Annotated in this window: 55 protein-coding genes (2 of these 55 cut by a window edge); 51 read left to right on the top strand and 4 right to left on the bottom strand. The window is 52.1% G+C overall.

Going from position 1 to position 57,671, the window contains the following annotated elements:
• From C162_RS23850 to C162_RS23735, 24 genes are all read left to right on the top strand, one after another.
• On the top strand, positions 1 to 206 hold the final stretch of the coding sequence (locus tag C162_RS23850; RefSeq protein ID WP_036698801.1) for an alpha/beta hydrolase. The gene continues 595 nt to the left of window position 1, outside the view; only the last 206 of its 801 coding nucleotides appear in the window; its start codon lies off the left edge, out of view; it ends in the stop codon at positions 204 to 206.
• Between the two features lie 208 nt (positions 207 to 414).
• On the top strand, positions 415 to 924 hold the full coding sequence (locus tag C162_RS23845) for a GNAT family N-acetyltransferase (protein ID WP_036698478.1): 510 nt from the start codon (positions 415 to 417) through the stop codon (positions 922 to 924).
• Between the two features lie 18 nt (positions 925 to 942).
• On the top strand, positions 943 to 1,905 hold the full coding sequence (locus tag C162_RS23840) for an alpha/beta hydrolase (protein ID WP_036698476.1): 963 nt from the start codon (positions 943 to 945) through the stop codon (positions 1,903 to 1,905).
• Between the two features lie 297 nt (positions 1,906 to 2,202).
• A complete protein-coding gene (locus tag C162_RS23835) occupies positions 2,203 to 3,996 on the top strand; it encodes a cache domain-containing sensor histidine kinase (RefSeq protein ID WP_036698475.1) in 1,794 nt (597 codons plus the stop codon).
• Positions 3,997 to 4,009: 13 nt separating this feature from the next.
• Positions 4,010 to 5,338, top strand: coding sequence for a response regulator (locus C162_RS23830; RefSeq protein ID WP_036698474.1), 1,329 nt, complete (start codon positions 4,010 to 4,012; stop codon positions 5,336 to 5,338).
• Positions 5,339 to 5,456: 118 nt separating this feature from the next.
• Positions 5,457 to 6,380 carry a carbohydrate ABC transporter permease gene (locus tag C162_RS23825; protein ID WP_036698799.1) on the top strand — a complete coding sequence of 308 codons (924 nt, stop codon included), beginning with the start codon at positions 5,457 to 5,459 and terminating at the stop codon, positions 6,378 to 6,380.
• 1 nt (position 6,381) lies between these two features.
• Entirely contained in the window at positions 6,382 to 7,254 is an 873-nt protein-coding gene (locus C162_RS23820; protein WP_036698473.1) for a carbohydrate ABC transporter permease, read from the top strand.
• Positions 7,255 to 7,387: 133 nt separating this feature from the next.
• The gene (locus C162_RS23815) at positions 7,388 to 8,854 is read left to right on the top strand and encodes an ABC transporter substrate-binding protein (protein ID WP_036698472.1); all 1,467 of its coding nucleotides are present in this window, start codon (positions 7,388 to 7,390) and stop codon (positions 8,852 to 8,854) included.
• A gap of 532 nt (positions 8,855 to 9,386) precedes the next feature.
• Complete coding sequence (gene adhE / locus C162_RS23810) at positions 9,387 to 12,008, top strand: bifunctional acetaldehyde-CoA/alcohol dehydrogenase (RefSeq protein WP_036698470.1); 2,622 nt, start codon at positions 9,387 to 9,389, stop codon at positions 12,006 to 12,008.
• Between the two features lie 261 nt (positions 12,009 to 12,269).
• A complete protein-coding gene (gene pflB / locus C162_RS23805; protein WP_036698469.1) occupies positions 12,270 to 14,531 on the top strand; it encodes a formate C-acetyltransferase in 2,262 nt (753 codons plus the stop codon).
• A 120-nt stretch (positions 14,532 to 14,651) separates the two neighbouring features.
• Positions 14,652 to 15,389, top strand: a complete 738-nt coding sequence (pflA, locus tag C162_RS23800; RefSeq protein WP_036698467.1) for a pyruvate formate-lyase-activating protein — start codon at positions 14,652 to 14,654, stop codon at positions 15,387 to 15,389.
• A gap of 199 nt (positions 15,390 to 15,588) precedes the next feature.
• Positions 15,589 to 16,992 (top strand): extracellular solute-binding protein, encoded by a 1,404-nt coding sequence (locus C162_RS23795; protein WP_036698465.1) that lies wholly within the window; start codon positions 15,589 to 15,591, stop codon positions 16,990 to 16,992.
• A 76-nt stretch (positions 16,993 to 17,068) separates the two neighbouring features.
• Positions 17,069 to 17,953 (top strand): carbohydrate ABC transporter permease, encoded by an 885-nt coding sequence (locus C162_RS23790; protein ID WP_036698463.1) that lies wholly within the window; start codon positions 17,069 to 17,071, stop codon positions 17,951 to 17,953.
• Positions 17,953 to 18,783, top strand: coding sequence for a carbohydrate ABC transporter permease (locus C162_RS23785; protein ID WP_036698462.1), 831 nt, complete (start codon positions 17,953 to 17,955; stop codon positions 18,781 to 18,783). The genes C162_RS23790 and C162_RS23785 overlap by 1 nt, the downstream gene beginning before the upstream one ends.
• 27 nt (positions 18,784 to 18,810) lie before the next feature.
• The gene (locus C162_RS23780) at positions 18,811 to 20,664 is read left to right on the top strand and encodes a cache domain-containing sensor histidine kinase (RefSeq protein ID WP_036698460.1); all 1,854 of its coding nucleotides are present in this window, start codon (positions 18,811 to 18,813) and stop codon (positions 20,662 to 20,664) included.
• A complete protein-coding gene (locus C162_RS23775; protein ID WP_036698457.1) occupies positions 20,642 to 21,436 on the top strand; it encodes a response regulator transcription factor in 795 nt (264 codons plus the stop codon). Before C162_RS23780 ends, C162_RS23775 begins: the two co-directional genes overlap by 23 nt.
• A 247-nt stretch (positions 21,437 to 21,683) precedes the next feature.
• Positions 21,684 to 23,981, top strand: coding sequence for a copper amine oxidase N-terminal domain-containing protein (locus C162_RS23770; protein WP_036698454.1), 2,298 nt, complete (start codon positions 21,684 to 21,686; stop codon positions 23,979 to 23,981).
• Positions 23,982 to 24,154: 173 nt separating this feature from the next.
• Positions 24,155 to 24,616: a Fur family transcriptional regulator gene (locus tag C162_RS23765; RefSeq protein WP_036698451.1), complete on the top strand. Its 462-nt coding sequence runs from the start codon at positions 24,155 to 24,157 to the stop codon at positions 24,614 to 24,616.
• 2 nt (positions 24,617 to 24,618) lie between these two features.
• A complete protein-coding gene (yidD, locus tag C162_RS23760) occupies positions 24,619 to 24,882 on the top strand; it encodes a membrane protein insertion efficiency factor YidD (RefSeq protein WP_036698448.1) in 264 nt (87 codons plus the stop codon).
• Positions 24,883 to 25,240: 358 nt separating this feature from the next.
• Positions 25,241 to 27,268, top strand: a complete 2,028-nt coding sequence (metG, locus tag C162_RS23755) for a methionine--tRNA ligase (RefSeq protein WP_036698445.1) — start codon at positions 25,241 to 25,243, stop codon at positions 27,266 to 27,268.
• 205 nt (positions 27,269 to 27,473) lie between these two features.
• Positions 27,474 to 28,451 carry a metal ABC transporter solute-binding protein, Zn/Mn family gene (locus tag C162_RS23750; protein WP_036698443.1) on the top strand — a complete coding sequence of 326 codons (978 nt, stop codon included), beginning with the start codon at positions 27,474 to 27,476 and terminating at the stop codon, positions 28,449 to 28,451.
• A 33-nt stretch (positions 28,452 to 28,484) separates the two neighbouring features.
• A complete protein-coding gene (locus C162_RS23745; protein WP_036698440.1) occupies positions 28,485 to 29,234 on the top strand; it encodes a metal ABC transporter ATP-binding protein in 750 nt (249 codons plus the stop codon).
• 686 nt (positions 29,235 to 29,920) lie between these two features.
• Positions 29,921 to 30,724 (top strand): metal ABC transporter permease, encoded by an 804-nt coding sequence (locus C162_RS23740; protein WP_036698438.1) that lies wholly within the window; start codon positions 29,921 to 29,923, stop codon positions 30,722 to 30,724.
• Positions 30,725 to 30,830: 106 nt separating this feature from the next.
• Positions 30,831 to 31,544 (top strand): cytochrome c biogenesis CcdA family protein, encoded by a 714-nt coding sequence (locus C162_RS23735; protein ID WP_036698435.1) that lies wholly within the window; start codon positions 30,831 to 30,833, stop codon positions 31,542 to 31,544.
• Positions 31,545 to 31,553: 9 nt separating this feature from the next.
• Here C162_RS23735 and splB read toward each other — a convergent pair whose 3' ends face one another.
• On the bottom strand, positions 31,554 to 32,630 hold the full coding sequence (splB, locus tag C162_RS23730) for a spore photoproduct lyase (protein ID WP_036698433.1): 1,077 nt from the start codon (positions 32,628 to 32,630) through the stop codon (positions 31,554 to 31,556).
• A gap of 193 nt (positions 32,631 to 32,823) precedes the next feature.
• Between splB and mntR the strand changes: the two genes are divergently transcribed.
• The 3 genes from mntR to C162_RS23715 all read left to right on the top strand — a co-directional run bounded on the left by mntR (position 32,824) and on the right by C162_RS23715 (position 36,149).
• On the top strand, positions 32,824 to 33,249 hold the full coding sequence (gene mntR / locus C162_RS23725; protein ID WP_036698430.1) for a transcriptional regulator MntR: 426 nt from the start codon (positions 32,824 to 32,826) through the stop codon (positions 33,247 to 33,249).
• A 178-nt stretch (positions 33,250 to 33,427) separates the two neighbouring features.
• A complete protein-coding gene (locus C162_RS23720; protein WP_036698428.1) occupies positions 33,428 to 35,104 on the top strand; it encodes a family 10 glycosylhydrolase in 1,677 nt (558 codons plus the stop codon).
• A gap of 64 nt (positions 35,105 to 35,168) precedes the next feature.
• On the top strand, positions 35,169 to 36,149 hold the full coding sequence (locus tag C162_RS23715) for a patatin-like phospholipase family protein (RefSeq protein WP_051493871.1): 981 nt from the start codon (positions 35,169 to 35,171) through the stop codon (positions 36,147 to 36,149).
• A gap of 100 nt (positions 36,150 to 36,249) precedes the next feature.
• Here C162_RS23715 and C162_RS23710 read toward each other — a convergent pair whose 3' ends face one another.
• A complete protein-coding gene (locus C162_RS23710; RefSeq protein WP_036698426.1) occupies positions 36,250 to 36,588 on the bottom strand; it encodes a hypothetical protein in 339 nt (112 codons plus the stop codon).
• A 7-nt stretch (positions 36,589 to 36,595) separates the two neighbouring features.
• The gene (locus C162_RS23705) at positions 36,596 to 37,549 is read right to left on the bottom strand and encodes a DUF1385 domain-containing protein (protein ID WP_143804218.1); all 954 of its coding nucleotides are present in this window, start codon (positions 37,547 to 37,549) and stop codon (positions 36,596 to 36,598) included.
• Between the two features lie 206 nt (positions 37,550 to 37,755).
• Between C162_RS23705 and C162_RS23700 the strand changes: the two genes are divergently transcribed.
• The 4 genes from C162_RS23700 (at position 37,756) to C162_RS23685 (ending at position 41,984) form a co-directional block, all read left to right on the top strand.
• A complete protein-coding gene (locus C162_RS23700) occupies positions 37,756 to 38,247 on the top strand; it encodes a YqhR family membrane protein (protein ID WP_036698422.1) in 492 nt (163 codons plus the stop codon).
• A 76-nt stretch (positions 38,248 to 38,323) separates the two neighbouring features.
• Positions 38,324 to 39,394: a M24 family metallopeptidase gene (locus C162_RS23695; protein WP_036698420.1), complete on the top strand. Its 1,071-nt coding sequence runs from the start codon at positions 38,324 to 38,326 to the stop codon at positions 39,392 to 39,394.
• A 45-nt stretch (positions 39,395 to 39,439) separates the two neighbouring features.
• Entirely contained in the window at positions 39,440 to 39,997 is a 558-nt protein-coding gene (gene efp, locus C162_RS23690) for an elongation factor P (protein ID WP_036698418.1), read from the top strand.
• Between the two features lie 733 nt (positions 39,998 to 40,730).
• Positions 40,731 to 41,984 (top strand): aspartate kinase, encoded by a 1,254-nt coding sequence (locus tag C162_RS23685; protein ID WP_036698417.1) that lies wholly within the window; start codon positions 40,731 to 40,733, stop codon positions 41,982 to 41,984.
• A gap of 113 nt (positions 41,985 to 42,097) precedes the next feature.
• Here C162_RS23685 and C162_RS23680 read toward each other — a convergent pair whose 3' ends face one another.
• Complete coding sequence (locus C162_RS23680; protein ID WP_179090387.1) at positions 42,098 to 42,964, bottom strand: YitT family protein; 867 nt, start codon at positions 42,962 to 42,964, stop codon at positions 42,098 to 42,100.
• Positions 42,965 to 43,206: 242 nt separating this feature from the next.
• On the opposite strand from C162_RS23680, the gene C162_RS23675 reads away from it, so the two are divergent.
• The 20 genes from C162_RS23675 to dxs all read left to right on the top strand — a co-directional run.
• Positions 43,207 to 43,470, top strand: a complete 264-nt coding sequence (locus C162_RS23675) for a YqhV family protein (RefSeq protein WP_372238054.1) — start codon at positions 43,207 to 43,209, stop codon at positions 43,468 to 43,470.
• An 82-nt stretch (positions 43,471 to 43,552) separates the two neighbouring features.
• Positions 43,553 to 44,560 (top strand): stage III sporulation protein AA, encoded by a 1,008-nt coding sequence (gene spoIIIAA / locus C162_RS23670; protein ID WP_036698415.1) that lies wholly within the window; start codon positions 43,553 to 43,555, stop codon positions 44,558 to 44,560.
• The gene (gene spoIIIAB, locus C162_RS23665; RefSeq protein WP_036698413.1) at positions 44,553 to 45,071 is read left to right on the top strand and encodes a stage III sporulation protein SpoIIIAB; all 519 of its coding nucleotides are present in this window, start codon (positions 44,553 to 44,555) and stop codon (positions 45,069 to 45,071) included. Before spoIIIAA ends, spoIIIAB begins: the two co-directional genes overlap by 8 nt.
• 13 nt (positions 45,072 to 45,084) lie before the next feature.
• A complete protein-coding gene (gene spoIIIAC / locus C162_RS23660) occupies positions 45,085 to 45,288 on the top strand; it encodes a stage III sporulation protein AC (protein ID WP_020426549.1) in 204 nt (67 codons plus the stop codon).
• 9 nt (positions 45,289 to 45,297) lie between these two features.
• Positions 45,298 to 45,687: a stage III sporulation protein AD gene (gene spoIIIAD, locus C162_RS23655; protein WP_036698407.1), complete on the top strand. Its 390-nt coding sequence runs from the start codon at positions 45,298 to 45,300 to the stop codon at positions 45,685 to 45,687.
• 47 nt (positions 45,688 to 45,734) lie between these two features.
• The gene (gene spoIIIAE, locus C162_RS23650) at positions 45,735 to 47,030 is read left to right on the top strand and encodes a stage III sporulation protein AE (RefSeq protein WP_036698405.1); all 1,296 of its coding nucleotides are present in this window, start codon (positions 45,735 to 45,737) and stop codon (positions 47,028 to 47,030) included.
• Between the two features lie 24 nt (positions 47,031 to 47,054).
• Positions 47,055 to 47,855 carry a stage III sporulation protein AF gene (gene spoIIIAF / locus C162_RS34605; protein WP_051493870.1) on the top strand — a complete coding sequence of 267 codons (801 nt, stop codon included), beginning with the start codon at positions 47,055 to 47,057 and terminating at the stop codon, positions 47,853 to 47,855.
• A gap of 17 nt (positions 47,856 to 47,872) precedes the next feature.
• On the top strand, positions 47,873 to 48,511 hold the full coding sequence (spoIIIAG, locus tag C162_RS23640; RefSeq protein WP_036698402.1) for a stage III sporulation protein AG: 639 nt from the start codon (positions 47,873 to 47,875) through the stop codon (positions 48,509 to 48,511).
• Positions 48,512 to 48,620: 109 nt separating this feature from the next.
• Complete coding sequence (locus tag C162_RS23635; RefSeq protein ID WP_036698399.1) at positions 48,621 to 49,568, top strand: SpoIIIAH-like family protein; 948 nt, start codon at positions 48,621 to 48,623, stop codon at positions 49,566 to 49,568.
• A 277-nt stretch (positions 49,569 to 49,845) separates the two neighbouring features.
• Positions 49,846 to 50,355, top strand: coding sequence for an acetyl-CoA carboxylase biotin carboxyl carrier protein (accB, locus tag C162_RS23630; protein WP_036698397.1), 510 nt, complete (start codon positions 49,846 to 49,848; stop codon positions 50,353 to 50,355).
• Positions 50,356 to 50,411: 56 nt separating this feature from the next.
• Entirely contained in the window at positions 50,412 to 51,755 is a 1,344-nt protein-coding gene (accC, locus tag C162_RS23625) for an acetyl-CoA carboxylase biotin carboxylase subunit (RefSeq protein ID WP_036698394.1), read from the top strand.
• A 118-nt stretch (positions 51,756 to 51,873) separates the two neighbouring features.
• Positions 51,874 to 52,290, top strand: coding sequence for an Asp23/Gls24 family envelope stress response protein (locus C162_RS23620; protein WP_036698392.1), 417 nt, complete (start codon positions 51,874 to 51,876; stop codon positions 52,288 to 52,290).
• A gap of 72 nt (positions 52,291 to 52,362) precedes the next feature.
• Positions 52,363 to 52,902 (top strand): alkaline shock response membrane anchor protein AmaP, encoded by a 540-nt coding sequence (gene amaP, locus C162_RS23615; RefSeq protein WP_036698389.1) that lies wholly within the window; start codon positions 52,363 to 52,365, stop codon positions 52,900 to 52,902.
• 15 nt (positions 52,903 to 52,917) lie between these two features.
• Positions 52,918 to 53,151, top strand: coding sequence for a DUF2273 domain-containing protein (locus C162_RS23610; RefSeq protein WP_036698387.1), 234 nt, complete (start codon positions 52,918 to 52,920; stop codon positions 53,149 to 53,151).
• Between the two features lie 238 nt (positions 53,152 to 53,389).
• Positions 53,390 to 53,839, top strand: coding sequence for a transcription antitermination factor NusB (gene nusB, locus C162_RS23605; protein ID WP_036698385.1), 450 nt, complete (start codon positions 53,390 to 53,392; stop codon positions 53,837 to 53,839).
• Positions 53,840 to 53,925: 86 nt separating this feature from the next.
• Positions 53,926 to 54,783 carry a bifunctional methylenetetrahydrofolate dehydrogenase/methenyltetrahydrofolate cyclohydrolase FolD gene (folD, locus tag C162_RS23600; protein ID WP_036698383.1) on the top strand — a complete coding sequence of 286 codons (858 nt, stop codon included), beginning with the start codon at positions 53,926 to 53,928 and terminating at the stop codon, positions 54,781 to 54,783.
• Between the two features lie 9 nt (positions 54,784 to 54,792).
• Positions 54,793 to 56,166: an exodeoxyribonuclease VII large subunit gene (xseA, locus tag C162_RS23595; protein WP_036698381.1), complete on the top strand. Its 1,374-nt coding sequence runs from the start codon at positions 54,793 to 54,795 to the stop codon at positions 56,164 to 56,166.
• Positions 56,150 to 56,407, top strand: a complete 258-nt coding sequence (xseB, locus tag C162_RS23590) for an exodeoxyribonuclease VII small subunit (protein WP_036698378.1) — start codon at positions 56,150 to 56,152, stop codon at positions 56,405 to 56,407. Before xseA ends, xseB begins: the two co-directional genes overlap by 17 nt.
• Positions 56,394 to 57,341: a polyprenyl synthetase family protein gene (locus C162_RS23585; protein WP_051493869.1), complete on the top strand. Its 948-nt coding sequence runs from the start codon at positions 56,394 to 56,396 to the stop codon at positions 57,339 to 57,341. The genes xseB and C162_RS23585 overlap by 14 nt, the downstream gene beginning before the upstream one ends.
• Positions 57,342 to 57,437: 96 nt before the next feature.
• A protein-coding gene (dxs, locus tag C162_RS23580; RefSeq protein ID WP_036698377.1) for a 1-deoxy-D-xylulose-5-phosphate synthase crosses the window boundary here: on the top strand, positions 57,438 to 57,671 show its beginning. It continues 1,671 nt past the right edge of the window; the window shows 234 of its 1,905 coding nt (coding positions 1-234); the start codon lies at positions 57,438 to 57,440; its stop codon lies beyond the right edge, outside the window.

Here is a 57,671-nt window from a genome sequence, read left to right as displayed (position 1 = left end):
GGCATACCTCTGATGATGATTATGTCCCGGTAGAGAACAGTCTGTTGTTCGCCGCAGCACTTAGCCGCCATCATGTTCCGTTCGATCTGCATATCTATGCACACGGCGTACACGGTTTGGGTTTAGCTCCTGAAGAACAGCACACTAAGACTTGGGCGGATGCCTGTGCCTCGTGGCTGCAGTTGAACGGGTATACGAGAGCGTGAACTTCTGTATCTAAGCCCGCGTCCAAGGGGACGGTGATAAATCAGCTGAGATGAAGAGCGTCCCACGCTGCCGGTCGGCAGCAGGACGTTCTTTTTTTGCAGGGGTAGAGGCTTTAGGCAGCCGGTTAAGCTGACTATGTTTCTATATTAATATATATTATTCTATAGATAAGGTGATACGAGAGATCCAGGAAGGCAGGTACATATTATGAGTCTTATGTTTTCACGCGTGCATACAGCGGAAGAAACCGCTGAGGTTGCCCAACTGGCGGCAGAGATATGGAGTGAATATTATATCACCATTATTACCGCAGGGCAGATCGAGTATATGCTTGGCAAGTACCAGTCGGTTCCAGCGATTACGCAGCAGATCCATGAGCAGGGTTACGAATATTACTTAATCCATAGCGGGGAAGGCTCCACGGTGGGGTATATGTCAGCCAGACAAGAGGAAGGGAAGCTCTTCCTGAGCAAGCTCTATATAGGCAAGGAGTACAGGGGGCGCAGCTATGCCAGCCAAGCGTTGGTCTTCCTGGAGAAGCTGTGCCAGGAGCGGAACCTGACTCATATTTGGCTAACGGTCAATCGTGATAATGAATCAAGTATTGCGGTCTATACAAGAAAGGGCTTTCGGACCCTTAGGGAACAAGTGGCAGATATCGGGAACGGATTCGTCATGGATGATTACATTATGGAAAAAGAAATCCCGGTCCCCTGAGAGAGGAACAGCTTATTCATGAACAAGGATTCATCCTATAATCAATCAGTGACCTATTGGAAGCAATATCAGAAGTTTTTCCCGGATGACATGCAGATCAATGAACCCCATTTACCCGCCGAAGAATGGATGACCTGGAACCATGCTCATATTCATCTGGATCGTATGCCAGCTCCTGACGCACCTTTAAAAATCATTTTCATTCATGGAGCTGGCGGCAATGGCAGGTTGCTCGCTCCATATGCACGAATGCTCCAAACCTACGGTTATGAAGTAGTGTCGCCGGATCTGCCGCCTTATGGTCTAAGCTATACCGATTCAGCGGAATCAATAGATTATCAGTTCTGGATTGACATCCTTAATGAATTGATCGAACAGGAGCTTAGAAGGGACGGCAAGCCTATTATTCTGCTGGGCTCCAGTATTGGAGGCATGTTAGCTTATCATACTGCTGTACAAAGTAAGCGGGTCAAAGGGTTAATAGCAACGACATTTGTAGATACGAGTGATCCGAAGGTTCGTGATCAGTTAGCTCCTAACAAACTCATCAGCCGGTTAGGGGGATGGTGTATGAATCAATTCCCTGCCCTGCTAGACTCCTTGCAGATCTCTGTGAATAGAGTATCCCGGATGAGATGGATCACGAACAACGCCGAGCTGACCAGACTCATTATGAATGATCCCCATGCGGCAGGTACAAGAATCCCTTTACGCTTATTAAGAACCTTTCTAAATATGAAACCGGTCCTGAAACCTCAGCAGTTTGACTTGTGTCCGGTATTACTCGTTCATCCTCAATTAGACCCTATGACTCCTTACTGCTTCAGTAAACCGTTTTATGACCATCTTAAAAGCAGAAAAGAATCTGTGATTTTAGAGGGTGCAGGTCATTTTCCGATTGAACAACAGGGGCTGGAGCAGATGATTGCTGCTGTGCTTGCTTTTTTGAGAACAGTAGAGGAAGAATTACAGCTAACATAAACCGTCCGGCTCAATGTGCTCAGGATGAAACACTATAAATCACTATAAAACCAGTCCAACACGGGATGTTCGTGTGTGGGCTGGTTTTTGCTTGCTTAGCTGAAAAACTCCATACAAATGGACATAAAGAACTTTGAAATAAACCTGTGTAAGCGCTTGTAGGTTTGTTAAAATATAAGAAATTATAGCTTGCACACGATAACTTATCCTTCTATTTCTCGCTGAAACGGTACCGTCCTTTAAAAGGACGGCAACGCCGTTTCCCCTTGTATTATTGAAACTGGAGGTGAATCCAGGGTGTTGTCCACGCTTGTGAAACCCATTATCAGGCTCAGTGTTAAGCAGCAGTTGATTCTGCTGTTCCTGATCATGATTACGCCTATTCTGATTCTGAACAGCTACGGAAACTACAAGGCAGAGGAGATTCTGAAGCACCATGTGACCAATGCCTATGTGGAGCTGAACAAGCAGAATCTCGCCATTATTAACAGAGACATCGATACGGTGAACAAAATCACGACCACCGTCATCCAGAATCCGGTCCTGCAGCAGCTCAACATGAGCGGGAATGATACAGTGCTGGAGCGCGTGGAACGTTATGAGACCATCGAGAAGCTGCTCGGCAGCTATTCGCAGGGAGCGGAGCGGGGTGACGGCATCTACTACTCGCTATACGTATATGATCCCGATAACTACTACTTTTTCGCTCCCAATTTCCCGCAGGTGAAGAAGGCGGGGGTTTATTTTTTCTCCAAGGAGGAACGGCCATACTGGTTCGAACAGGTGGTACAGCAGAAGGGCCGCGGATACCTGATGTTCGCCGAGAAGCTGAGTCCGCAGGCCGAAAATCTGAAGACGCTCACTTATGTCAGGGCTGTCAATAATATCTACCGGGGGGAAGGGACGCTCGGCGTGCTGGTGGTGACCAAGATGGAATCGAAGATCGGCGAATCGCTAAGGTCCATCTCACTGCCGGACGGGGAAATCTATCTGACCGATATGAGCAACCGTGTACTGGCCTCGACCACGAATTCAACCGGAGAGGTGATCGTCCTGCCGGACGGCTCGGAGGCGGGAGATCCGGAAGGGACCGAGGATATCATCACTGATGACTTCATCTATGTGGTGAACAACAATCATGCCTTTGAGCAAAAGCTGGTCTACAAGGTGCCCGTCAAATCCCTGCTCCAGCAGCAGAACGAAATGAAACGCGTCATTCAATACATAACAGTGGCTTACGCGCTGTTCGGACTGATCATCATTACCTACTTCTGGCGTTCGCTGATGACTCCTTTGCAGAAGCTGGCTTTTTTTGTACGCAAGTATGAGCCGGGCAACCGTGTGCCCGAGACTCCCCGCAGAGGAAGCAACGATGAGGTCAGTGTGCTGATTACCGCCACGTATGATATGGCCCGCAGGCTCAACAGCCTGATTATGTACAAATACCAGATGGAGCTGAAGCAGAAGGAATCGCAGCTGCAGCTGCTCTACCAGCAGATCAACCCGCATCTGCTGTACAACACCCTGGAGAGTATTTATTGGAAAAGCTCGCTCGAAGGCAACGTGGAATCCGCGGAAATGATCAAGGAATTATCCAAGCTGATGAAGATCAGCTTAAGCCGGGGCCGGGAGCTGATCTCGCTCGAAGAGGAGCTTGAACATGCCAGTGCCTACATCAAGCTCCAGCAGCACCGGCATGATTATGTGTTCGCCGTTATCTGGAATATCGCTCCCGGGACCACCAGGAATCTGATTCCCAAGATCACCCTGCAGCCCCTGATCGAGAATGCCATTATCCACGGGGTTAAGCATATGGAGGAGGACGGTGAAATCATCATCACCTCTGTGCTGGAGGATGGCCGGATTCGGATTACCATTGAGGATAACGGCTATAGGCAGGTCGATTATAAGGCTATCGAACAGATCCTCAATGATGACAGCCAGAACCCGGTTAACGGATACGGTATCCGCAATATCCATCAGCGTGTGCAGCTGCATTTCGGCGGGGATTACGGGATCAGCTACGGACCGCGTGAGTGCGGAGGCACGATAGTAAGTGTGATCCTTCCGAAGTCAGAGACTATAGAGTAGAGGAGAGAATACGGTGTTCAATATACTGGTTGTTGATGATGAGCCGCTCATTTGCAAAGGACTGAGCAGCCTGCTGGCTGCTTCCGGGTTGGATATTGACCATATCTATACGGCCGGCAGCGGGTATGAGGCACTGGATTGTATCCGTATGGAGGAGATCGATCTGCTTGTGACCGATATCCAGATGGGGGCGATGAGCGGGATTGAACTGATGCAGCATGCCAAAATGACCAGGCCCTGGATGCAGACGATCGTCATCTCTGCGCATGAGACCTTTCAGTATGCCCAGATGGCCGTCCGGCTGGGGGCGAGAGATTATCTCATTAAGCCCTTGAACAGTGAGCAGTTCCTGGATTCGGTGCGCAGTGTTGTTCTGAAGATGAATAGACCGTCGCCGGAGCTGGCTACATATATGGATGGTAATGGGGACCGCTTCCGCCTGGAGGAGCCGCTTCCCGAGTACAGCGAACTGCTGAACAGTCTGCTTACGGAGACTGCGGAGGTGCTGGAGGCAGAGGAGAAGCGGCGCAAGCTGGATGAGCTTAGTCTGCAGGGACCATTTTTTGCGGTGATCAAAATCAGGCTCCCCCTGCCGCAAGACCGGCCTGAGCAGAGGTACACTACCCGTGATCATGGCCTGCTGCGCTACGCCGCCTTGAATATTGCCAAGGAGCTGTTGGATCAGGAGTGGAATTCCACAGCCTTCTATTCGCCGGACCAGGAAATCACCATAATCATCCAGTGGGATGAGCAGAGCTACGAGGAGCCGTCCACCGGCCAGCTGAGCCGGCTGGAGGTGCTGGGCCGCAGCCTTCATTTTAATATTCACCGCTATCTGCAGCTGAGTGCCGTTATCGGCATCAGCCAGATTCTGAAGGGGCTGAGCTTCATGGATGTGCTGAACCGGCAAGCCTCGAAGGCGATCCTCTGGAACAACGAGCATGCAGATCATTATGTGTTCTATTATGGAGATTTCAACTGGAGTAACTATGCCGCTGATCCGTCGCCCGAGGAGCTGCATACGCACAGTAATCTGATCGTGCAGAAGGCGAAGGAATACATTGACGGGAATTATGCCCAGAAGGGGCTAACGATCCATGAAGTAGCGAAGAAGAATCATGTCAGCCCTAATTACCTGAGCTATTTGTTCAAGAAGAATACAGGCTATAACCTGTGGGAATATGTGATTAAGCTGCGGATGGAGGACAGCCGGGAGATGATTCTGAACACCGATCTGCGCCGGTATGAGATAGCGGAGCGGGTGGGATACGAGTCGCCGGAGCATTTCAGCAAAATTTTCAAAAAATACTTTGGACTCAGTCCCAGCGAGCTGAAGAAGTAAGAACGCTTACGATTGCCATAGATATAGACATGTTAAGTCTCTCCCTCATTTCCTACAATGAAGACAGGAGGCGCTTTCCCATAAAGTGCTGAAAGACGACAGGAATGAGGGAGCCCGAATGAATCAGTCTGCTGCGTTACACGATCACCTTCCAGCGGAGCTGGAGAGCAAGCCGTACAAGCAGAACCGTTGGAAAAAGAATTATTGGGGCGTGATGTTTCTTGTCCCCGCATTGATCATCTTCATTATGTTTATGTGGGTGCCTATCTTCAAAGGGTTCCTGTACAGCTTCTACACCGTTGATTTCGTCAAAGGGAATACCTTCGCCGGCCTGGATAATTATGCCAGGGCACTTACCGACCCCGATGTGCTGATTGCTGTCCAAAACACCCTGTACTATATGCTGCTGTGTCTGGTGATCGGCTTCTGGGTTCCGATTGCCTTTGCCATTGCGATCTCCGAGCTGCGGAAATTCGGCGGATTCGTGCGCGTTGCCGCGTATTTGCCATATGTCATGCCTGCTGTAGTCCTATACGGGCTGTGGCGCTGGCTGTATGATCCGGTTGGACCGATTAATGCCTTAATCGGCAGCACCGGAGCGGAGCAGATCGCCTTCCTGACCGATATCCGTTGGTCGATGATCTCGCTGGTCTTCATGGAGACCTGGCAGCAGTTCGGCTCGGGGATGCTGATCTATCTTGCTGCGGTGCTTAGTATTCCCCGGGACTGGTATGAGGCCGCCGAGATTGACGGAGCGGGAGTATGGGCGCGTATCCGCCACATCACCTTGCCTTCGCTGCGCAATCTGATCCTGCTGATGCTGATTCTTCAAGTCATCGCCACCTCTCAGGGCTACCAGTCACAGATGGCCTTGCTGGACGGGGGGCCGAACAATGCAACGCTGACGTATGCTCTGCTTATTGTGAAGTATGCTTTTACCAGACTGGATTATGGTACGGCGACTGCGCTGGGGATGCTGATGTTTGTTGTTCTGGGCGGTTTGGGCATTCTTCAGTTCAAGCTTAACAAGGAGGACAACTAGGATGAAGAGCGCAGACAGAGGGATTCTCTCGGAGCATGATCTTAAGAAAACCAGCAACCGGGTGGTATATGGAATTATGGTTTTGTTCATCGTCCTGATGATCTTCAGCATGCTGTACCCCATGCTCATGACGATGTTCAACGGGCTGAAGTCGAATATCGAGGTCAATTCCTTTCCGCCGCATTTTTTCCCGCAGGAATGGCATTTCGGCAATTTGAAGGATGCGCTGGATTATATCGATCTGGCCATGTTTCTGCGGAACACCCTGTATATTTTTGCAGGAAATATGGCCGCTACCTTAATTGTGCTGGGACTCGCGTCCTTTAGTATCTCCCGGATGCATGTGCCTTACCGCAAGGCCTTCTATTTCTTCTTCCTGATGACACTGTTCATTCCAGCCACGAGCTATATGATTCCGAACTTTGTCAATCTGAAGGAGCTGGGCCTGCTCAATCAATATGCGGCATTCTGGCTGCCGGCAGGCGCGAACACGTTCTTCTTCCTGCTGCTTAAGAATTTCTTCGACGGGATTCATCCCGAGATACTGGAAGCGGCGCGGATGGACGGAGCCTCGGAGCCGAGAAGCTTCTTCACCATCGCGGTGCCGCTGTCGATTCCGATTTTTGCAACACTGGCGATCTTCATCTTCTCCACAGCCTGGAATGACTGGTTCTGGCCGTCGCTGGTCATGCACAGTGAGGAGAAGTATACGCTCGCTACCGCCATCTATAAGTACGTTATCAATGTAAAAGCGCTGAATACGAACATCAAATTTGCGATTCTGTTCATTGTCTCTCTGCCGCCGATCCTGGTGTTCCTGGTCTTCCAGAAGTTCATTATGCGCGGGGTTTCATTGTCAGCGGTCAAAGGGTGAGCAGAAGAATCCTTACAGAAGATACGGATCGTATACCTGCACATGAAAGCAATATAATCACACCTCGTTTGTAAGCGGTCTCTCTTTTAAGATGAAAGGGTAAGCTCATTATGAATGGAAAAGGGGAGTTACAATGCGTAAAGTTTCCAGCGTATTCGCCTGTCTCCTGGTAACGGGGACCTTATTGTCCGCTTGCGGGGGCAATAACAACGGCAACAAGCCGGCGGCGGACGGGGGAGAAGCGACACCTGCACCAGCGGCGACCCAGGCGGCAGAAGAGTCGGCAACCCCGTCACAGTCACCGGCAGATGATATCACCCAGAAGAAGGTAACGATCAAAATCCACTATCCTACGCCTGACCTGACCGAGGTGAGAGCGCAGGAGGATGACAAAATCAAGCGGTTCCAGGAAGTCTATCCGAACGTGGAGATCGTCAAGGATGACTGGCAGTATAATGTAAGCGAGATCGGAGTGAAGATGGCTGCGAACGAAGCGCCTACCTTCTTCAACACATATGCTACCGAAGCCAAATTCCTGATTGAGAAGGGCTGGGTAGCCGACATCACCGATCTGTGGAACAACTATGAGTTCAAGGATCAGATCAATCCAGTGCTGCAGAATCAGTTCATTATCGGCGGCAAGGTGTATGGGGTAACGCAGAAGGGTTACGTCACTACAACGATGATCAATAAGAAAATGCTCGATGACAAAGGTGTAGCCGTACCTCCAATGGATTGGACCTGGGACGACATGCTGAACACAGCCAAAGGAGTGGCCGACCCCAAGAAAGGTATCTCCGGGATTGCCCCGATGGGCAAAGGCAACGAAGCTGGCTGGAACTGGACCAACTTCCTATTTGAAGCAGGTGGAGAGATCCAGAAGATTGAGGGAGGCAAGGTGGTGGCAACCTTCAATTCTGAAGCCGGGATCAAAGCGCTGGATTTCTATAAGAAGCTGAGATGGGAAGCCAAAGCCGTTCCCCAAGACTGGGCCCTCGGCTGGGGCGATGCGGTAGGAGCGTTCCAGCAGGGCCGTACCGCGATGGTTATGGCCGGCTCAGACGGTGTCATTGAACAGGCCCTTAACCAGGGCGGGTTCAAGCCTGAGGATGTGCTGACCTATCCAATGCCTGCGGCTGAGAAGGGTGGCAAGCATACCGGTGTTCTCGGCGGCGACTATCTGGTCATCAACCCGAATGCCAGCAAGGATGAACAAGAGATGGCTTTCCGTTATATTACCTTCGACTATTTCTCAGATAAAGGCCTGGAAGCGCTCGATGCTATTATCAGCCAGCGTAAAACGGACGGCAAATACTATATCCCGCCGCTTCTAGATTACTATGCTGCCGATTCCGACTTCGGCAAGAAGACCAAGGCCGTCTATGACAAGTACGATATTGTATATCAGTACAGTCCTGAAATCATGGCGCTGCTGGATGGCAAGCCTGAAGCCCAGTACAACACTCAGGACTATTATGCCACGATGTCCAACGTGATCCAGGAGCTGTTCGCCAAGGAAGGCACAGACTCGAAGGTCCAGCTTGATGCGGCGGCCGCAACGGTCCAGCAGAAATTCTTCGATACGATTAAGGTGGAGTAGATTTAGATGTCCTCCTAGTGGGGGAAGAGGTGGATAAAAGGAGACAGCAGAGATGCTGTCTCCTTTTTTTAAAATATAAGAATTTATATGTTGCACACTATAACTTATCCTTCTATTTCTCGCTGAAACGGAACCGTCCTTTAAAAGGACGGTTCCGTTTCCACTTGTAAAGTTGAGATTTATATTTATATTCACACCGTCAGAGTTATTCTATAGAAGAGCAGCGGATGAACTGAAGTGACGGCTTGGCATTCATGAGCAAAATTACCGAAGCCCAACTGGCATTGCAAGGCAAGATGGGCCATTAACGCTGCAGACTACCGTATTGCGTTCGCAGAATAGACAAATATTAATTAAATAATGCATATAATATGGAAAAAATACCGGTAAATGATCGAATGAAAGCGCTTTGAAAACAACTCAAAAAAAACTTTAAACTTTGTGAAAGATTTCACTATACAAGGTGAAAAGGATGTGCTAAGATAAATGTATAGAAAGAAACAACCTAAAAATTGACAGGAGGACGAGGGAGATGGCAGTTAAAAACGAAGTCGCCGCCCAAGTGAAACAAACCACCGCTGAAGAGTATATTCAGGTTTTGGTGGATAAAGCAAAGAAAGCCCACGAAGCGTTCATGGGCCTGGATCAAGAGCAGACAAACACAATCGTTCATGCAATGGCGCTGGCCGGACTCGACAAGCATATGTACCTGGCAAAACTGGCAGTTGAAGAAACAGGACGCGGAGTATACGAAGACAAAATTACGAAGAACATCTTCTCCACTGAATATATCTGGCACGGAATTAAGTACGACAAGACTGTAGGCGTTATTGAGGATAACGCTTATGACAGCTTCCAGAAAATTGCTGAACCAGTCGGAATCATTATGGGTATCACACCGGTTACCAACCCAACATCCACCACAATGTTTAAAGCTTTGATTTCCGCGAAGACACGTAACCCTATTATATTCGGTTTCCACCCGTCAGCGCAAGAGTGTAGTGCGGCAGCAGCCAAAATTCTGCATGATGCAGGCGTAGCAGCCGGCGCACCAGAGAACTTCATCCAATGGATTGAGCTTCCTACAATGGACAAAACAAACGCATTGATGAACAATCCGGACGTTGCACTGATTCTGGCAACCGGCGGATCGGCAATGGTCAAAGCAGCTTACAGCTGCGGCAAACCGGCACTTGGCGTAGGTCCTGGTAACGTGCCTGCCTTCATTGAGAAGAGTGCTGACATTGATCAGGCTGTAACTGACCTTATCCTGTCGAAGACTTTCGATAATGGTATGATCTGTGCTTCCGAGCAGGCTGTCATCATTGAAGAAGCTATCTTCGATCAAGTGAAGAAGAAAATGATTGCAAACGGCTGTTACTTTGTGAACAAAGAAGAAGCGGCTAAGCTGACCAGCGGCGCAATGAACGTAGAGAAATGTGCGGTTAACCCGGCTATCGTTGGCCAATCCGCTGTGAAGATCGCTGAAATGTGCGGCATTCAGGTTCCTGCCGGAACGAAGATCCTTGTAGCTGAGCTTGAAGGTGTAGGTACTAAATATCCATTGTCCGCTGAGAAGTTGAGCCCGGTTCTGGCTTGCTACAAAGTGAAGAATGCTGACCAGGGTATCGAACGCGCAGCTCAAATCGTTGAATTTGGCGGCATGGGCCACAGCTCGGCTATCCATTCCAACAACGAAGAAGTTATCATGAAGTTCTCCAACCGTCTGCAGACCGGACGTATTCTCGTCAACTCGCCATCCACACACGGCGCAATCGGTGATATTTATAACACTAATATCCCTTCATTGACACTGGGCTGCGGATCTTACGGACGCAACTCGGTATCGCAGAACGTGACTGCCATCAATCTGATCAACGTGAAAAGGGTGAACCGTCGTACCGTGAATATGCAATGGTTTAAAGTACCTGACAAGATTTACTTCGAGAAGGGGTCCACTCAGTACCTGGCCAAAATGCCTGATATTACACGCGTAGCTATTATCACTGACCCTATGATGGTGAAGCTCGGATATGTTGAAAGAGTTGAGCATTATCTGCGTCAACGTCAGACTCCAGTAGCCATCGAAGTGTTCTCTGAAGTTGAACCAGATCCATCGACAACTACTGTAGAAAAAGGTGCGGCAATGATGAACAGATTCCAGCCGGACTGCATCATCGCACTCGGCGGCGGTTCCCCTATGGATGCTGCCAAAGGAATGTGGCTGTTCTATGAACATCCGGATGCAGACTTCAACGGCCTGAAGCAGAAGTTCATGGATATCCGCAAACGGGTATACAAATTCCCTAAGCTCGGCAACAAAGCGAAATTCGTTGCGATTCCTACAACTTCCGGTACAGGTTCCGAAGTAACCTCGTTCGCAGTTATCACAGATAAGACAACGGGTAATAATACTAAGTATCCGCTGGCTGACTATGAGCTGACTCCAGACGTAGCTATTATCGATCCTGAGTTTGTATACAGCTTGCCAAGAACAGCAGTTGCCGATACAGGTATGGACGTATTGACACATGCAATCGAAGCTTATGTATCTGTAATGGCCAGTGACTATTCCGATGGTCTGGCAATCAAAGCTATTCAGCTGGTATTCCAGTGGCTGGAGAAATCCGCACTGCAAGGCGACAAACTGGCCCGTGAGAAAATGCACAACGCATCGACACTTGCCGGTATGGCCTTTGCCAATGCATTCCTGGGGATTAACCACAGCTTGGCGCACAAATGGGGCGGACAGTACCACACCGCGCATGGCCGCACCAATGCAATCCTGATGCCGCATGTTATCCGTTACAATGCCAAGAAGCCTACGAAGTTCGCTTCGTTCCCTAAATATTCGCACTTTGTAGCTGACGAACGGTATGCTGAAATTGCCCGTATTCTGGGATTGCCAGCACGCACTACCGAAGAAGGCGTAACCAGCCTGATCAATGCGATCCGCGACATGAACAAAAAACTTGGCATCGAAGAATCCTTCTCGGCTCTTGGTTTCGATCCTAAGGACTTCGAATCCCGTGTAGACTATCTGGCTGACCGTGCATTTGAAGACCAATGTACAACTGCCAACCCTAAAATGCCGCTGGTATCCGAGCTTGCTGATGTTTACCGCAACGCATTCTACGGCAAATTCGATAATTAATTAACGGTTGCCTGACAAAGAATAAGGTTAAAGGTTAATATGGGACTGGATGGAAGTGACAAATATCACCGAAAGAGTGATATTTGTCACAGTCCTTTTTCAGAAAATAAACTAAAATGTTTATATAAACAACGGTCCCGGTTATGAAGATGCGATTGTGAATTTTATAACAACCATAGCTCATGGGATCACGAGACACGGGATTAACCTTCAAGCCCGCGATCTCTACAAATATACTAAATATAAATGGAGGGATTTAGCATGTCGGTGATTGAAAAAGAAGTACAAGAGGTTAAGTCTGGCTGGAGAAATTTCACAAAAGGCACATGGTCCAAGAAAGTTGACGTTAATAACTTTATTGCCAAGAACATCAAGCCTTATGAAGGAAATGAAGATTTCCTCGTAGGTCCTACCAGCAATACTACTGAACTGTGGAAGATTATCTCCCAGCTGAGTAAGGAAGAAAGAGAAAGAGGCGGCGTATGGGACGTTTCCCTCGATACTGTCTCCACTATCACTTCCCATGCTCCTGGTTACATTGACAAGGACAAGGAACAGATTGTCGGCGTTCAGACTGATGCGCCTTTCAGACGTTCCATCCAACCGTTCGGCGGTATCAAGATGATGATCGATGCTACTAAGGCTTACGGCTTCGAGCTTCCGCAGAATATCGTTGACATGTTCACGAACATCCGCAAAACGCATAACCAAGGCGTATTTGATGCATATACACCAGATATGAGAGCTGTGCGTAAATCCGGCGTAATCACAGGTCTTCCTGATGCTTATGGCCGCGGACGTATCATCGGCGACTATCGCCGTATTGCTCTGTATGGTATTGATTTCCTGATTAAAGACAAGAAGCAGCAACTGGCTGAACTCGAAGTAGACTCCATGACAGAAGATGTTATCCGTCTGCGTGAAGAGCTGTCCGAGCAAATGCGTGCTCTGGGCGAACTGAAACAAATGGCTGCAGCTCATGGTATGGACATCTCCAAACCGGCTGTCAACTTCAAAGAAGCTACACAATGGGTATACTTCGGTTATCTGGCAGCTGTTAAAGAACAGAATGGTGCGGCAATGTCCTTGGGACGCGTATCTTCCTTCCTTGATATCTATGTTCAACGCGACGTTGAAGAAGGTACTCTGACTGAAGAGCAAGCACAAGAAATCGTTGACCATTTCGTAATGAAGCTGCGTATTGTGAAATTCCTGCGTACGCCTGACTATAACGACCTGTTCTCCGGTGACCCTACTTGGGTGACAGAATCCATCGGTGGTATGGCCGAAGACGGTACAACTCGCGTAACCAAGAACAGCTTCCGCTTCCTGCATACCCTGTACAATCTGGGACCAGCACCAGAACCAAACCTGACTGTACTGTGGTCCGAGAAGCTGCCTGAAGGCTTCAAAAAATATTGTGCCAAGGTATCTATTGAAACCAGCGCCATCCAATATGAGAACGATGATGTAATGCGTCCATACTGGGGTGAAGATTATGCAATTGCCTGCTGCGTATCCCCAATGCGTATCGGTAAGCAAATGCAGTTCTTCGGTGCCCGTGCCAACCTGGCTAAGGCTCTGCTGTATGCAATCAATGGTGGTAAAGATGAGAAATCCGGTGCTCAGGTAGGTCCTGAATATCCTGCGATCACTTCTGAATATCTGGATTACAACGAAGTAATGAAACGCTTCAAACCAATGATGGAATGGCTCGCTAAGACTTATGTCAACACGCTGAACATCATTCACTATATGCATGACAAATATTCCTACGAACGTATCGAAATGGCGCTGCATGACCGCGACATTCTGCGTACGATGGCTTGCGGTATCGCCGGACTGTCCGTTGCTGCTGACTCCCTGAGTGCAATCAAATACGCTAAGGTTAAGCCAATCCGTAACGAAGAAGGCATTGCTATCGACTTTGAAACTGAGGGTGAATTCCCTTGCTACGGTAACAACGACGACGCTGTTGACGGCATCGCAGTTGAACTGGTTGAAACCTTCATGTCGATGATCCGCAAAAACAAAACGTATCGTGACGCTGTGCCGACTCAATCGGTACTGACTATCACTTCGAACGTTGTATATGGTAAAAAGACTGGTACTACTCCTGACGGACGTAAAAAAGGCGAACCATTCGCTCCTGGTGCTAACCCAATGCACGGACGCGACAAGAAGGGTGCCCTGGCATCCCTGAACTCTGTTGCCAAACTTCCTTACTCCGATGCACAGGATGGTATCTCGAATACCTTCTCTATCGTTCCTAAGGCACTGGGTAAAGACGAAGATTCCCGTAAGTCCAACCTTGTCTTCATGATGGACGGATACTTCCACAATAACGCTCAGCACTTGAACGTTAACGTATTTAACCGTGAGCAGCTGCTCGATGCTATGGATCACCCAGAGAACTATCCACAGTTGACCATTCGCGTATCCGGCTATGCTGTTAACTTCATCAAGCTGACCCGTGAACAACAGATGGATGTTATCAACCGTACATTCCACGATTCCATGTAAGATGCATTCTTGTTCTACAAGAACTGAAATGAATTAAGAGCTGCCGCCCTTGCAAGAGGGCGGTACACTCTTGTCTGAAAGTGGTTAAAATTTTAAGTTTTTTTGAAAGGATGACATCTCATGCTTAAAGGACATATCCACTCTTTGGAAACGTTTGGTACGGTGGATGGCCCGGGTATCCGCTTCGTGCTTTTTATGCAGGGCTGCCTGCTCAAGTGTCAGTATTGCCACAACCCGGATACATGGGAATTGAATGAAGGCAAGGAAATGACCGTCGAGGAAGTGCTGGCGGAAATTGAGCCTTACCTGAATTATTATAAATCGTCCGGCGGCGGGCTAACCGTATCCGGCGGTGAACCAACCCTCCAGGCGCAATTCGTGAAGCAACTGTTCACCGAGGTGAAGAAACGCTGGAATCTGCATACCACGCTTGATACTAACGGCTATAATGATGGATCGAAAATCAGCGATCTGCTGGATGTTACCGACTTGGTGCTCTTGGATCTGAAGCATATTGATGATGAAGCGCACATCAAACTAACCGGCAAGTCCAACGACCGTACTTTGAAGCTGGCCCGCTGGTTATCTGATAATAACCGTAAAATGTGGATTCGCCATGTTTATGTTCCCGGCATTCATAATAAAGAAGAGGATTTACAGAATCTCGGCCGGTTCATTGGCACCTTAAATGGAGTGGAGAAGTTTGAAATTCTGCCTTATCACGTAATGGGAATCTACAAATGGAAAGAGCTTGGCCGTCCCTATGAGCTTGAAGGGGTGGAGTCACCTTCCGATGAAGAAGTGCAGCGTGCGTACCGGCTGATTGAAGAGGGGCGTAAAGAGTCTGCATTGGTCTAAATAAATATAATAATTATCGAAAGCGGAGCTTCTATTCTGAGGAGTTTCGCTTTTTTGTATGTCAGAAAACCTGACTGAATTCGCTTTCATTAGAGGATTTTATCCCTATTGAAGATAAATCTTAACCTTACGATTACAAATATGTTTTTCTATAATTAGAATTGTAAGGGAAATCATTAAATAGGGAGGGTCACCCGTAATGAGAAAAAGTCTAACACTGCTGTTGTCCCTGATGTTCGTAAGCTCAGCGCTGCTGGCAGGCTGTGGAGGCAACAAGAACAATGCGGCTGCAACGACAGAGCCGGCGGCGACGAAAGAGGCGGCAGCCACCAACGCGGCAGCCACTGAAGAACCTGCCAGTGCGGAGCCTTTCGAGATGACGATTCGTCATACTCAGGTTGGGGCAGACAAGCAGAAACGACTGGCTATTCTGGAGGATGTGGTGGGTAAGGTACAGGCGGATGTGCCTGGACTGACCTTCAAGCTTGATGGTGTAGATTCGGATGTGAACCGTAAGGAGAAGCTGCGCGGTGAAATGGCAGCTGGTAACCCTCCCGAGATCTTTGACCTGTTCGGTAGTCCAGACTCCAAGATCTATGCCAAAGAAGGTAAGCTGCTGGACCTGACCCCGATCCTTGATGAATTAGGCATCAAAGACAAGTTCTCCAATCTGGACCCGTTCACCTATGAAGGCAAAATCTACGGTCTGCCGATCGGCGGCTCGGGAGAAGGCTTCTTCTATAATAAAGAATACTATACAAGTAAGGGCTGGAAGGCTCCGACGACCTTTGCCGAACTGGAGCAGCAGCTGGCCGATATTAAAGCGGATGGTAAAGTGCCAATGGCCGGTGCCTCCAAAGCAGGCTGGGTACCGCTGATGCTGGCCAATCATCTCTGGTCCCGTTATGCCGGACCGGATGTGACTGCGAAGTTCGCTACCGGTGAAGCGAAGTGGAATGATCCGAATGTAATCAAGGGCTTGGCGAAATATAAGGAATGGGTGGATAAAGGCTACTTCAAGAAGGGCGAGCTGGGCTTCGAGTATGCTGAATATACTACCCAGTTCACCAGCGGAGAAGCAATCCTGATGTATGACGGGACCTGGAAATCTTCCGTATTCAAGGCCGGACAATCCGGCGAAGGCCTAATCGGTAAGGTCGGGTTCTTCAATATTCCGGCAGTAGAAGGCGGAGTGGGGGATCAGACAGCGCTGATGCGCGATGTGAACAACGGTTATGGCTTCTCCGCTTCGGCGGGTGAAGACGAGCGGCAGCTTGCAGCAGTGAAATCCTTCATTAAAAATATGTTCAATGAAGAGATGCAGCTGCGTGGTCTGGTAGAGGACGGAGTCCTGCCTGCCATGAAGATCGATCCGGCTGTGCTGAATAAGAATATTACGGATGATCTGATGAGTGAGATTGTCGCGGTATTGAACAGCTCCCAGTCGTCCTTCCCGGCCTTTGACTCGCTGGTGCAGGCGGATGTCACCACTGAGATCAGTAATATCCAGATTCAAAGCCTGATCGGCGGGCAGACGACTCCTGAGAAGATGGGTGAAGCGCTTCAGAAGATACAGGAAGAGGCCAATGCGACAGTGGAATAAGAAGCGGTGAACTACATGTACCCTGGTGCTTGCTCCAGGGTGCATTTTTCAAAAGAAAAGCAATATGGAGGTAGCTATGAATAAGGCACTGAGAAATCCTCTGGTGTTCATTCTGTTCGTTATTCCGGCACTGGTTCTGTTCATTATGTTCTTCGTCTATCCCATCTTCAGCTCGATCTATTATAGCTTCACCAGCTGGAACGGTGTATCCGATACGGTCAAATATGCCGGAGTGGACAACTTCAAGAAAGCTCTTGGAGATGAACGCTTCTGGATTTCTGTGAAAAATAACGGTTGGTTTATTCTGTTCTCCGTAGGCATACAGGTGCCGCTGATTGTGTTCTTCTCCTTACTGATCGCCAATGTGAAGAAGCTGAAGGGGCTGTACAAGACGGCGGTCTTCATGCCATCCATTATGTCTACCGCAGTAATAGGCATTCTCTGGGGCTTCATCTACGAGCCGAACATTGGATTGTTCAACAAAGTGCTGGGTCTGGTCGGAATTGAACCGGTCTACTGGCTGTCGGACGAACGGTTCGCCATGCTGTCGATTCTGATTACAAATGCCTGGCAGTGGACCGGATTCTACATTGTGATGGTGCTGGCGGCGATTCTCTCCATTCCCGGGGAGCTGGATGAAGCAGCGGCCATTGATGGCGCTACGGGGTTCCAGCGGGCTACACGCATCACTCTGCCGCTGATCGTACCGATCATCTCGGTAGTGATTATGCTCTCGATTGCCGGAGCGATGAAGGCTGCCGATATCGTTATCGTAATGACCAAGGGAGGCCCGGCGGGTTCAACTGAGGTAATGGCCACCTATATGATTAAGTATGCGATTACCAATTTCAAATACGGGTACGGCAATACGATCGCTGTTCTGATTTTCTTGTTCACGCTTGTGGTAACCGCCCTCTACCAGCTGGTGTTTGCCCGCCGTACGGAAAGGATTGAATACTGATGCCGCGCCTGCTGAAGAAAAGTCTGCCGCACATCGCTTTGCTGGGTTATCTGTTAATTGTGCTGTTCCCGTTTCTCTTCGTCCTCTTCTCCTCGGTGAAGAAGGATAACAATGCGATTGCCCTCCATCCCTTCGGTATTCCGAAGAGCTTCGAATGGTCCAACTATGTGGAAGCCTGGGTGAATGCCAAGATCAGTACTTATTTTTTCAATAGCTTATATATTTCGATTCTTGCTTCTGTGGTGTCTATTCTGCTGGCGTCTATGTTCGCCTTCGCGGTCACACGGATGCGCCAGGGGAAGTGGAATAAGATTCTGTTCTCGCTGGTTCTGATCGGGATGCTGATTCCGAACAACGCGCTGATGCTGCCTATCTATACGATTGTCCGTAAGCTGCATATTCTCAATACTCACTGGGCGCTAATTATTCCTTACATTGCCAATGCAATCCCGTTCACGATTATTATTCTGGCGGCATTTATGCGTTCGCTGCCCAGTGAAATTGAAGAAGCTGCAGTCATTGATGGCTTGAAGGCTCAGGGTATCTTTGCTAAAATTATTGTACCTTTGACAGTTCCGGCGATGGTTACGGTATTCATTGTTAATTTCCTGGGAAATTGGAATGAATTCCTGCTAGCTAACTATTTCCTCTCCAATGACGAGCTGCGTACGCTCCCCGTGGGGATGGTTCAGTTCCGCGATCAGTACCAGATGAATTACGCACAGATGTCAGCGGGGATCGTCTTCAGCGTGGTTCCGGTCATAGTGATCTATGCGATTCTGCAGGAGAAGATTATTGAAGGTGTTACCGCAGGCAGTGTAAAAGGATAACATTAATCATGTCAGGAGCAACAGCCGATGAATCTGCGCTACAAATTGTTTACGGCATTCTTAGGCCTGATTATCATTCCGCTGTTCATTCTTGGCATGATTATGTTCTTCGTGACTTATAATTCCATTGAGAAGAAATACAGCCAGCAGTCTGAATATTCGCTCAAAGCGATCAGCTACAGCATTTCTAATGTATTCAAGGATATGGACAATGTGACGGACAACGGAATTGCCACCTCGGTCTTTCATATGGCGCTCAGTGCGGATGATCCCTCCAAGCAGGATTTAACTGATGCCGAGCAGCTCAGCCTGAATGCCAGCCAGCGTAATTTCCGCAGTCTGCTCTATAACCATCCGTCGATCAGCTATGCTTTCCTGTACAATTTCAACGGGAAAGGGAGCTCGGAGATCGTCTCGGTCTTCAACAAGGAGAATTTCCGCACCCTGCCCTATGATAAGTTCAAAGGCAGTGAGCTGTACCAGGAAGTAATGAAGCTGAACGGGGTTCCGAAATGGCTGGCACCGCATGAATATCCTGAGCTGACTGGAACAGAGGCTGTATTCACGCAAATTCGGCTGATTAAGGAGCTTAGCTTCTTTCAGAATATCGGCATTCTGGTGGTGCAGATTAAGAACTGGGAGTTCGAGTCGATTTTCCGCAATCTGAAGATCGGGGGCACCGACCAGAAGGTGTCCTTCATGCTGGTTAACGATGACGGAATGATTCTGCTGGACCCGGACAGGAAGCTGGACGGGCAGGATTTCCGCAGCTTCACCACGAAGAATATTACGTTTAAGCCCGGCTTTCAGAGCTTCAAGACGCAGTTCGGCGGCGAGAAAAGCATTCTGTCGGTCTACCATCTCAAGGAGTATCCCTGGAGTCTGGTCTCCATCACTTCTTGGGATACTTTGTCTCATGAGGTGACGGTGTTCGCCCGCTGGTTCGTTATTGTGATGTTCCTGTGCCTGCTGGGGGCGGTCATCTTCAATCTGTTCTTCATGAATCGGATTACAGGCGGGATTGCTGTAATTGTGCGCTTCATGCGCCGGGTAGAGGACGGAGACCTTACTACCCGTGTCGAGGAGAAGGGCAACGATGAGATGACGCTGCTGGCCAGAGGCTTCAATGATCTTATGGACAAAATCAACTCGTTGTTCAGCCGGGTTCATCTGGAACAGCAGCGCAAGAATCAAGCGGAAATGCGTGTGCTGCAGGCACAGATCAAGCCGCATTTTCTGTTCAATACCCTGGAATCGATCAATGTGCTGGCTGTGCAGAATGAAGGCCGCAAGGTCAGTGAGATGGTCTACCGGCTGGCGAGTATTCTGCGGATCAGCATTCAGGACAGGGATGAGATTACGCTGGAGGAAGAGGTTAAGCATCTGAGCAATTATCTGGATATCCAGAAGTTCCGTTTCGAGGATCTGTTCGATTATGAGCTTGAGATTCCGCCAGAGCTGCTGGGCTGCGGGATTCTGAAGCTTACGCTCCAGCCGCTGGTGGAGAACAGCATTCAGCATGGTTTTGAGGGGATCGGGTATAAGGGTCTGGTGAGTGTCAAAGTATGGGAGTCCCAAGGCAATCTGTTACTGCGGATACAGGATAACGGAATCGGGATGACCCCGTCTCAGCTGTCTATGTTCCAATATATGGTGAATGATGCTGCAGAGCATCAGCCGGAAGCTAAGCCGGGGCAGGGCATTCATTTGGAGCGGCGGGGGCTGGGTGTACGCAGTGTCGCAGACCGGATACGGATCGAATACGGCGACAGATATGGGATTTTCATATGTGCAAGTCCTGGGGAAGGAACGATTATCCAGTGCGTCATTCCGAAATACGGGCAGGGGGAAGGCCATTATGCTAAAAGTATTATTGGTTGACGATGAAGCGCCCATTCTGAGCAATCTCAATACTGTACTGCCCTGGGAGGACATGGGGATGGAGGTTGCGGGGCTGGCACGAAGCGGGATGGAGGCGCTGCGCATCGCCGAGGAAACGCCGCCTGATCTGGTGCTCTGCGATATCCGCATGCCGGTGATGGATGGGCTGACGTTCATAGGCAAGCTGCGGGAGATGGGGCTTACGAGCGAGGTGCTGCTGCTCAGCGGCTACCAGGAATTCGATTATGCGCGTGAAGCGATCCGGCTCGGGGTGAAGGAGTATATCTGCAAGCCGATTCATTACGGGGAGCTTGGCGATAAGGTGCGGGAGATCGGCTCCCGGATTCGCAGCAGGCAGTATAAGGACAAATTGTACAACAGCATCCCGTTGTTTCAGGAAGTGCCTGCGGCTGACGAGCCTGTCAAAAAAACACCGGAGCAGCTGATGAATCAAGCCGCACAATTCATTACGGAGCGCCTGCACACAGATCTCGGTATTGATGAGGTGGCGAATACGATTGGCATTAGCAGCAGTTATTTCTGCCTGCTCTTCAAGAACCGCTTCGCGGTGACCTTCGTGGAGTATGTCACCCAGCAGCGGATTGAAGCTGCCAAATTCATGCTCGCCAGCAGCGATAAGAGCATCACCGCCATCAGCTCGGGTATCGGCTATCAGGAACGCCGTTATTTCACTAAGGTGTTCCTGAAGCAGACGGGAATGACCCCCAAGGAATACCGCAGCAGGTTCAGGACGGCCGATGCCCGTACCTAGCAGGTTGCCGGCCATAGCGATTGCCCAGGTACAGGGGGCGGTCGTTATTTTTTTGTTTTCTTTTTACACAGAATGAAACTTTTCGCTATAACATGCGTCTAATACTATGTTTTGTAAAATGAACGTGGCAAAATATTCTGCCGTCCTGAAGAGGACGGCTCCCGTTTTTACGGGGAATATAAGGTGGAGAGAAAGTAATGAAGATACCTGCCTTATACACTACAATGGGAGCAGAAGGAGTCGTACAATGAATTTGAAAAAAGTATTTTTAGTGGCAGTATTGGCTGTATCGCAAGTCGCTGCAGCCATTCCGGCTTGGGCCGCGCCTGTCAGCACAGAGAGTACAACACCTCAGAGCGTTAACGAAGCGGCAAACCCCGCTGACACACAGCTTCAGCCCGAGTCAACGGATCCGCTGCCGCCGCTGGTAACCGAGCCGCCGGCAGGCACAGTAATACCGACTCCAACACCGGCACCAGTTCCTACAGCATCACCGGTTCAAGGCATTCCGGCAGTGACAGCGACACCGGTTCCGGCCGCTACTGTTGTTCCAGGTGCAACAGCAGCTCCTGTGGACGGTACTGTTCCGACCGATGCGGTTATGCCTACAGCAACTCCGCTTACGGATACTCCTATGAATCCAAGCATGACTACCTCTGCTACAGGAGGAGGCCAGCTTATTCTGATGATGAACAGCAACAAGATGTTCAGAAATGGTACGCCTTACACGGCCAATCAGCCGATGGCAGTCAAGAACGGCGTGTCTTACGTATCCATTCGCGCAATGGTGGAAATGGTTGGCGTTGCCTTCACGTATGATGCCAAAACCAAAGAGGTCATTGTGACTAAGGGAACCAGCATTATGCGCTTCAAAACAGACAGCAAAATCTATACCGTCAATGGTACTAAGTTCACCATGAAGGGACCGGCTTACCAGTTCAAAGGTACCTTCATGATTCCGTTAACCTCGATTACCTATGCACTTAATATTCCTTATACTGTAGATAATGTACAAAAGCGGGTTATTCTTACGCTGAATACGAAGCCGACGGCTTCCTTCACAGTTCAGCCTAAGGAAATCTATGCCGGTGAGACTACCGTGAATTATGTGACCTCCAGCTCTTCGCCGAACGGTACGCCGATTGTTGAAGAACGGTGGAGCGACAATAAGCGGGATATCTATGATCAGGCGGGCTTCTATACGGTTACCTACTCGGTGCGGGATGCCAATAATATGTGGAGTGATCCTTATCCGGTCACAATCCAGGTACTGCAGCCTAATCAGCCGCCAGTGGCCCAATTCACAACAGATAAAGAAGAATACAAAATGGGTGAGCCGGTAACGCTGACCGATACCAGCTATGATCCTGAGAATGAAGAGCTGACTGCCGTCTGGAACAATCGTTCTCTGGCGTACTTTAACCCGGGACCGCTATCCATTCAGCTGACGGTTACGGACAAGCGCGGTCTTAGCAGTACTTTTGAGAAGACGATTACAATCACCAATGAACAACTGTATACACAGGATGAAGTAACGAAGCTGTTCACCATTCCGGGGGATATCATCAGCATGGACGGCGGGATGATTCCGTCGCTTCCGAATCTGCCGTATACGCTGTCGTCCGAAGGTTACAACCTGATCCGCAGCAACAGCCCAGAGACCGTTAATACGGAAGGTGTACTGTACCGTGAAAGCTCTGTGGGCAATACACGCTTCCTTGTGCATCATATGAACAATATGGCTACCAGACAGAAGCTCTATGTGATTGCTACGAACAACAACCTGTATCCAACAACCATTACTACCCAGTATCTGGGGGTTGCCGGTCCCGTGACATTACCGGAATATACGGGCAAAGTATCGATGGAGAAATACTTTAACTCCATGATTACCGGCTCGGCTCAATCGCAAATTACCCTGCAGCCGGGGCAAAGTCTTCCGATTATGACTGACCTGAACAAAAATGCAATGAAGCCTAAAGACGTAATGTCGCTGAGCGCAGACCTGTTCAGTGATCTGCCGGTTCAGTATAACGTAGTCATAGTGGAGGAGAGCAAAGATCCGGTTGCTGAGCTTCCTTATCTGCCTATTCTTGACAGCGACGGTGTGCATACCCGCGGAACATTTCCAGATTCTACGCGGATCATGAACGTCACCGATCTGGTGGGTGCCACGCAAAGCAAGCTGCTTCTGGGGGACAACAAACTTGACAAGAACCTGGACGGTATTGATCCAATGAAGGGAACGGTTGTTTCCAATGCTGGTAACTTCGGGGTACTTTACAAAATCGTACTGGAGCGTGTTGCAGCAAACACGCTGATCACCTTCAACCCGCGCGGGGGTCCTTATCTGGGACCGTTGCTTGTAAACGGCACAATGGTGAACCTGCCCAATAAGGGCACATTAGGCAAATCATCAGACACGAATGCTGTCATCTACCGTACCGGAGAGTATGAAGGGCGTGTAGAGATTGTGTTCTCCGTCGCTTCCGGCAGCAACCTGCCCGTTAACTTTGTCTTCACCCCGCTTCCGGCGAAAAAATAATTTTTCTACAATACAAACGGCAGCGCTCCTGAGGGGGCGGCTGCCGTTTTTGTATTCTGCCGCACGTCTGCTGATGCGGGCAGGTAACGGGCACATTTATTGACGGGGCAGTGCTTTTGGGGCATTATAAAGAGAGTACAACACAAACGACCTATGTTATGGGAGATGAGCGAATGCTGTCGACAGATCAAATCCTGGAAGCCATGTCGGGGCAGGGGCTGCGAATCACCGATCAGCGCAAGACGCTTGCCAAATTATTCGGCGAGAATACGGGATATTTGTCTGCGAAGGATGTATATGAGCATATGGGCCGTAAGTATAGCGGGCTGAGCTTCGATACAGTCTACCGCAACCTGCGCGTTATGGAGGAGCTGGGGGTGCTGGAGCAGATTGTATTTGAAGAAGGCGTCAAATTCAAAGCAAGCTGTAGTCAGGATCACCATCACCACCATATGATTTGTCTGCAGTGTATGAAGACGTACCCGATTCAATTCTGCCCGATGAATCTAACCGATCCGCCGGATCAGTTCCGGGTGGTCAAGCATAAATTCGAGGTCTTCGGCTACTGCAAGGATTGTGAGCAGGGAAGAGAAGAAGAGCGGGCCGGGGCATTCCGCGGCAAAGAGGAACGCTGAGTATGGCTAATTTACGAAGAACGGTACAGGCTCCTATCCGGGTCTACCGCAAGTTCATTTCGCCGCTCAAGCCCGCCACCTGCCGGTTCTACCCGACCTGTTCGGCTTACGCGCTGGAAGCTATTGAGGTTCATGGGCCGCTCAAGGGTTCATGGCTCGCAGCCAGGCGGATCGCCCGCTGTCATCCCTTCCATCCGGGAGGACTTGACCCGGTGCCGCCGCGCAAAGAGCAGCCATCAGGGGACAAGCCGCTGCATACGACTTGACATGGGCTGCCGGGATGGGTATATTTTGAATAATAAGTGATATTCCGAGGAACGGATAAGTAGATGTGGACACCATTACAGAGAGCCGGGGCTGCTGGGAGCCGGTATGGGACGCCAGATTGAATATGGTCCGGGAGGAACTGTGTTCGAGCGGAAGGCCTGAAGCCGGGTCTGCGTAAGCGCACGGCGTGTTCCAGCGTTAATGGACAGTTCCGTTAGGGAACTGACGAAGCCTGTGCTCTGTGAGGAGCCGGGGAATGTTGGGTGGTATCGCGTGAGTTTACTCTCGCCCCATATAGGGGGCGGGAGTTTTTTGTGTGAAATGGACGATTAGGGATAACGAAGGGATGATGAAGTAATGAGTGAGAACAAAACCTTTTATCTAACAACACCGATCTATTATCCGAGCGACAAGCTGCATATCGGGCATGCGTATTCCACGGTAGCCGGTGATGCGATGGCCCGATACAAGCGGCTGCGCGGCTATGAGGTGCGCTATCTGACGGGTACGGACGAGCATGGGCAGAAGATTGAAGAGAAGGCCGGCAAGGCCGGGAAGACCCCGCAGGAGTTCGTGGACGGGATTGTAGTCGGCATTAAGGATCTGTGGAAGAAGCTGGACATCTCAAATGATGATTTCATCCGTACCACGGAGGAGCGCCATAAGAAGGTGGTTGCGGATATTTTTGACCGCCTGCTGAAGCAAGGGGATATCTACAAAGGGGAATACGAAGGCTGGTACTGTATTTCGGATGAGACCTTCTACACCGAAACCCAACTGGTGGATATTGAACGTGATGCTGACGGCAAGATTACCGGAGGGAAAAGTCCGGACAGCGGACACCCGGTGGAACTGGTCAAGGAGGAGAGCTACTTCTTCCGCATGAGCAAGTATGCTGACCGTCTGCTGAAGTTCTACGAGGAGAACCCTGAGTTTATCCTGCCGGAATCCCGCAAGAACGAGATGATTAACAACTTCATCAAGCCGGGTCTGGAGGATCTGGCGGTATCCCGTACGACTTTTGACTGGGGTGTTAAGGTAAAAGGCGACGAGAAGCATGTAGTGTATGTATGGATCGATGCGCTTACTAACTACATTACGGCCCTTGGCTATGGCTCGGAGGACCGCAGCCTGTATGACAAGTACTGGCCTGCGGATGTACATATCGTCGGGAAGGAAATTGTCCGCTTCCATACGATCTACTGGCCGATCATTCTGATGGCACTTGGCGAACCGCTGCCGAAGAAGGTGTTCGCGCACGGCTGGCTGCTGATGAAGGATGGCAAGATGTCCAAATCCAAGGGTAATGTGGTCGATCCGGTAACTCTGATTGACCGTTACGGCCTGGATGCTCTGCGCTATTATCTGCTGCGCGAGGTTCCCTTCGGCTCGGACGGAACCTTCACGCCGGAGAGCTTCGTGGATCGTATTAACTACGATCTGGCCAATGACCTGGGTAACCTGCTGAACCGGACTGGCGCAATGGTGGAGAAATACTTCGGCGGCGAGCTTCCGGCTTATGCCGGCCAGGTGACCGCATTTGACGGTGAGCTTGAGGCGGTAGTACAGAGTACTTACGCCAAGGTGGAAGAAGCGATGGAGAAGATGGAATTCTCCGTAGCCCTGACTGCCATCGGCGCGCTGATCAGCCGGACGAACAAATACATTGACGAGACTCAGCCTTGGGTGCTCGCCAAGGACGAGAGCCGCAGCGCTGAACTGGCTTCAGTAATGAGACACCTGGTCGAGGGACTGCGCACCGCGTCCATCCTGCTCCAGCCGTTCCTGACCGGCGCTCCGGCGAAGATCTGGGAGCAGCTGGGCATTCAGCCGGGCGAGCTGACCACCTGGGAGAGCGGCCGATCCTTCGGCCTGATTCCAGCGGGCACCCGGCTGGTGAAGGGCGACCCGATCTTCCCGCGCCTGGATGTGGCGCAGGAGGTAGCGTACATCGCCGAAGCGATGGGAGCCGGGAAGCCGGCCGCTGCAGAGGCGGCGCCGGCAGCGGCTGCTGTGACTCCGGATGCGACAGCTGCCGATCCGGAGGAAGAGGAGCATAAGGAAGAAATCGGCATCGACGATTTCGCCAAGGCGGAGCTGCGCGTAGCCCAGGTTATCGCCTGCGAGCCAGTGAAGAAGGCGGATAAGCTGCTGAAGCTGCAGCTGGATCTTGGCTATGAGCAGCGCCAGGTGGTATCCGGCATTGCGAAGTTCTACACACCGGAGGAGCTGGTGGGACGCAAGGTGATCTGCATTGTGAACCTGAAGCCGGTGAAGCTGCGCGGTGAGCTGTCTCAGGGCATGATCCTGGCCGCCTCCAAGGGCGAGCAGCTGACCATTGCTACCGTGCCGGACAGCATGCCGAACGGAGCGATTGTGAAATAAGAATGCCAAGAAGGGCATTCACATAATGACCGTACAGCAATCTCCGCAAGCCACAGGCAGCGGGGATTGCTTCTTTTTGCTCCAAGATAACGGGGTACAGGGCGCCTTGCAGATACTACGAAATGCAGATCGGAGTTGACTTATCGTAACCATTACTATTATAATTCTAATAGTAAATTTTACGATTTAAGGGGTCGATAGAGAAATGGTAACAAAAAGCTTGCAAAAAGGGCTGCTGCTTGCTGCTGTGCTGCTGCTTACGCTGTCGCTGGCGGCATGCGGACCGAAGAGCAGCGGAAGCATTATTGAAGGAAAAGTGAACGTTATAACTACTTTTTATCCTATATATGAATTCACTGCCGAAATCGGTGGCGACGAAGCCAATGTAATCAACCTGCTTCCTGTAGGGGTCGAGCCGCATGATTGGACACCGCGCAGCCAGGATATCATAAGTACTTCTAAGGCGCAGTTGTTCCTCTATAATGGAGCCGGTCTGGAAGGTTGGGTACCCAATTTCCTTAAGAGCCTTGATGGTGACAGTAAGACCAAGGCTGTAGAGGTTAGCCAAGGGGTGAAGCTGATTACAACGGATGAAGACGATGGGCATGATCATGGTCATGAAGGTGAAGAAGCTGAAGCAGACGGGCATGGCGACAGCCTGCACACCGACCCGCATACCTGGGTAAGTCCGAAATCGGCGCTTGTGATGGCTAAGAATATCAAGGAAAGTCTTCAAGCTGTTGATCCTGCGCATACCGCAGGCTATGAAGAGCGTTATCTGAAGCTCGTGGACCGCCTGAACGCACTGGATCTGAAGTTCACTGAAGAGCTGGGCAAGCTGCCTAACAAGGAGATTGTCGTATCTCATCAGGCGTTCTCGTATCTGGCACGTGACTACGGCCTGTCGCAGCATGCCATTATGGGGCTGTCGCCGGACGCTGAACCGCGCGGGCAGGATTTGGTGAAGCTGGCGGCGCTGGTTAAGGCAGAGGGCATCCGTTATATTTTCTTCGAGGAGCTTGTATCCGATAAGCTGGCTAAGACACTGGCAAGTGAGACCGGTGTATCCACGATGGTGCTGAACCCGGTAGAAGGACTGACCGAGGCCCAGCAGAAGAACGGGGACAACTATTTCACGTTAATGGAGAAAAATTTGCAAAATCTCATTCTGGCCTTACAATAATAAGGAAAGTATAAGTGAAAGGCGGTACTTCACATGCAACCGGTATCCCTGGACTGCCATCAGCATATGATCGAAATACAGGATTTGTCCTTCTCCTACGGGGAACAGAAGGTCATTTCGAACTTGAATTATACGGTAAAAGAACGTGATTTCCTCGGTATCCTCGGTTCTAACGGTGCAGGCAAGACGACACTGCTTAAGATGATCGTCGGCCTGCTGCCGGCCACCAGCGGGGAGATCAAATTATTCGGCCAGCCGGTAAGGAAGTTCAAGGACTGGGAGCGGATCGGCTATGTGCCGCAGAAGAATGCGTTCAACCCGCTGTTCCCCGCAACCGTCCGTGAGGTCGTATTGTCCGGTCTGTACAACAACAAGAATCTGATCCGGCGGGTCTCGAAGGCCCAGCACCGGCAGTGTGAGGATGCACTGGAAGTGATGCGGATTCAGGACATCGCCGAGAAAAGAGTCGGCCAGCTGTCCGGCGGCCAGCAGCAGCGTGTCTTCCTGGCCCGCGCGCTGATCAACCACCCGGATCTGCTGATTCTGGATGAGCCTACCGTCGGCATTGACGCCGAGACCCAGGCCGGATTCTTCGAGCTGATCATGCACATGCATGCCCATCACCATATGACCTTCCTGATGGTCTCGCATGATATCGACATGATGAAGAATTACCTGGGCAGTGAGCCGGTACAGAAGAATGGTAAAATCAACTTCTACTGCCGCCACTCGCACGAGGCGCAGAACTGCGCCGTTGACAATTTGCAGCATACGTTGTCCTGATATCCTGATCGTTGAAATTGGCTGATAAGAGGATAGTTACCCTGATCAGTAAACGGTATGCTAGAACTGCAGCCTATTGTATTTTGTACAGTAGATTGCCCGAATTTCTGCCCTTTTTACTGTTCTGTTGCAGTTTGTACATTAGTTTCTTTGAAATGGGCCTTTTTCCAGCCCTTCTGCCAATATCCATTGTACGAAATACAACAGAACCCGATTAACCGCTCAAAAGTGGCGATTCTGTTGTACGTTCTGCAATTAAGGGGTGGGGTGCTGTCCGGATCGTCCATTGTGCAACATAGGACGACCAAGTCAGTTTTCAGATCGTCCATTGTGCAACATAGGACGCTCAAGTCTGTTTTTGGATCGTCCATTGTGCAACATAGGACGATCCCTTAGTCTTTTGATCTTAGTCTTTTGATCTTTAGTATTGTAACGTAAGTAGATCCCGTCCCCTGTGAAGCGTATCCCGCAGGGAGGCAAAGCGATCCTTCCGCAAACGTTCCTAAGCGCCGCAAGTCGGTCCTCCCACGCCAATTGCACTTAGCGGGTGTCCAGAGGGCAGAGCCCTTGGGGCCCTCCCTTCGGGAAGGGAGGGTTTGGGAGGGATCGAACAAGGATTTGAAAAAGGGTTCGATAAAGCTTTCCCATTGAAAGGTTTCACATTTGAAAGGTAGGAGAACATCATCTTGGAAATCCTGTTTAGTGATTTTTTCCAGCGGGCGCTGGCCGGAGGGCTGATGATTGGCATTACGGCACCGCTGATCGGCGTTTTTCTGGTGCTGCGGCGTCTGTCCATGATCGGAGATACACTGGCGCATGTTACGATTGCCGGGGTCGCGCTGGGCTTTCTGACCGGCTTTTACCCGCTGGGTGCGGGGCTGATCTTTGCAGTCGTGGCCTCATTTGCCATTGAGAAGCTGCGCAAAGCCTACAAAAGCTACGCTGAACTGTCCATTGCGATCATTATGTCGGGCGGTGTAGCGCTGGCCTCGCTTTTTTTCACCTTGGGCAAAGGGTATAATGCAGATGTAATGAGCTATCTGTTCGGCAGCATCTATACGCTGAATACTACCGATCTAATTGTGGTGGGAATCGTAACGATTGCGGTTGTGGTGGTCGTAACCTTATTCTTCAAAGAATTCTTCCTGCTCAGCTTCGAGGAGGATGCGGCCAGTGTCAGCGGACTTCCGGTGAAACTGCTCAATATGCTGATCACGGTGTTAACGGCCCTGGTGATCAGTACGGCGATCAAGATTGTCGGCTCGCTGCTGGTCTCTGCGCTGTTAACCATTCCTGTTGCGATTAGTCTGCTGCTGTCTCGGAGCTTCAAGTCCTCGGTCATTCTGTCCGTGGCGATTGCCGAGATTGCCGTCACTTCCGGATTAGTCATTGCAGGGGTATGGAACCTGGCTCCGGGAGCAACAATTGTCCTGCTGCTGATTGCACTGTTGACCCTAACCCTCATCGGCAAAAAAGGGCTGCCGGCCTAACAAACAAGCGTAACCGGCCGTCCTCAGCACCAACTACATAACTGAATCTGTACTGCTGCTACATGAAGTGACCCGAGTGACCCCGAGTATGGAAGGAGATGCGCCCGTGTCCAACCTGAATGCAGGAATCGCTTTTGCCGCCGGAGTGGCATCATTCATATCGCCTTGTTGCCTGCCGCTGTATCCTTCTTATCTATCTTATATTACCGGTTTATCGGTGCAGGAACTGAAGAGCGGCAGTAACAGCAAAGAGGTCCGTCTCCGGACCCTCTCGCATACACTGGCGTTTATTCTGGGCTTCTCTGCAGTGTTCTACACCCTCGGCTTTGGAGCAGGCTTGTTCGGTGAATTCTTCAACGGCCAGCGGGATTTGATTCGTCAATTATCGGCGATCCTAATCATTGTCATGGGGCTCTTCCTGCTGGGCGTATTCCAGCCGCAGTTCCTGCTCCGGGAACGCAAGCTGGAGCTGAGATGGAAGCCTGCCGGTTACCTTGGCTCCTTCATCTTCGGCATCGGGTTCTCGGCAGGCTGGTCGCCCTGCATAGGCCCTATTCTAACCGCCATAATTGCGCTATCGGCCAGTGATCCGGGAACGTGGTTTACGATGATAACGGCATACAGTATCGGCTTTGCACTTCCGTTCTTCGGACTGGCCTTTTTCCTGGGCGGAGCCCGCAAGATTCTGAAATACTCCAACCTGCTGATGAAGCTGGGCGGCGGGCTGATGGTATTCATGGGCATCCTGCTGTTCACCGACCAGATGTTCCGTATTACGATTTGGCTGCAGGGCATCACGCCGCGCTGGCTGATTTTCTAATTAGGTGACTTAAGTGAAATAATCAATAGCTGCTTCCGGAAAATGTTCAAAAATCCGCTCTGTGATGAATTCGCGCAGGGCGGTTTGCTGTTCGTCCGGGTAGACGTATTTGTTCTGTCCCCATTTGCCCCATTTCTTCTTGCGCTTCTCGATGTCCATCTCCAGCTTCGACTTCGGATAGCGCTTCTCGATGACGGTCTTGGCCGTCTTGGTGAAGCGGTGCTGGATCATTTCAAAGGTTAGCCCCTTGCCAATCCCCGGCGGCAGGGCATGCGCCAGCTTCTCCAGCAGCTCGCTGTAGCCTTCTTCCCAGCCATCGTGCCAGATAATAGGGGCAATGATGAAGCCCAGCGGATATCCGGCACGGGCGATCTGTCCGGCGGCCTCAATCCGCTCTTCGAAGCGTGAGGTGGCCGGCTCGAAGTTCTTAATCACATAGTCGGCGTTCACGCTGAAGCGTACACGGGTATGGCCGTTATGCTTCAGCTTAAGCAGCGGCTCGACATGCTGGTATTTGGTCACGAAGCGCAGCCGCCCGAGCGGCTCCTCCGCCATGAATTCGATCAGTTCCGTCAGCGAACCCGTAATATGCTCAAGGCCAAGCGGGTCTGAGGTACAGGCCGCTTCGAACGTCGTGATTTCCGGGGAACGCTCGGTGATATATTTTTTGGCTGCATCGATGATGTCCCCGGTGTTGACATAGACGCGGATGTAGGGCTTCGCTCCCAGCGTGGTCTGCAGGTAACAATAATGGCAATGGCCCATGCACCCGGTGGCAATCGGAATCGCATAATCGGCAGACGGCTTCGACTGGTCAAAAGTGAGTGTCTTGCGCAAGCCGACCACAAGCGTCCGTTTGGCGATTTTGTATTGTTCGACTTCCGTCTCGCCCGGCAGATTGGTAATCCGGTTATGCGAGGTGGTCATGCGGTAGGGAATATTGCGGGACTTGACCCACTCCATAATCCGCTCCCCTTTGGGATAATTCAGCGCATCAGGTTCAAAGAACACAAGCTCCGGGATGAAGAGTCCGGTGGGCTTGCGCGTTCTTTTGGCAGGAGGGCGTTCGGGTGTGATTAAGCTCATGATTTCACGCTCCTTAGGAATGAGGATAACGTTATTGTGCCAATCTGCGGGCGAATGGAATCATGGTAAACATCACTAAGCGGGGAAGCGGATGACCGGCAGGACTTGCCAAGGAGCGGCAGAAGCATGTATCATTGTTAGAGCAAGGCCCGGTCCCACCGTTACGCTCATTATAGAAAAGAGGTAAGCTAGAATGCCAACACCCAGCATGGAGGATTATTTGGAGCGCATATATAAGCTCATCGACGAGAAGGGTTATGCGCGGGTCTCGGATATTGCCGAGGGGCTGGAAGTCCATCCCTCCTCTGTGACCAAGATGATCCAAAAACTGGATAAGGACGAATATCTCATCTATGAGAAATATCGTGGGCTTGTCCTAACAAGCAAAGGAAAAAAAGTGGGGAAACGTCTTGTGGACCGCCATCAGCTGCTGGAGGAGTTCCTCGGGATTATTGGGGTACAGCAAGAGCATATTTATAAGGATGTTGAAGGCATTGAGCATCACTTGAGCTGGGATTCCATCACCCGGATCGAAACGCTGGTGGAATATTTCCGCCGGGATGAAGCGCGTGTGCAGACCTTGTACGATATTCACCATGAGATAGCCAGCGATTCATAAACGTGGCTTTTTTTGTTTGATTAGCGCAACCTTTCCAGTTTTTTTACGTCAAAACGGGTACCGTTCCTTTTTCACCTACAGGAAGGATTCCGTTTACAAAAGAACGGCCTTCTCCCTGAACCAAGGACGAGAAGGCTATTTTTTTGTCTATATACAACTTCAACACCTGGGAGGAATTATGAATTACCGTAAATGGATCGTAGGACTGCTCGTAATTATGCTATGTCTGCCTGTGTGGACGCCGGGTGCACGTGCAGCTTCTGTGCAGATCACCATTGAACTGGATGGGGAGACGCTTAGCCCGGATGTGCCGCCGTATATTACACGTACTAACGTTACGATGGTGCCGGCTGGAGTGATTAGCCAGGGACTGGGTGCCGGTGTGAAATGGGATCAGGCCAGTAAGACAGCAACCATCAGCAAGGATAATAATGTACTACAGCTAACCAGCGGCAAAACAAGTGCTATCGTTAACGGTGCTGCCGTCCGTCTGGATACTTCTGTTCAGATTACGCAGGGCCGGGTCATGGTTCCGCTGCGGTTTGTAAGCGAGCAGCTTGGACTGCAGGTACTATGGGAGCAGGCAACGAAGCATATCTCCTTATATTCAGGGATTGAGATCGGCGGGCCTTCTACGCCTGTGACGCCGTCAGTTCCGTCAGTGCCTACACCGACTGTACCTACGCCATCTGTGCCAATACCAACGGTACCGTCACCAACCGTACCTTCCATTCCTGGTGCCAAGACCGGGAAGGCGATGAAGGGCGCTTGGGTATCTACCGTGTATAATCTGGATTGGCCCTCAACATCTTCTGCTGGCAATCCCGATAAGCAGAAGAAGGAGTTCGACAGCCTGCTGGACAAGCTGAAAGCGGCCGGATTCAATAGTGTATTCGTCCAGGTCAGACCGTCCGGTGATGCGCTTTATCCTTCACAGATCGTGCCCTGGTCCAAGGTGCTTAGCGGGACTCAGGGTAAGGAGCCCGGCTACGACCCGCTGGCCTATATGGTTAGCAGTGCCCACAGCCGGGGAATGCAGCTGCACGCCTGGTTCAATCCATTCCGGGCTACAACCGATGCTTCTACCAGCAGCCTAGCCCCTAACCATGTAGCCAAGCTTCATCCGGACTGGATCGTCAAGGCGGAGAATAAGCTGTACATCAACCCGGGGATTCCGGAAGCGCGGCAGCATATTATTGACACGGTGATGGAGGTGGTCAGAGGGTATGATATCGACGGGGTGCATTTGGATGATTATTTCTATCCGTCCAATGTAGCTTTTGCCGATGATACGGCCTTCAAGACCTTCAATGCACAAGGAATTGCTGGCAAAGGAGATTGGCGGCGGGATAATATCAACCAGTTCATTCGTCAGCTGGGGCAGGAGATTCATGCAGCGAAGCCGTCCGTCTCATATGGGGTCAGCCCGTTCGGGGTATGGCGTAACAAAAAGGCAGACAGCACCGGCTCGGATACTTCAGCAGGGGTGTCAGCCTATGATGACATGTATGCGGATGTGCGTACCTGGATTCAGAACGGCTGGATCGATTATGTTGCCCCGCAGGTCTATTGGAGCCTCTCCTTCAGCGCTGCCCGTTATGATAAGCTGGTGGACTGGTGGGTGAATGAGGTTAAGGGAACGAAGGTTAAGCTGTATATCGGTCTGGCCTCCTACAAGGTAGGGGATACCAAGCAGACAGCGGAATGGCAGAGCGGAGATCAGATTATCAACCAGCTCAAATATAATGAGAAGTACGATGAGGTGACAGGCAGCATCCTGTTCCGGGCGAATGATATTGTAGTCCGTGACCCGTATGGACTGGCCAGCCTGCTCAGCTTCTATTTCAAGAATTAAGTCATGAATACTCCCCCGTGCTCATAGATAACAATACATTCTATGGAACGGGGGATTGCCATGTATGGAGATTAACGCTGTATTTGAAGGCGGTGGAGTTAAAGGAATTGCTCTTGCAGGTGCGGTGCAGGCAACGGAACGCGCAGGCCGGACCTTCGGGCGGGTAGCAGGTACCTCTTCCGGCTCGATCATTGCCTCGCTGCTGGCAGCGGGGTACAGCGGTGAGACCATGAGCCGGATTATCCGGCGTACGCCGTTCACCTCCTTCCTGACAAGGGCAGCGCTCTACAACACCGCCTTCGTCGGGCCGGCCTTACGTGTGCTGCTCAAGAAGGGGCTGTACTCAGGCCAGGCGCTGGAAGCGTGGATTCGCGGCCTCCTGCTGGAGCAGGGGGTAGTTACGTTCCGGGATCTGCCGCGCGGCAAGCTGCGGGTGATTACATCAGACATCACCAACGGGCGGATTGTGGTGCTGCCCGATGATTTGGTGCAGTACGGGATAGAGCCTGACAGCTTCGAAGTTGCCAAGGCGGTGCGGATGAGCTGCAGTATTCCGTACTTCTTCGATCCGGTGATCCTGCGGCTGGCCGGAGAGGCGGCCCGGGGGAAATCGTTCAGCGGGCAGCTGATCTATATGGTGGACGGCGGGGTGCTCAGTAATTTTCCGCTCTGGCTGTTCGATGAGAAGAAAGATGGCTTCCAATCACCAGAGCGCAGAACGCCAACCATTGGCTACCAGCTGATCGGAAAGGCATCCCCGCAGCCGCATCATATTACGGGGCCGTTCAGCATGCTGGAGGCGATGGTGGAGACGATGCTCTCCGCACATGATGAACGGTATATTGAGACGGATAAATTCGTTCGTACGGTCAAAATCCCTACGCTGGGCATCTCCACCACCGAGTTTCATATCACGGAGACACAGACCGACGCCTTGTATACGGCGGGGATCGCAGCCGGAGAAGAGTTCTTCGCTAACTATCGTCCAGCACCGCCTTCCTATACCTGGAAGGCACCCCTTCAGACTGCAGGTCCAAGGCGGTAATGACTCAAGTACTTTGCGGGGCCCCCAAAAACAAAAAAAAGGCATCCCGCACGTTATTCCAATAACGTGGGGATGCCTTTTGCAGTTATGCTTGAATGGTTCAGTGATATTTGGGCAACTGATCGTCATTCTTACCCTTACTGCCTTCGATGACCTGGAAGGGATAACTTTTGCGCTTACCGGGTGAGCCTGTGGTCTTGCGGATGCCGGCAACCTTGGACATCGTCTTGACCGAAGGCTTAACCTTGGTGCGCGGACGTCCGGGTCCGCCTCCCATTCTGCCGGGGGCTATCTTGTAGGCGTAATACAACAGTCCCAGCAGAATCAGGGGTAAGATGAAGATGGACAGGGCCATCAGGCCGCGCGCCATAATATCCATCACCAGGCCCCATACGGCAAGAGCTGTCGTAATCCAAAATATCAAAGCATGTCTGATCATTGGCTAATCATCCTTTCGCAGGATCCAAAATGCCGCCTGACACACTTGCCTCCGAATATCCTTTTGCTTCAATTGCAGCGTCCAGCTCCCGCATCCGGTTGAAGGAAGCGATAGACACCTCTACCATATCGTCCTTAGGTTCCTTGGTAGTCAACAGCTGCAGCCACAGGCCAGGGTACCCCAGATACTTAAGGCCGGGAATATCTCTTACCGCATTCGTGCCCTTCAGTACCTCGAACGAGATTCCGATGACCACCGGCAAAAGAACGATACGCTGCAGTACCCGTTCCATCAGGGAATTCCATGGGACGACCGAGTAGATAATCACACCGAGGATAATCGTCAGCATCATGAAGCTGCTTCCGCAGCGGTAATGCAGACGGCTGTATTTCTGTACGTTCGCTACTGTCAGCTCTTCACCAGCTTCAAAGGCGCTGATGACCTTATGCTCAGCTCCATGGTACTGGAAGAGCCGCTTGATCACTGGTGTCTGCGAGATCGCCCAGAGATAGACGAGCAGGAGAATGAGCTTGATGCCGCCTTCCACAAGGTTGTGCAGAATATAGTTGTCAAATACATTCTTGAACAAAAAATCTTCTACGAATACCGGGACCAGCGTGAAAATCAGCTTGCCGAACAGGAAAGAAAGAATACCCATTACAGCTACGCCGAATATCATCCCGAGACTCCAGCCTTCGTCCTTCTTCTTGTCCTTGCCCTTCGCCTGCTGCTTAGCAAGCTCTTCCGGCTCCGTCTCATCCTCGGCATAGGATTCTGCCGAATAGTTCAGATGCTTCGAGCCTTTGGCGCTGGAATCTATAATACTGACAATGCCGCGAAGCAGCGGAATCTTGCGCAGTTTAAGGACCCAGCTCTTATCGCTCTTCGGCACCTCCAAAAATGTAATCTCCTGATTCTTTCGTCTTACGGCTGTTACGTTGACATGCTTGCCGCCGAACATGACGCCTTCGATGACGGCTTGGCCGCCGTAACTGGGAGTTTCCTGGGACAACCAATTCACCTTCCCGTATATTGATATGATTTATATAATACATTGTAACTAATTTTTAACCACATTACTAGTTGGATTGCCGTTAGCTGTACATACTAGCTATAGAGAGCGGAGTGGAAACCGGATTAACCCCATACCGAAAGAGAGGCAACTCTATGAGTTCTTCAAGCAAGGCCAAGACCGTCCAGACGAATCCTTTTTATTTCTCCATTGAACTGGGTTATTTCGCCGGTTTAATCTGGGGAGGATTGCACTGGCTGATGTACGTTTTGCACTTTACCAAGGTCATTCCGGGATTTTTGGCGGAGCCCTTTTTCAAGCATGGATTTCTGGTGACCCCTGCCGGGCATCTGCTTGGATATTTGTTTTTTATTGTATTCTCAGTATTGGCGTCCCTGATCTACGTATTAATTTTCCGGAAGCTTAACGGGCCTTGGCCCGGGATGATATACGGAGTGCTGTGGTGGTCGGTCCTGTTCCTTGCGTGTTCGCGCCTATTCCTGCTCCAGCCGCCGTTCAAGCTGTCGTGGAACACGGTCATCAGCGAATTCTGCCTTTTCCTGCTCTGGGGATTATTCATCGGATATACGGCGGCAATCGAGTATACGGATGAACGCAAACGCGAACAGCAGACGAAGCTGGCCTAGGCCCTTCGAAAAAACTTCTCAGTTGGCCTGCGGCTATGGTAAAATACAATGTGGCTATTTCGAGAGGAGAATGAAAATGGGCAACAAGCGCGTCTCCAAGCTGCGTAAGGTTCTGCAGGAACTGGGACTGGATGCGATGTTAATTACCAGCGGATATAACCGCCGCTATTTGAGTGGGTTCACCGGCTCCTCCGGGTACGTGCTGGTTACCGGTGATGACAGTTATCTGCTGACGGACTTCCGGTATATGACACAGGCCTCGGAACAGGTGAATGGCCTCAAGGTGGTACAGCATGACTCGAAATTCATTGACACCGTGCGGGAACTGCTGCCGAAGGGCGGACAAGTCCGTGTCGGCTTCGAGCAGGATGATGTGACCTTCAGTGCATACACCGCTTATGCGGAGGCTCTTGCCCCGGCAGCTATGGTACCGGTATCGAAGGCTGTTGAGAACCTGCGCATGTTCAAGGACGAGGAAGAGCTGGCTGTTATGCAGCGGGCTGCCGATCTGGCAGACGCCACGTTCAGTCATATCCTGAATGTGATCAAGCCGGGCATGACGGAACGCGATGTCGATCTGGAAATGGAATTCTACATGCGTACGCATGGTGCAACTTCGTCTTCATTCGATACGATCGTCGCTTCCGGTGAGCGTTCAGCTATGCCGCATGGAGTAGCGAGCAGCAAGGTTATCGGGAACAACGAATTCGTCACTTTCGATTTCGGCGCTCTCCTTGACGGTTACTGCTCCGATGTGACCCGTACAATTGCTCTGGGATCACCGGACCCTAAGTTGAAGGAGATCTATGATATTGTGCTTGAAGCGCAGCTTCATACGCTGGCGCATATCAAGCCCGGCATGACCGGCCGTGAATGTGATGCCCTGGCCCGTGATATCATCACCCGCTACGGGTATGGTGAATACTTCGGCCACAGCACAGGCCATGGTCTCGGGATGGAAGTACATGAATGGCCGCGGTTGTCCAAGCTGGCGGATGAAGTCATCCAGCCGGGGATGGTTGTCACTGTGGAGCCGGGAATCTATCTCTCAGGTCTTGGCGGCGTACGGATTGAAGATGATATTGTCATTACCGAGAGCGGCATCACGCTGCTGACACATTCATCTAAGGATTACATGGTACTGTAAGACACTATTATTCAGTTCATTTATGGATTCCAGGAGGGATTTTTTGTGATTTCAGTTAACGATTTTAAGACAGGCTTGACCGTAGAAGTAGAAGGGGACATCTTCACCGTCCTAGATTTCCAGCACGTGAAGCCGGGTAAAGGCGCAGCCTTCGTCCGCTCCAAGCTAAAGAACCTGCGTAACGGCAATACGGTTGAACGCACGTTCCGTGCCGGTGAAACCATTGGCCGTGCCATCATCGAGAACCGTGGCGTACAATACCTATATGCAAGCGGCTCTGAGCATGTGTTCATGGACAACGAGACTTACGACCAGTTCGAATTGACAGCCAAGCAGCTCGAATGGGAGCTTAACTTCCTTAGAGAGAACATGACAGTGAATATCGTCAGCTACCAGGGTGAAATCCTCGGGATCAACCTGCCGACCAGCGTAGAGCTGAAGGTTACCGAGACCGAACCAGGCGTGAAGGGTAACACGGCTCAAGGTGCAACCAAAGCCGCTATTCTAGAGACCGGTCATACGGTTCAGGTACCGCTGTTCATTAATGAAGGAGATGTTCTCCTGGTCGATACCCGCGAAGGTAAATATATCTCCCGCGCGTAGGAGCCTTTTTGGATTCCAGTTGTAACTTGAGGGCCTCCCCGCTTGATGCGGTGGAGGTCTTTTTGCTGTGGCAGGCTGGGCAAGAGGGAAGAAGTGATGGAAAAGGGGCTGAAAAGGATGAAAGGGATAAATCCCTCAGATTTAGCGGGAAGTTAGCTGAATGGGGGGATTAGGGGTATTAATCCCTTTAATTAAACTAAAAGTGGACAGGCCGGGGAAATCAAAGGGATAAATCCCTCAGATCCGCAGAAAGCGGGAGGCACATTAGGACTCAAAGGGATAAATCCCTCTAACGGACGTCTCCGGTGGGGCTGAATGTGGAGTGAATGAGCGAATGAGGAGCACTAGTGCTCCTGAATGGAGCCGAAGCGGGCTGGATGAGAGTAATGAGGAGCACTAGTGCTCCAGAATTGGGCTAGAGCGGGCTGGATGAGCGAATGAGGAGCACTAGTGCTCCTGAATTGAGCCAAAGCGGGCTGGATGAGCGAATGAGGTGCACTAGTGCTCCTGAATTGGGCTAAAGCGGGCTGGATGAGCGAATGAGGAGCAGTAGTGCACCTGAATGAAGCCTGAGCAGGCCGCGGCGGGTTCGGGGTTAAGGCCGGGTTCATCAAAAATGGGCATTTTATTTTGTGAAACCATTAACGCATGTTATGATTTTCGTATTATACTGTGTTAAAGCGTTAACCAAAATTTAAGCTACTTTAGAGCGAAATAGGGAGTGAATGGAACTTTGTCACTTTATGTCATGAAATTCGGGGGCAGCTCCGTCGGCGACGTTGAACGCATGAAGCGTGTTGCAGGGCGGATCGCAGCCAAGCAGGATGAAGGGCATCGCTGCGTTGTGGTGGTCTCCGCTATGGGAGATACCACAGATGATCTGATCGATCAGGCGAATCAGCTGAACGGTCAGCCCCCCGCACGCGAGATGGATATGCTGATGACTACCGGAGAGCAGATCTCCGTTGCACTTCTGTCGATTGCGCTTCACGGAATCGGCCGGAATGCCGTATCCTATACAGGCTGGCAGGCCGGGTTCCGTACCGATGAGACCCACGGCCGGGCACGGATCAGTGAGATTGTTCCACGCCGGGTGCTGGAGTCGCTGGAGCGTGAGCAGATTGTGATTGTAGCCGGATTCCAGGGCATGACGCTGGATGGCGAGATCACTACACTGGGCCGCGGAGGCTCGGATACGACAGCGGTTGCGCTGGCTGCAGCGATCAAAGCGGATGTCTGCGAGATCTACACCGACGTAGACGGCATCTACTCGACTGACCCGCGTATTGTGAAGACGGCGCGCAAGTTGAAGGAAATCTCCTATGACGAGATGCTGGAATTGGCGAATCTCGGGGCAGCCGTGCTGCATCCGCGTGCTGTGGAATATGCCAAACGATATCAAGTGAAGCTGGTCGTAAGATCAAGCTTTAACCATAATGAAGGTACTGTAGTGAAGGAGGAAGCAAGCATGGAGCAGGGTGTAGCAGTAAGCGGAATTGCCTATGACAAGAATGTGGCCCGGATCAGTATTCTGGGAGTTCCTGATGTGCCGGGGGTACTCGCCCAGGTATTCGGCAAGCTGGCCGATGAGGGCGTGGATGTTGACATTATCGTGCAGAGCGGAGTACAGAACGAGACGGCAGATTTCTCCTTCACTGTAGCGCTTGGCGATCTTGAGAAGGCCAAAGAAGTCATCAAGGGGCTGCACAGCGTATTGCCTTACCGTGAAGTGACTTCCGAGGACAGTCTGGTCAAGGTATCGATTGTCGGCGCCGGGATGGTTAGCCACCCGGGGGTTGCCGCCAAGATGTTCGAGGTCATCTCGAATGAAGGCGTGAGCATCAAGATGGTCAGCACCTCCGAGATCAAGGTATCGTGTGTGATTGAATCCGGCAACCTGCAGCAGATTATTCAGGCGCTGCATACCGCTTATAACTTAGATACAGAAGAGCAAGCCTTCGTTGGAGGTCCACAGGACCGCCGCTAAGCCTGCCGGAAGGTATCGTAATTACAGAAGAGTGCTATTCCCCGCAGATGCGGAGAACAGCACTCTTTTTGTGTGTCATACATTAGTTAAGAATGGCCCGCACCATGCACTCGCTAGCTCAGCCGCCGGAACCTGCCCATAATCTCCACGGTCTCCAGTACGTTAACGAAGGATTTCGGATCGGTCTCCAGAATCGTTTTGCGCAGATCTGCCAGCTCATAGCGGGTGGTTACGGTCATCAGCATCGTGTTGCCCTCGTGACTGTACCCGCCCTCCGCGTTCACAACGGTGATGCCGTGGGGCAGGCTGGTCAGCCGGTTCAGCATTTTCTCGCGCTCCTTGGTGACGATGAAGCAGGTCAGCTTGACATGGCGGATGTGAATCATATCCACCACCCGGCTTTTGACGAAGATACAGAGCATCGCGTAGAGTGCGGAATCCCAGCTTTTGAAGAAGCCGAGACATAAGATAACCAGGCCGTCCATGACGAACAACACGGTGCCCATGGGAATATCCCGCTTACGGGTAATGATAGAACCGAGAATGTCGAAGCCCCCGGAAGAACCGCCCGCCCGCAGCGAGAAGCCCACCCCTCCCGCAATAATTACCCCGCCGAAGATACTGGCCAGAATCGGGTCCTTGGTGAGCTTCACCACAGGGATGACGTTCAGAAACCAGGTAGTGCACAGGACAGACAGCATGCTATAGCAGATGTACTTTTTACCCACGGCGACGAAGCCCCAGATCAGGATCGGGAGATTGATGGCGAAATAGTACAGCGAGATAAATTTTGGATGAGTCAAATACCCGATGATGGAAGCTGTCCCGGCTACACCGCCGCTGAGCAATTGGTGCGGAATCAGGAACAGGCGGAGCCCTGCTGCTACCAGAAAGGCTGAAAATACAATAATAGCTACCTCTTTTACCTGTCTGGCTATCGTTCCTGATACAAGCGGTATTACGAAATTACGAACTTGCATGACTGTGGTCCCCTTCTTTGCTCAGTTATCTTTTGATACGGCAAAATTAATTTTATCATACCGATGATATTTTTTTATAGAGGGCGGGACTATGATTTCTTTCACACCTCCTGAATATTCCGCTAGTATCCCCATTTCTCCTTGTCTAAAGTCGCGCCCTTCCGCATATCCATGGATAACAGCTTGTTTGATGTGCAGGGATTGTGTACGATCCATAGATTTGAACGAAGGAGTTGAGATATTTGGACAAGTATGTAAGCTGGATGTCTGGCCTGCGGCTGCTGTCCGGCAGTGTGGAGATTGCGGCGGCCTTGATTATGCTGAAGCTGAATCAGGTGGATAAGGCGCTGGCTGTTAATTCGGGACTGGCACTTGTCGGCCCTACGATCCTCATTCTGACTACGGCTGTCGGCCTTACAGGGATGGCAGAGCAGCTGTCCTGGGGCAAGCTTGGCTGGATTGGCTGCGGGGTGGCTATTCTCTTATTCGGGATTCTCAAGAAATGATAGATGATAGGCATAAAGCTTAAGTACAAGCATAAATATGAAACAAAGCTATTTAGTAGAGGACAGCTTGGGGGTACCTGGTATGGCAAATGACTGGCTTCTGTTGTTTCCCGAAAAAGTAAGAGCGCTGCTCGGCGGCCTCCCCGCTGCGCTCCTGGACAAGGTGGAGGAGATTCGCGTCCGTGAGGGACGGCCGCTGGAGATCAACTATTCCGGCAAGTATCATTTCATCGGCGCCGGCGGCACCCTGACTCAGCTACCCGGCGAGGCGTACCGGCCGGACCGGGAGGATACGCACCGGCTGCTGGACCTCATCAGCAATCATTCCCTCTATACGATGGAAGAGGAGCTGCGCAAGGGCTTCATCACCATTCCGGGCGGACACCGGATCGGCCTCTGCGGCCGGACGGTTCTGAGCGGGGGCGGTGTGGAACATCTGCGTGATATTACCGGCTTCAACGTGCGGATTGCCCGTGAGGTGCACGGCATCGCCGATGGCGTGCTGCCTTATCTGCTGGACCGGGGGCGGCAGCGGGTCATGCATACGCTGATCCTGTCCCCGCCGCAGCATGGCAAGACCACACTGCTGCGCGATCTGGCCAGGCAACTGTCGGCAGGTACAAGCGGGGGCCGGGAAGGCAGCCGGCCGGGGCTGAAGGTCGGCATCGTCGACGAACGCTCCGAGATTGCGGGCAGCCGCCGGGGAATTCCGGCTTTCGATGTCGGGCCCCGCACGGATATTCTGGACGGCTGCCCCAAGGCGGAAGGCATGATGATGATGATCCGCTCCCTGTCGCCCGATGTGCTGATCGCCGATGAAATCGGCCGCATGGAGGACGCGGATGCGGTGACCGAGGCGCTGCACGCCGGGATCTCGGTGGTCGCTTCCGCGCACGGCAAGGAAGTGTCCGAGCTGGCCCGGCGGCCGGGCCTCGGCGGGCTGCTGGAGCACCGGATGTTCGAGCGGTATGTGATTCTGCACCGCGGAACCTCCGGCTTGTCCTTCCGCATTCTGGATGCCCAGAAGCGCGGGCTGCTGCTGGTCTCGCCGGAGGAGCAGCCGGTGTCAGGGGGTGACCGCCATGCTTAAACTGCTTGGCGCGGTACTTATCGTGCTGGCCGGAACACTGGCCGGCTTCAAGCGGGCGGCCCAGTATGCCGACCGGCCAAGGCATATCCGGGCCTTGATTGCAGCGCTCCAGCGGCTGGAGACCGAGATCCAGTACGGCTACACGCCGCTGCCGGAGGCACTGCGCCGGATCGGGCTGCAGACGAAGGAGCCGCTGCGTGCCTTCTTTCTTACGGCGGCGGACGAGATGAATCCGCCGCATAACTACAGTGCGGAAGAGGCCATCCGGCGGGCGGTGGAAGCCCACTGGAGCAGCGCATCGCTGCGGGGCACGGAGAAGGAGATCATCCGGCAGCTCAGCTGCACGCTCGGAACCAGTGACCGGCCGAATCAGAGCACGCATATTGCACTAGCTTTACAGCAATTGAAGCAGGAGGAGACAGCGGCCAGAGAAGATCAGGGCAAGTATGAGAAGGTGAGTAAAAGCCTGGGTCTGCTGCTTGGAGCATTGATCGTCATTTTGATCTTTTAGCGAGGTGCCAGGAATGAATATTGAAGTCAACGCGATCTTTCAGATTGCCGGCATCGGCATCATTATCGCCATGATCCACACGGTGCTTAAGCAGATGGGCAAAGAGGATATCGCCCATTGGGTAACGATTGTCGGCTTTATCATCGTCCTGTTCATGGTCATCCGCATGCTGGATGGGCTGCTGCAGGAAATCAAAACAATTTTTCTTTTTCAGTAGGCTGAAGTTATGGAAATCATTCAGATTGTGGGAATTGGCATCTTGGCGACGGTCCTTATCCTCGTCCTGAAGGAGCAAAAGCCGGTATTCGCCTTCCTGCTGACTACTGCGGCCGGCATTCTGATCTTCCTGTTCCTGATCGGCAAGATCGGAACGATTCTCGGTACGCTGGAGCGGGTCGCGGAATCCTCCGGGATGGAAATGATCCATATCAAAACCGTGTTCAAAATCATCGGCATCTCCTATATCGCGGAATTCGGGGCGCAGATCGTGAGGGATGCCGGGCAGGAATCGATTGCTTCCAAGATTGAGCTGGCCGGTAAGGTGCTGATCATGGTACTGGCTGTTCCGATTATCAGCATTATTATTGAAACGGTCATGAAGCTGCTGCCAGCCTGATACAGCGGACATGCCGGACAAGTTGGAGTAAAGCGGAGGTGAGGGGAATGCAGGAGTATAGTATTTTTCGGCCGCCAAAAGGGGTAAAAGCGCTCCTGCTTCTGCCAGCCCTGCTGCTGGTGCTCCAGCTGCTTCTGCTGTGTGGAAGCACGGCAAGTGCCGCAAGTTCTGCAAGTGTTGCAGATGCTGTAAGTACGGCTCCGGCTCCTTCGTCCCCGGCTACAGGCGGCAGCGGAGGCCCGGCGTCTCCTGTTGACCAGTGGGTGAAAGGGCAGGTGGAGCATCTGCCAAAGGACAAAGTGGAGTCTTACTGGGACCAGCTAATGAAGGATTACGGTGGATTTTTCCCGGAGGGCCGGACACCTTCCTTGATGGATATGCTGCTGCCGGGGGATAAGGGCTTAAGCTTCAAAAGCGTATTGTCCGGCCTGATGAACTTCATGTGGCACGAGGTGCTCTACAACGGCAAGCTGCTGGTCACGATAGTGATGATCAGTGTGCTGAGCATGATTCTGGAGACGCTGCAGACCGCTTTTGAACGGAAATCCGTCAGTAAGATCGCTTATATGCTCTGTTACATGGTGGTGCTTGTCATCGCCGTCAACAGCTTCAATGTCGCTATCGGCTATGCCAAGGATGCCATCGACCGGATGATCGACTTCATGATGGCCATGATTCCCCTGCTATTCGCGTTGCTGGCTTCGATGGGCAATATCGTCACGGTGTCGGTGACCCATCCGCTGATCGTGTTCATGATCCATACCGTAGGCACGTTAATTCATACGCTGGTCTTCCCGCTGCTGTTCTTCTCGGCAGTGCTGCATCTGGTGAGCGCCATGTCAGAGAAGTATAAGCTGACCCATCTGGCGAATCTGCTGCGCAATATCGGGGCCGGGCTGCTCGGAGTGCTGCTGACGGTGTTTCTCGGCGTGATCTCCGTCCGGGGGATTACCAGCTCGGTTACAGACGGGGTGACCATACGCGCGGCCAAATATATAACAGGGAATTTCGTACCGGTGATCGGTAAAATGTTCGCGGATGCTACGGACACAGTCATCTCGGCCTCACTGCTGGTGAAGAACGCCATTGGGCTGTCGGGAGTGATCATTATCCTCTTCCTGTGCGCGTTCCCGGCAATCAAAATTCTGATCCTCGCCCTGATTTACAATCTTGCTGCCGCTGTCATGCAGCCGCTGGGCGAGACACCGATCGTGACCTGCCTGCAGACAATTGGCAAAAGCATGGTTTACGTCTTCGCAGCGCTGGCCGCCGTCTCGCTGATGTTCTTCCTGGCGGTAACCATTATGCTGACTGCGGGCAATGTGACCGTAATGATGCGATAGAACGAAATGACAAGGAGGTGCGCCATGTCCTGGCTCAGCAGTTGGCTCCATGAGCTGATTCTCGTCGTGCTGATGGCTGCATTCGTGGAGATGCTGCTGCCCAGTAAATCCATGGAACGCTACGCCAGGCTGGTGCTCAGCCTGCTGGTTCTGCTAACGATGCTCAGCCCGATAATCTCTCTGCTGAAGGGGGATGCGAGCAAGGAGTTGACCGTGGCGATGCAGCAGCAGGAACGAAGCGGAGGGCTACTAAGCGGAACGGGCGGCGCACCGGATTCGCTGGACAAGATTCTGGCAGACGGGCGGATGCTTGCTGCCGGAGCACGTGACCAGAGCCTGAAGCTGGCTGCCGAGGAAATCGCCGGCCAGATGCGCGACCAGATTGCCGGGAGCACCGGGCTCGGCGGGGTGAAGGTGACGGTGGCCCTGGCCATGGGCCCGAACCCAAATGCGCCGCTGGGCGAGGAGGTGCCGCTGATCTCCTCGGTCACGGTAGCTCTCCCGCCGGAGCAGAGCGCCTCTGGAGGCGCTGTCCCGGGCGCTGGTACTTCAGCCCACCCGTCAGCCGGGCCGATCCAGATTAACCCTGTGGAACCGGTTCAGGTCAGCCTGGAGGGCAGCGGCGGGGATGGTGAAGCGCAGGAAGCTGCTTCCTCAGGGGGTTCGGCTCCGGCGTCATCCTCTTCCGTGAGTGGAACGGAGGGGACGCAGGAGACCCTGGCGGAGGAAGCCGGAACAATTATCAAGCTGCTGGAGCAGAACTGGAACCTGGACCCCGCTCTGATCAAGGTGCAGAGCAGCGGGGCCGGTACCGTGAAATCATAAGAGGAGGCGGGCAATCAATGGGCAATTGGCTGAAAAAGCTGGAGCAGTGGGCCGGAGGCGGCAGCGGCAGCCCGAAGCGCAGCCACACCTTCCGCTGGCTTATCATTATCGGCCTGCTGGGTGTTGCGATCATGCTGTTCAACTCCTTCGTGAATGTGAAGAAGCTGGACAACGAGAACACGGGGCGTGAACCGCCGGACAGCGGGACCTCGCAGACCGTCCTGCAGCAGGAGGCCGGGAGCGCGAATTCTTTTGACAGCATCGAACTGGCGATGGAGAACCGCACGAAGGGGATTCTGGAGAAAATCGTGGGGGTCGGTACTGTAGATATCATGGTCACCGTAGATTCCACAGAGGAGATTATCGTGCAGCGCAATATGAATGACTCGCAGCAGCAAAGTGAAGAAATAGATGCCAGCGGCGGTAAACGCCATACCACCCAGTACACCAGGGACGGCCAGATCGTCACTTACAGCCAGTCAGGGAACGAGGCCCCGATCATCACCAAGCGGGTGAAGCCTCAGGTACGGGGAGTGCTGGTGGTCGCCAAAGGGGCAGAGAACAAGGTAGTGCGCAGTCTGATTGAGCAGGCGGTTGAAAAAGGGCTTAACGTTCCGGTCTACCGGATTTCTGTTGTCCCGCGCAAGCAGGAATAGGCATGTCTCAGGCAACCCCGGCATATGCTTTAACAGAAGAGGCTTGTACGATACACACGCGACACACACGACAAGAGGGCTGGCAACAAAATTATAGGAGGTATAAACAATGAAGGGCAAAAGACAAACGATTTGGCTGGTTTCTATGCTCAGTTTGATGGTAGTGCTCTCTGCATATTATCTGTTCACGGAAGATACGGGGGCTCCCATCCCCAAAGAAACCGCAGGCAGCATCCAGGTGGACACTATAAAAGACGGGACGGGCGGCGGAACCGCCACTACGCTTGACAGCGGACTTGTCATCAAAGAGGTCAGCACAGACAAAGGTATTGCAGTAGGAACCGTGGATGACAGCAGCAAGACCGTCAAGGATGAAGCAGCATCAACAGTGGCAACTGAAGACAGTACGACTCCGGCCGTGATAGATGACAGCAGTGTGGTTGCTGACAGCAGCAATACCGCTAAGGATACAACTGCTACAACGGATAAGGCAGCCACTACTACGGCTGATAAAGGCAAGGATACGGCTGGCAGCAAGGATACCAAGGAAAATAAGGACACTCAGGACACTAAGGATACCAAGGACAGCAAAGACAGCAAAGACAGCAAAGACAGCAAGGATACGTCAGCCGCTGTAGACAAGACTCCGGCGAAGGATGATAAGGAAATCCTGGATGAAGTGGCTTCGCAGAGCGTATCGGCCAGCAGCCTGTTCACGAACTACCTGTACGAACGCGAGCAGAAGAACCTGAAGGATCATAATGATCTGCTGGCGCTGATTAACAATATGGATAAGACACCGGCCGAGAGTGCTACAGCCCAGGAGCAGCTCAGCAAGCTGGAAGAGAAGGAATCCAAAATCACCGGGATTGAAGTAAAGCTTCAACAAAAATACGGTGAGGCCATTGTGAAAGAAGAAGCGGGTGACGCCTATACAATCGTGGTGCTCAGCGATAAGCTGGATGTGAAGCAGGCGGTAGGCATCGTGGATTTTGTAATGAAGGAACTGAGCGTTACCCAGGACAAGATTAAGGTCCAATACGTCTCGGAGCAGTAAGCCTGCTGAATATAATCAGGGAAAATAGAATAAAATGCCGAAAGAGCCCGGGCGCGTCCCAGGCTCTTTCCATTTCTAGCGTTTGTGATATAATACATAAAGTTATCGATGCATAGAAAAAGAAGATTACGCAGGCAGCGGTTACACAAGGTAGCGATTCAAGAGAATTACAGAGCAGACCCGCCTTACAGGTATGCTTGTCAGAACGGATATCGTATCCTGCTCAGCCTGCGTCCCAAAATGGCTTCGAGAGAAAGCTGAAGGAGTGAACTACCCAATGTTCAAGTTAAGCGAGATTAAGGAATTGATTCAATTGCTGGACCAGACTTCCTCCGTGCACGAGCTGGAGATTGAAAGCGAAGGTATGAAGCTGGCTATCCGTAAACCGGATCGCTCTGAAGCTGAAGGAACAGTAATTCAGGCGGCTCCTTATACCTACCCCTTTACGCCAGCCCCGCAGCCGCAAAGTCCGCAGATTATTGCCCCTCAGGCTGTTAGTGAAGTTCCTGCTGCGGCGCAGCAGCCCGCAACCTCCGCTGAAGGCGCATTACATAAAATCGTCTCGCCGATGGTCGGGACCTTCTACAGTGCCGCTTCACCGGAGACGCCTTCCTTTGTTAATGTCGGAGACCGGGTGAATGAGAAATCTACGGTCTGCATCATTGAAGCAATGAAGCTGATGAATGAGCTGGAAGCCGAAGTGAAGGGCGAGATTGTCTCTGTCCTGGTTGAGAACGGCCAACTGGTGGAGTACGGTCAGCCGCTGTTTCTGGTGAGAGCGGAATAATTGCCGCGAGAATGAAGAGGAGCTTGCAAGCTTCGCTAAACTTTGGGAGGAAACGCATGAACATTCAAAAAGTGTTGATTGCCAACCGCGGCGAGATTGCGGTCCGCATTATCCGGGCCTGCCGCGAGCTGGGTATTGCCACCGTGGCTGTCTATTCGGAGCCGGACCGCGATTCCCTGCATGTACGTCTTGCGGATGAGGCGTACTGTATCGGACCGATGCCCGCCAAGGACAGCTATCTGAACTTTACTAATATTATGAGCGTTGCCACGCTGACGGAATGCGATGCTATTCACCCCGGCTATGGCTTCCTGGCCGAGAACGCGGATTTCGCCGAGATCTGTGAATCCTGTAACATTACCTTCATCGGCCCGTCTCCGGATGCGATTACCCGGATGGGCGACAAGGCTGTAGCCAAAGAAACGATGAAGCTGGCCGGAGTTCCGATTATACCGGGCTCTGACGGGATTGTCGGTGACTTAGAGGAAGCCGTGATGCTCGGCCGTGATATCGGGTACCCGCTTATCGTCAAAGCTACGGCAGGCGGCGGAGGCAAGGGCATCCGCATCGCCGAGGATGAAGAGTCACTGGTGAAGCAGATTACCGCTGCCCAGCAGGAAGCGCAAAAGAATTTCGGCAACGCCGGAGTCTATTTGGAGAAATTCCTGACCGGCATGAAGCATGTGGAGATTCAGATCATCGCCGATAATCACGGCAACGTCGTCCACTTGGGCGAGCGTGACTGCTCTGTGCAGCGCCGCCGCCAGAAGCTGATCGAAGAAGCGCCTTGCGCCGTACTTACCCCGGAGGTCCGCGATGCGATGGGCCAAGCGGCGGTACGGGCTGCACTGGCGGTTAATTACTCGGGGGCAGGTACCCTGGAATTCCTGCTGGGTCCTGACGGACATTTCTATTTCATGGAGATGAATACACGGATTCAGGTGGAGCATCCGGTAACGGAGATGGTCACCGGCGTCGATCTCATTAAGGAAATGATCTCAGTAGCGGAAGGTAATCCCCTCTCCTTCACCCAGGAGGATATTGTGATCAACGGCTGGTCGATTGAATGCCGCATCAATGCCGAGGACCCTGAGCGTAATTTCATGCCGTCTCCGGGCAAAATCGGCTTCTATCTGCCACCGGGCGGATTTGGGGTGCGGGTCGACAGCGCGGCGTATCCGGGCTATACCATTTCACCTTTTTATGACTCCATGATTGCCAAGCTGATCGTCTGGGCACCGACCCGGGAAGAGGCTGTCGCCAAGATGAAGCGTGCACTGGCTGAATTTGCGGTGGAGGGCATACATACCACCATTTCATTCCACCAGAGACTGCTGGAGCATCCGGTGTTTTTGGACGGGAACTTCGATATCAAGTTCCTCGAGGAGTATGAAGTTTAGGACGGCTTCTCATGGTTTGTCATAAAGTTCGTCAAATGATATAGTATGTTTAATAATAGGCGTACTGCCCGCTTGAAGTGCCCCTACAACTTTTTTGCTGGAAAGGTGTGAAGTCCAAATGAGTACATTGCCGACAGAATTTGAACGTACGGAAATCGGTGAAATCCAGATCGCTCCAGAGGTGATCGAGGTTATCGCCGGTTTGGCAACCGTTGAGGTGAAAGGTGTGGCCGGAATGAGCGGCGGTTTCGCCGGCGGAATCGTGGAGCTTCTCGGACGCAAGAACCTGTCCAAAGGGGTTAAGGTTGAGGTTGGACAGCGCGAGGCTGCGGTGGATGTGTCCGTAATTATTGAATACGGCTACCGTCTTCCGGAAGTGGCTGCTGAAATTCAGCGCAATGTTAAGCGCTCCATCGAAACCATGACCGGTCTGACCGTTGTGGAAGTGAATGTGCATATTCATGATGTGCAGTTCAAAAGCAATACAAGCATTGACAAGAGCGAGGACACGGATGCGGTTATCCGCGTGAAGTAAGGGTTCAGTTCTTCCATAAACCCCCGACAGTGCGTCGAGGGTTTACCTTAATTTAAGGAGGTTGTGAGACTCGTGGCCAAAATTCTGGACAGGCTTCTGCTGTTCCTCTACAGCTTAAGCATTGGAATACTATCTGTAACTGCCATCCTCCTCTTAAGCGGTGTCATCCCGGACAAGTATGAAATTTCGGACGGACCGGCGGTCTATATCGCTGCGATCTCGGTGGCGGTCATTCTGTTCCTGCTGAGCATCCGCTTCTTCTACATCTCCCTGCGCCGCGACCGCGCATCCCTGCCGTCTGTGGATCAGCGTACAGAATACGGGGATATTCAGATCTCGATGGAGACCATTGAGAATCTGAGTCTGAAGGCTGCGGGCAAAGTGAAGGGCATTCGCGACCTGAAATCACGCATCCGTGTCTCACAGGCGGGTCTTGAGATTATGATCCGGGCGGTCGTCGACGGCGAGCATTCGCTGCCGCTGCTTACTACGGATGTACAGCGCCAGGTACATGATTTCGTGCAGGAGACAACCGGAATTCCGGTTGCAGATGTGTCTGTATACATTGCTAACCTCACACAGGCACCAAGCTTCAAAAGTCGAGTGGAATAGAGGTGAGTTTCCCTTATGTCCTGGAGAGAAGTATGGGAAAGTCACGGGGGTAGAATTACCGGAGTTGCCTTCGGTGTCTTTCTCGGATTGATTTATCTGATTAGCGGTTTTTGGGATATGCTGTTCTTTGCACTGGTAGTGTTCATCGGATATACGTTCGGCAAACGAAAGGATACCGCGCAGGGTCCCCTGTTTCAATGGCAGGAGATCGCAGAGCGGCTGTCCGGACGCTGGCGTCCCTTCAAGTGAACCGCGATAGTCTTTCTCCCGGAAGCCTGGAACCCGTTACTTTGAGTTGCTGACCTGCGGAAGAAAGGCTGCGCGGTTTTTTTGCGGCTTAGGAAGCTGAATTCGTTTGAAATCCGCATTTAGGGAAATGTAAGTACTAGTATGGTCCGATTTCCGATGATTGTAGTTGAATTGCGTAACATCAAAAACAACAAAATAAACGAAAACAAGAATGAAAGTTAGTTCGTAGGAGGAACACATGAAGAGACGTTTAGCGAGAGAAATTATTGTACAAAGCCTGTATCAGATGGAAATGAACGATGTTGAAGTAACCGAGGCGGTTGACATGCTGATTGAAGAAGCGGCTGATGAGAACGAAACCGAGCGCGTCATTACGGATGAGATCGAACTGAAGGCTTATGTAGTTACGCATGTCAACGGCGTGTGGGAGCACAAAATGGCGATTGACGATATGCTGGAGCATTATCTTAAGGGCTGGCAGATGAGCCGCCTGTCACGTGTAGACCGTCAGATTCTGCGTCTGGCTACCTTCGAGATGATCTTCGCCAGCGATGTGCCAGCCAAGGTGTCTGTCAATGAGGCGATTGATCTGGCCAAGCATTTCGGCACAGAAGATTCCGGTAAATTCGTGAACGGTGTCCTCGGTAAAATGATTCAGGATGTGGACACGCTTAGAGCTGAGCTGTAGTTCAGCTTCAGATTCGATTCAGATTGAGCAGCAAGCGGCAGTAACAGGCTTATAAGCCTTCAATAGACAATAGGGGAGAGACTTACATGACAGCAGCGATTATCAGCGGTAAACAGGTATCGGACGACATTCGGATCGGAATTGCCCGGGAGGTTGCAGACTTAGCAGAGCGCGGCGTGAAGCCGGGTCTGGCTGTCGTTCTGGTCGGTGAAGATCCGGCTTCCCAGGTCTATGTGCGCAACAAGGAGAAGTCCTGTATTGAACTGGGCTTCCATTCCGAAGTGCACCGGCTCGATGCTGCTACCACCCAGCAGGAGCTGCTGGCACTGGTGGCAGACCTGAACGGCCGCAGCGATATTGACGGCATCCTCGTTCAGCTGCCGCTTCCGAAGCATATTGAAGAGAAGGCTGTGATTGACGCCATCTCGGTGGAGAAGGATGTAGACGGCTTCCACCCGGTCAATGTGGGGAACCTCGTCATCGGGGATGACAGTCTGCTTCCCTGTACGCCTGCCGGGGTCATTGAACTGATCAAGCGGACAGGTACGGACATCTCCGGTAAGCATGCTGTTGTAATCGGCCGTAGTAATATTGTCGGCAAGCCTGTATCCCTGCTGTTACAGCGTGAGAATGCCACAGTAACCATGTGCCACTCGCGCACAGCGAATATGGCTGAGCTTAGCCGTCAGGCAGATATCCTGGTGGTAGCGATTGGCCGGGCTAACTTCATCGATGCCTCGTTCGTGAAGCCGGGGGCGATTGTGATTGATGTCGGCATGAACCGTCTGGATACAGGCAAGCTCGCCGGGGATGTGGATTATGAGAGTGCCCGGGAAGTGGCCGGGTTCATTACGCCGGTGCCGGGCGGAGTGGGACCGATGACGATCACTATGCTGATGAGCAACACGCTGATCGCGGCCAAACGCCGCCGCGGCCTGAAGTAGGCCGGACTTATGGCGGCAGAGCGGCAGATCTACTCCATCAAGGAGCTTAACAAATATATCCGCATGAAGCTGGATTCGGATGCGCTGCTGTCCGATGTATGGATTCGCGGTGAAATCTCGAATTTCACCCATCACGGAAGCGGGCATATGTATTTCACGCTGAAGGATGAGAGCAGCCGGATCAAAGCTATCATGTTCGCTTCGCATAACTCGCGGCTGCCGTTCGTGCCGAAGGAAGGCACGAAGGTAATCGCCAGGGGGAATGTGACCGTATATGAACGGGACGGGCAATACCAGTTCTATGCGACACATATGCAGCCTGACGGAATCGGCAGCCTGTATCTGGCTTACGAGCAGCTGAAAAGCAAGCTGGAGAAGGAAGGCCTGTTCGCAGCGGAGCGCAAGCGTCCGCTGCCGCAATTCCCGCGTTGCATCGGGGTTGTGACCTCCCCGACAGGAGCTGCTGTGAGGGACATCATCATCACCCTGCAGCGCCGTTATCCGCAGGTTGCGATTGTGCTCTACCCTGTACTAGTGCAGGGTAAGGGGGCTGGCCCGTCCATTGTACAGGCCATCCAGAACCTGAATGCTATGGGAGAGGCCGATGTGCTGATTGTCGGGCGCGGCGGCGGCTCCCTGGAGGAGCTGTGGGCCTTCAATGAAGAGGCCGTCGCCCGGGCGATAGCGGCCTCCGGGATTCCGGTCATCTCGGCTGTGGGCCACGAGACCGACTTCACGATCGCCGATTTCGCCGCCGATCTCCGGGCGGCCACCCCTACGGCAGCGGCAGAGCTCGCTGTGCCGAGCGCAGCCGAGCTGGCCGGGCAGCTGCGCATGGCCCGGCAGCGGCTGCGCCAAGCGCTGCTGCGCCGCTCGCAGCGCGGCGGCGAACGCCTCGCTGCGCTGCAGCGCTCGCTGGCGCTGGCCGGCCCCCGCCGGCAGCTGGCCCAGCACGCGCAGCGGCTGGATATGCTGCGCGCGGCCCTGCTCCGCGCAGCAGAGACAAGGCACAGCCGCGCGCAGGGGCGCAGTGCGCTGCTGCACCAGAGCCTGCAGCGCTTCCATCCGCTGAGCAGCGTCAGCGCTGCCCGCCGGCGCACGGATGGCCTCACCCGTGAGCTGACGGCGGCCATGCAGGCGCGCCTTGCAGATAAGCGTGCGCGGTTCGGGGCGGAGCTGCGCCATCTGGATGCGCTCAGCCCGCTTAAGGTCATGTCGCGGGGCTACAGCCTCGTGTATGACGAGAAGGAACAGCGTGTAATCAAATCGCTGAAGGAAGTAGAGCTTGGCGATGTGGTCAACATAAAGCTTAATGACGGACAACTAAACTGCCACGTATGGGGAATGAAGGAGGATGGCAAAGCGAATGGCGAAGGAAGCTGAACTGGATTTTGAGGGAGCCATGGAGCGCCTGGAGGGTATCGTGCGTGAGCTTGAACATGGTGACGTTCCCCTGGAGAAGGCGATTGATTTATTCCAGCAGGGAATGAAGCTCTCGCAGCTATGCGGCAGCAAGCTGGAGCAGGTAGAGCGCAAGATTGAGATGATCACCGTGGAGGATGGCGAACTGCGCAAGAAGCCGTTCGGCAGCCGGCTGGAAGGCGATAGCGATGAGTCATTCTGAGCTTGAGCCATCCGGCGGGGCGGCGGGGCCGCAGGGCCGCGAACCGCTGGAGCAGTATATAGCTGACGTTAGCAGCTGGGTTGCTGCTGCTCTAAGCGGGGTCGTACCAGAGCAGTGGGACGTCCCCCAGGTCCTAAGAGAGTCGATGGAATACTCGCTGCAAGCTGGTGGTAAGCGCCTGCGGCCGCTGCTCGTCACCGCCGCGTGCGAAGCGCTGGGCGGCAGCCGTGAAGCTGCGCTGCCTGTAGCAGCTGCGATTGAAATGGTGCATACCTATTCTCTGATTCATGACGATCTTCCGGCGATGGATAATGATGATTACCGGCGCGGCAAGCTGACGAACCATAAGGTCTTCGGGGAAGCGATGGCCATTCTGGCCGGGGATTCGCTGCTGACCCATGCGTTCTACAGTGTGGTACAAGCCTCCCGTAAGCATGGGGTTCCGGCAGAGCGCGTGTTGTCCATCGTGGAGGATCTGGCTGAGATGGCAGGCCCGCGCGGTATGGTCGGCGGTCAGGTAGCCGATATGGAAGGCGAGCAGGGAATGACCGACCTGCAGCAGCTCCAGTATATTCATCTGCACAAGACTGGCGATCTGATGATCTTCTCCTTGCTTGCGGGCGGCAGAATCGCCGGTGCGAATGAGGGGCAGCTGGAGGCCCTGCGCCGGTTCGGCACACAGATCGGTCTGGCCTTCCAGATTCAGGATGATATTCTGGACCTCATCGGTGATGAGAGCAAGCTGGGCAAAAAGACCGGCAGTGATATCAAACAGCAGAAGGTGACCTATCCGTATTTCATCGGCCTTGAAGCTTCGCGCGAAGAGGTGAAGCAACTTACGGCTGCTGCGCATCTGGCGATCCTAAAAGGAGGGTTCCAGGACCCGTCCCGGCTGCTGGAAATTGCAGATTATTTGATGTCACGTGACCACTAAATGAAGATTCGGCAAACGGCTGTGTTTCAGCAGCCGTTTCGTTTGTGTTATAATGGGGTTTATATTTTACAACATCTAGGAAAGCGGGGAATACTCGTGCTGCTTCCACAAATAAATGATCCTCAGGAGCTAAAATCTTTATCAGTCGGGGAACTGGCTGCCCTTGCGGAGGAAATCCGCCAGTTTCTGATCGAGAAGCTGTCAGTAACAGGGGGACATCTCGCATCCAATCTGGGAGTCGTGGAGCTCACGCTGGCCCTGCATTACTGCTATGACAGTCCCCGGGATAAGATGATCTATGATGTAGGGCATCAGGCGTATGTCCACAAG

The sequence above is a fragment of the Paenibacillus sp. FSL R7-269 genome, from assembly GCF_000517865.1.
Taxonomy (GTDB): Bacteria; Bacillota; Bacilli; order Paenibacillales; family Paenibacillaceae; genus Paenibacillus_AQ.
This window is presented reverse-complemented; position numbering and strand designations above follow the sequence as displayed.

Coding starts and splice junctions, on each gene's coding strand:
- C162_RS23845 (WP_036698478.1), top strand. CDS start 415: ATGAGTCTTATGTTTTCACGCGTGCATACAGCGGAAGAAACCGCTGAG.
- C162_RS23840 (WP_036698476.1), top strand. CDS start 943: ATGAACAAGGATTCATCCTATAATCAATCAGTGACCTATTGGAAGCAA.
- C162_RS23825 (WP_036698799.1), top strand. CDS start 5,457: ATGAATCAGTCTGCTGCGTTACACGATCACCTTCCAGCGGAGCTGGAG.
- C162_RS23820 (WP_036698473.1), top strand. CDS start 6,382: ATGAAGAGCGCAGACAGAGGGATTCTCTCGGAGCATGATCTTAAGAAA.
- C162_RS23815 (WP_036698472.1), top strand. CDS start 7,388: ATGCGTAAAGTTTCCAGCGTATTCGCCTGTCTCCTGGTAACGGGGACC.
- adhE (WP_036698470.1), top strand. CDS start 9,387: ATGGCAGTTAAAAACGAAGTCGCCGCCCAAGTGAAACAAACCACCGCT.
- pflB (WP_036698469.1), top strand. CDS start 12,270: ATGTCGGTGATTGAAAAAGAAGTACAAGAGGTTAAGTCTGGCTGGAGA.
- pflA (WP_036698467.1), top strand. CDS start 14,652: ATGCTTAAAGGACATATCCACTCTTTGGAAACGTTTGGTACGGTGGAT.
- C162_RS23795 (WP_036698465.1), top strand. CDS start 15,589: ATGAGAAAAAGTCTAACACTGCTGTTGTCCCTGATGTTCGTAAGCTCA.
- C162_RS23790 (WP_036698463.1), top strand. CDS start 17,069: ATGAATAAGGCACTGAGAAATCCTCTGGTGTTCATTCTGTTCGTTATT.
- C162_RS23785 (WP_036698462.1), top strand. CDS start 17,953: ATGCCGCGCCTGCTGAAGAAAAGTCTGCCGCACATCGCTTTGCTGGGT.
- C162_RS23780 (WP_036698460.1), top strand. CDS start 18,811: ATGAATCTGCGCTACAAATTGTTTACGGCATTCTTAGGCCTGATTATC.
- C162_RS23775 (WP_036698457.1), top strand. CDS start 20,642: ATGCTAAAAGTATTATTGGTTGACGATGAAGCGCCCATTCTGAGCAAT.
- C162_RS23770 (WP_036698454.1), top strand. CDS start 21,684: ATGAATTTGAAAAAAGTATTTTTAGTGGCAGTATTGGCTGTATCGCAA.
- C162_RS23765 (WP_036698451.1), top strand. CDS start 24,155: ATGCTGTCGACAGATCAAATCCTGGAAGCCATGTCGGGGCAGGGGCTG.
- yidD (WP_036698448.1), top strand. CDS start 24,619: ATGGCTAATTTACGAAGAACGGTACAGGCTCCTATCCGGGTCTACCGC.
- metG (WP_036698445.1), top strand. CDS start 25,241: ATGAGTGAGAACAAAACCTTTTATCTAACAACACCGATCTATTATCCG.
- C162_RS23750 (WP_036698443.1), top strand. CDS start 27,474: ATGGTAACAAAAAGCTTGCAAAAAGGGCTGCTGCTTGCTGCTGTGCTG.
- C162_RS23745 (WP_036698440.1), top strand. CDS start 28,485: ATGCAACCGGTATCCCTGGACTGCCATCAGCATATGATCGAAATACAG.
- splB (WP_036698433.1), bottom strand. CDS start 32,630: ATGAGCTTAATCACACCCGAACGCCCTCCTGCCAAAAGAACGCGCAAG.
- mntR (WP_036698430.1), top strand. CDS start 32,824: ATGCCAACACCCAGCATGGAGGATTATTTGGAGCGCATATATAAGCTC.
- C162_RS23720 (WP_036698428.1), top strand. CDS start 33,428: ATGAATTACCGTAAATGGATCGTAGGACTGCTCGTAATTATGCTATGT.
- C162_RS23715 (WP_051493871.1), top strand. CDS start 35,169: ATGGAGATTAACGCTGTATTTGAAGGCGGTGGAGTTAAAGGAATTGCT.
- C162_RS23710 (WP_036698426.1), bottom strand. CDS start 36,588: ATGATCAGACATGCTTTGATATTTTGGATTACGACAGCTCTTGCCGTA.
- C162_RS23705 (WP_143804218.1), bottom strand. CDS start 37,549: ATGTTCGGCGGCAAGCATGTCAACGTAACAGCCGTAAGACGAAAGAAT.
- C162_RS23700 (WP_036698422.1), top strand. CDS start 37,756: ATGAGTTCTTCAAGCAAGGCCAAGACCGTCCAGACGAATCCTTTTTAT.
- C162_RS23695 (WP_036698420.1), top strand. CDS start 38,324: ATGGGCAACAAGCGCGTCTCCAAGCTGCGTAAGGTTCTGCAGGAACTG.
- C162_RS23680 (WP_179090387.1), bottom strand. CDS start 42,964: ATGCAAGTTCGTAATTTCGTAATACCGCTTGTATCAGGAACGATAGCC.
- spoIIIAA (WP_036698415.1), top strand. CDS start 43,553: ATGGCAAATGACTGGCTTCTGTTGTTTCCCGAAAAAGTAAGAGCGCTG.
- spoIIIAB (WP_036698413.1), top strand. CDS start 44,553: ATGCTTAAACTGCTTGGCGCGGTACTTATCGTGCTGGCCGGAACACTG.
- spoIIIAC (WP_020426549.1), top strand. CDS start 45,085: ATGAATATTGAAGTCAACGCGATCTTTCAGATTGCCGGCATCGGCATC.
- spoIIIAD (WP_036698407.1), top strand. CDS start 45,298: ATGGAAATCATTCAGATTGTGGGAATTGGCATCTTGGCGACGGTCCTT.
- spoIIIAE (WP_036698405.1), top strand. CDS start 45,735: ATGCAGGAGTATAGTATTTTTCGGCCGCCAAAAGGGGTAAAAGCGCTC.
- spoIIIAF (WP_051493870.1), top strand. CDS start 47,055: ATGTCCTGGCTCAGCAGTTGGCTCCATGAGCTGATTCTCGTCGTGCTG.
- spoIIIAG (WP_036698402.1), top strand. CDS start 47,873: ATGGGCAATTGGCTGAAAAAGCTGGAGCAGTGGGCCGGAGGCGGCAGC.
- C162_RS23635 (WP_036698399.1), top strand. CDS start 48,621: ATGAAGGGCAAAAGACAAACGATTTGGCTGGTTTCTATGCTCAGTTTG.
- accB (WP_036698397.1), top strand. CDS start 49,846: ATGTTCAAGTTAAGCGAGATTAAGGAATTGATTCAATTGCTGGACCAG.
- accC (WP_036698394.1), top strand. CDS start 50,412: ATGAACATTCAAAAAGTGTTGATTGCCAACCGCGGCGAGATTGCGGTC.
- C162_RS23620 (WP_036698392.1), top strand. CDS start 51,874: ATGAGTACATTGCCGACAGAATTTGAACGTACGGAAATCGGTGAAATC.
- C162_RS23610 (WP_036698387.1), top strand. CDS start 52,918: ATGTCCTGGAGAGAAGTATGGGAAAGTCACGGGGGTAGAATTACCGGA.
- nusB (WP_036698385.1), top strand. CDS start 53,390: ATGAAGAGACGTTTAGCGAGAGAAATTATTGTACAAAGCCTGTATCAG.
- folD (WP_036698383.1), top strand. CDS start 53,926: ATGACAGCAGCGATTATCAGCGGTAAACAGGTATCGGACGACATTCGG.
- xseA (WP_036698381.1), top strand. CDS start 54,793: ATGGCGGCAGAGCGGCAGATCTACTCCATCAAGGAGCTTAACAAATAT.
- xseB (WP_036698378.1), top strand. CDS start 56,150: ATGGCGAAGGAAGCTGAACTGGATTTTGAGGGAGCCATGGAGCGCCTG.
- C162_RS23585 (WP_051493869.1), top strand. CDS start 56,394: ATGAGTCATTCTGAGCTTGAGCCATCCGGCGGGGCGGCGGGGCCGCAG.